Annotated in this window: 55 protein-coding genes, 1 other RNA gene and 1 pseudogene (2 of these 57 cut by a window edge); 14 read left to right on the top strand and 43 right to left on the bottom strand. The window is 46.0% G+C overall.

Annotated elements, in window-relative coordinates:
• On the top strand, positions 1–53 hold the final stretch of the coding sequence (locus ICN44_RS11760; RefSeq protein ID WP_216264108.1) for an APC family permease. It extends 1,270 nt beyond the left edge of the window; only the last 53 of its 1,323 coding nucleotides appear in the window; the start codon falls outside the window, past its left edge; it ends in the stop codon at positions 51–53.
• Here the strand turns inward: ICN44_RS11760 and ICN44_RS11755 are convergent.
• The 4 genes from ICN44_RS11755 to ICN44_RS11740 are packed head-to-tail and all read right to left on the bottom strand — an operon-like array spanning position 39 to position 3,297.
• Positions 39–539 (bottom strand): hypothetical protein, encoded by a 501-nt coding sequence (locus tag ICN44_RS11755; protein WP_216264107.1) that lies wholly within the window; start codon positions 537–539, stop codon positions 39–41. The genes ICN44_RS11760 and ICN44_RS11755 overlap by 15 nt on opposite strands.
• 17 nt (positions 540–556) lie before the next feature.
• On the bottom strand, positions 557–1,366 hold the full coding sequence (locus ICN44_RS11750) for a DUF4239 domain-containing protein (RefSeq protein WP_216264106.1): 810 nt from the start codon (positions 1,364–1,366) through the stop codon (positions 557–559).
• Positions 1,367–1,371: 5 nt separating this feature from the next.
• The gene (locus ICN44_RS11745) at positions 1,372–2,058 is read right to left on the bottom strand and encodes a dienelactone hydrolase family protein (protein ID WP_216234492.1); all 687 of its coding nucleotides are present in this window, start codon (positions 2,056–2,058) and stop codon (positions 1,372–1,374) included.
• Positions 2,059–2,091: 33 nt separating this feature from the next.
• Positions 2,092–3,297: an MFS transporter gene (locus tag ICN44_RS11740; protein WP_216264105.1), complete on the bottom strand. Its 1,206-nt coding sequence runs from the start codon at positions 3,295–3,297 to the stop codon at positions 2,092–2,094.
• Positions 3,298–3,415: 118 nt separating this feature from the next.
• Between ICN44_RS11740 and ICN44_RS11735 the strand changes: the two genes are divergently transcribed.
• A complete protein-coding gene (locus ICN44_RS11735; RefSeq protein WP_216264104.1) occupies positions 3,416–3,931 on the top strand; it encodes a hypothetical protein in 516 nt (171 codons plus the stop codon).
• Here ICN44_RS11735 and ICN44_RS11730 read toward each other — a convergent pair.
• From ICN44_RS11730 to ndk, 15 genes are all read right to left on the bottom strand, one after another.
• Positions 3,921–4,409 (bottom strand): hypothetical protein, encoded by a 489-nt coding sequence (locus tag ICN44_RS11730; protein ID WP_216234495.1) that lies wholly within the window; start codon positions 4,407–4,409, stop codon positions 3,921–3,923. The two genes, ICN44_RS11735 and ICN44_RS11730, sit on opposite strands and share 11 nt — an antisense overlap.
• 70 nt (positions 4,410–4,479) lie before the next feature.
• On the bottom strand, positions 4,480–6,696 hold the full coding sequence (locus ICN44_RS11725; RefSeq protein WP_216264103.1) for a malate synthase G: 2,217 nt from the start codon (positions 6,694–6,696) through the stop codon (positions 4,480–4,482).
• A 65-nt stretch (positions 6,697–6,761) separates the two neighbouring features.
• Complete coding sequence (locus ICN44_RS11720) at positions 6,762–8,102, bottom strand: adenylosuccinate synthase (RefSeq protein ID WP_216264102.1); 1,341 nt, start codon at positions 8,100–8,102, stop codon at positions 6,762–6,764.
• A 60-nt stretch (positions 8,103–8,162) separates the two neighbouring features.
• Positions 8,163–9,326: an ATP phosphoribosyltransferase regulatory subunit gene (locus tag ICN44_RS11715; RefSeq protein WP_216264101.1), complete on the bottom strand. Its 1,164-nt coding sequence runs from the start codon at positions 9,324–9,326 to the stop codon at positions 8,163–8,165.
• Positions 9,327–9,346: 20 nt separating this feature from the next.
• A complete protein-coding gene (gene hflC / locus ICN44_RS11710; RefSeq protein WP_215359844.1) occupies positions 9,347–10,216 on the bottom strand; it encodes a protease modulator HflC in 870 nt (289 codons plus the stop codon).
• The gene (hflK, locus tag ICN44_RS11705) at positions 10,216–11,721 is read right to left on the bottom strand and encodes an FtsH protease activity modulator HflK (protein WP_216264100.1); all 1,506 of its coding nucleotides are present in this window, start codon (positions 11,719–11,721) and stop codon (positions 10,216–10,218) included. The genes hflC and hflK overlap by 1 nt, the downstream gene beginning before the upstream one ends.
• Entirely contained in the window at positions 11,711–13,012 is a 1,302-nt protein-coding gene (gene hflX, locus ICN44_RS11700) for a GTPase HflX (RefSeq protein WP_255537614.1), read from the bottom strand. Before hflX ends, hflK begins: the two co-directional genes overlap by 11 nt.
• Positions 12,945–13,196: an RNA chaperone Hfq gene (gene hfq, locus ICN44_RS11695; RefSeq protein WP_072582173.1), complete on the bottom strand. Its 252-nt coding sequence runs from the start codon at positions 13,194–13,196 to the stop codon at positions 12,945–12,947. Before hfq ends, hflX begins: the two co-directional genes overlap by 68 nt.
• Before the next feature lie 187 nt (positions 13,197–13,383).
• A complete protein-coding gene (gene der / locus ICN44_RS11690) occupies positions 13,384–14,748 on the bottom strand; it encodes a ribosome biogenesis GTPase Der (protein WP_216264099.1) in 1,365 nt (454 codons plus the stop codon).
• The gene (gene bamB / locus ICN44_RS11685) at positions 14,745–15,902 is read right to left on the bottom strand and encodes an outer membrane protein assembly factor BamB (RefSeq protein ID WP_216264098.1); all 1,158 of its coding nucleotides are present in this window, start codon (positions 15,900–15,902) and stop codon (positions 14,745–14,747) included. Before bamB ends, der begins: the two co-directional genes overlap by 4 nt.
• Positions 15,902–16,561, bottom strand: coding sequence for a tetratricopeptide repeat protein (locus ICN44_RS11680; protein ID WP_216264097.1), 660 nt, complete (start codon positions 16,559–16,561; stop codon positions 15,902–15,904). Before ICN44_RS11680 ends, bamB begins: the two co-directional genes overlap by 1 nt.
• Before the next feature lie 48 nt (positions 16,562–16,609).
• A complete protein-coding gene (hisS, locus tag ICN44_RS11675; RefSeq protein ID WP_216264096.1) occupies positions 16,610–17,950 on the bottom strand; it encodes a histidine--tRNA ligase in 1,341 nt (446 codons plus the stop codon).
• Positions 17,951–17,990: 40 nt separating this feature from the next.
• Positions 17,991–19,259, bottom strand: a complete 1,269-nt coding sequence (gene ispG / locus ICN44_RS11670) for a flavodoxin-dependent (E)-4-hydroxy-3-methylbut-2-enyl-diphosphate synthase (RefSeq protein WP_216264095.1) — start codon at positions 19,257–19,259, stop codon at positions 17,991–17,993.
• A gap of 27 nt (positions 19,260–19,286) precedes the next feature.
• The gene (rlmN, locus tag ICN44_RS11665) at positions 19,287–20,519 is read right to left on the bottom strand and encodes a 23S rRNA (adenine(2503)-C(2))-methyltransferase RlmN (RefSeq protein WP_216264094.1); all 1,233 of its coding nucleotides are present in this window, start codon (positions 20,517–20,519) and stop codon (positions 19,287–19,289) included.
• Between the two features lie 46 nt (positions 20,520–20,565).
• Positions 20,566–20,991 (bottom strand): nucleoside-diphosphate kinase, encoded by a 426-nt coding sequence (gene ndk, locus ICN44_RS11660; RefSeq protein WP_216264093.1) that lies wholly within the window; start codon positions 20,989–20,991, stop codon positions 20,566–20,568.
• A 260-nt stretch (positions 20,992–21,251) separates the two neighbouring features.
• On the opposite strand from ndk, the gene ICN44_RS11655 reads away from it, so the two are divergent.
• Positions 21,252–21,953, top strand: coding sequence for a Bax inhibitor-1 family protein (locus tag ICN44_RS11655; protein WP_216264092.1), 702 nt, complete (start codon positions 21,252–21,254; stop codon positions 21,951–21,953).
• A gap of 351 nt (positions 21,954–22,304) precedes the next feature.
• Here ICN44_RS11655 and rlmD read toward each other — a convergent pair whose 3' ends face one another.
• The 14 genes and pseudogenes from rlmD to dnaX form a co-directional block, all read right to left on the bottom strand.
• Positions 22,305–23,732 (bottom strand): 23S rRNA (uracil(1939)-C(5))-methyltransferase RlmD, encoded by a 1,428-nt coding sequence (gene rlmD / locus ICN44_RS11650; RefSeq protein ID WP_216264128.1) that lies wholly within the window; start codon positions 23,730–23,732, stop codon positions 22,305–22,307.
• Positions 23,725–24,546 (bottom strand): 3'-5' exonuclease, encoded by an 822-nt coding sequence (locus tag ICN44_RS11645; RefSeq protein WP_216264091.1) that lies wholly within the window; start codon positions 24,544–24,546, stop codon positions 23,725–23,727. The genes rlmD and ICN44_RS11645 overlap by 8 nt, the downstream gene beginning before the upstream one ends.
• A 24-nt stretch (positions 24,547–24,570) precedes the next feature.
• On the bottom strand, positions 24,571–25,332 hold the full coding sequence (locus ICN44_RS11640; protein ID WP_216264090.1) for a peptidoglycan DD-metalloendopeptidase family protein: 762 nt from the start codon (positions 25,330–25,332) through the stop codon (positions 24,571–24,573).
• Positions 25,333–25,369: 37 nt separating this feature from the next.
• A pseudogene (locus ICN44_RS11635) lies at positions 25,370–25,993 on the bottom strand (protein-L-isoaspartate(D-aspartate) O-methyltransferase); the annotation flags it as partial.
• Positions 25,994–26,022: 29 nt separating this feature from the next.
• Entirely contained in the window at positions 26,023–26,808 is a 786-nt protein-coding gene (gene surE / locus ICN44_RS11630; protein WP_216264089.1) for a 5'/3'-nucleotidase SurE, read from the bottom strand.
• Between the two features lie 2 nt (positions 26,809–26,810).
• Positions 26,811–29,888, bottom strand: a complete 3,078-nt coding sequence (locus tag ICN44_RS11625) for an efflux RND transporter permease subunit (protein WP_216264088.1) — start codon at positions 29,886–29,888, stop codon at positions 26,811–26,813.
• Positions 29,889–31,148, bottom strand: a complete 1,260-nt coding sequence (locus tag ICN44_RS11620; protein WP_216264087.1) for an efflux RND transporter periplasmic adaptor subunit — start codon at positions 31,146–31,148, stop codon at positions 29,889–29,891. It abuts the gene before it with no gap.
• Positions 31,149–31,157: 9 nt separating this feature from the next.
• The gene (locus ICN44_RS11615; protein ID WP_216264086.1) at positions 31,158–32,687 is read right to left on the bottom strand and encodes a TolC family protein; all 1,530 of its coding nucleotides are present in this window, start codon (positions 32,685–32,687) and stop codon (positions 31,158–31,160) included.
• Between the two features lie 186 nt (positions 32,688–32,873).
• Positions 32,874–34,289 (bottom strand): carbohydrate porin, encoded by a 1,416-nt coding sequence (locus ICN44_RS11610; RefSeq protein ID WP_216264085.1) that lies wholly within the window; start codon positions 34,287–34,289, stop codon positions 32,874–32,876.
• Between the two features lie 223 nt (positions 34,290–34,512).
• Positions 34,513–34,797, bottom strand: a complete 285-nt coding sequence (locus tag ICN44_RS11605) for a type II toxin-antitoxin system YafQ family toxin (RefSeq protein WP_216264084.1) — start codon at positions 34,795–34,797, stop codon at positions 34,513–34,515.
• Complete coding sequence (locus ICN44_RS11600; protein WP_216264083.1) at positions 34,784–35,050, bottom strand: type II toxin-antitoxin system RelB/DinJ family antitoxin; 267 nt, start codon at positions 35,048–35,050, stop codon at positions 34,784–34,786. Before ICN44_RS11600 ends, ICN44_RS11605 begins: the two co-directional genes overlap by 14 nt.
• Before the next feature lie 128 nt (positions 35,051–35,178).
• A complete protein-coding gene (recR, locus tag ICN44_RS11595) occupies positions 35,179–35,793 on the bottom strand; it encodes a recombination mediator RecR (protein ID WP_215359810.1) in 615 nt (204 codons plus the stop codon).
• 33 nt (positions 35,794–35,826) lie between these two features.
• Positions 35,827–36,150 (bottom strand): YbaB/EbfC family nucleoid-associated protein, encoded by a 324-nt coding sequence (locus tag ICN44_RS11590; RefSeq protein ID WP_216264082.1) that lies wholly within the window; start codon positions 36,148–36,150, stop codon positions 35,827–35,829.
• Between the two features lie 52 nt (positions 36,151–36,202).
• Complete coding sequence (gene dnaX / locus ICN44_RS11585) at positions 36,203–37,864, bottom strand: DNA polymerase III subunit gamma/tau (RefSeq protein WP_216264081.1); 1,662 nt, start codon at positions 37,862–37,864, stop codon at positions 36,203–36,205.
• 32 nt (positions 37,865–37,896) lie between these two features.
• Here dnaX and ffs point away from each other — a divergent pair.
• An RNA gene (ffs, locus tag ICN44_RS11580) (signal recognition particle sRNA small type) lies at positions 37,897–37,995 on the top strand.
• Positions 37,996–38,101: 106 nt separating this feature from the next.
• On the opposite strand, the gene ICN44_RS11575 is transcribed toward ffs, so the two are convergent.
• The gene (locus ICN44_RS11575) at positions 38,102–38,464 is read right to left on the bottom strand and encodes a DNA-binding protein (RefSeq protein ID WP_216264080.1); all 363 of its coding nucleotides are present in this window, start codon (positions 38,462–38,464) and stop codon (positions 38,102–38,104) included.
• Positions 38,465–38,486: 22 nt separating this feature from the next.
• A complete protein-coding gene (locus ICN44_RS11570) occupies positions 38,487–39,116 on the bottom strand; it encodes a nucleotidyltransferase domain-containing protein (RefSeq protein ID WP_216264079.1) in 630 nt (209 codons plus the stop codon).
• Between the two features lie 275 nt (positions 39,117–39,391).
• Here ICN44_RS11570 and ICN44_RS11565 point away from each other — a divergent pair, with 275 nt between their 5' ends.
• The gene (locus ICN44_RS11565; protein ID WP_216264078.1) at positions 39,392–39,568 is read left to right on the top strand and encodes a hypothetical protein; all 177 of its coding nucleotides are present in this window, start codon (positions 39,392–39,394) and stop codon (positions 39,566–39,568) included.
• Between the two features lies 1 nt (position 39,569).
• Here the strand turns inward: ICN44_RS11565 and ICN44_RS11560 are convergent, their stop codons facing one another.
• The gene (locus ICN44_RS11560; RefSeq protein ID WP_216264077.1) at positions 39,570–40,559 is read right to left on the bottom strand and encodes a sulfurtransferase; all 990 of its coding nucleotides are present in this window, start codon (positions 40,557–40,559) and stop codon (positions 39,570–39,572) included.
• A gap of 185 nt (positions 40,560–40,744) precedes the next feature.
• On the opposite strand from ICN44_RS11560, the gene ICN44_RS11555 reads away from it, so the two are divergent.
• Complete coding sequence (locus tag ICN44_RS11555; protein WP_216264076.1) at positions 40,745–41,404, top strand: putative quorum-sensing-regulated virulence factor; 660 nt, start codon at positions 40,745–40,747, stop codon at positions 41,402–41,404.
• A 67-nt stretch (positions 41,405–41,471) separates the two neighbouring features.
• Here ICN44_RS11555 and ICN44_RS12360 read toward each other — a convergent pair whose 3' ends face one another.
• Genes ICN44_RS12360 through ICN44_RS11545 form a run of 3 tightly spaced genes read right to left on the bottom strand, consistent with a single transcriptional unit; the run spans position 41,472 to position 43,481 of the window.
• The gene (locus ICN44_RS12360) at positions 41,472–41,603 is read right to left on the bottom strand and encodes a hypothetical protein (protein ID WP_255407106.1); all 132 of its coding nucleotides are present in this window, start codon (positions 41,601–41,603) and stop codon (positions 41,472–41,474) included.
• Between the two features lie 59 nt (positions 41,604–41,662).
• Positions 41,663–42,979, bottom strand: a complete 1,317-nt coding sequence (locus ICN44_RS11550) for a Y-family DNA polymerase (protein ID WP_216264075.1) — start codon at positions 42,977–42,979, stop codon at positions 41,663–41,665.
• A 1-nt stretch (position 42,980) separates the two neighbouring features.
• Positions 42,981–43,481: a LexA family transcriptional regulator gene (locus ICN44_RS11545; RefSeq protein WP_216264074.1), complete on the bottom strand. Its 501-nt coding sequence runs from the start codon at positions 43,479–43,481 to the stop codon at positions 42,981–42,983.
• Positions 43,482–43,711: 230 nt separating this feature from the next.
• Here ICN44_RS11545 and ICN44_RS11540 point away from each other — a divergent pair, with 230 nt between their 5' ends.
• The gene (locus tag ICN44_RS11540) at positions 43,712–44,779 is read left to right on the top strand and encodes a tartrate dehydrogenase (protein WP_216264073.1); all 1,068 of its coding nucleotides are present in this window, start codon (positions 43,712–43,714) and stop codon (positions 44,777–44,779) included.
• Positions 44,776–45,738, top strand: a complete 963-nt coding sequence (locus ICN44_RS11535; RefSeq protein WP_216264072.1) for a tripartite tricarboxylate transporter substrate binding protein — start codon at positions 44,776–44,778, stop codon at positions 45,736–45,738. The genes ICN44_RS11540 and ICN44_RS11535 overlap by 4 nt, the downstream gene beginning before the upstream one ends.
• 206 nt (positions 45,739–45,944) lie before the next feature.
• Here ICN44_RS11535 and ICN44_RS11530 read toward each other — a convergent pair whose 3' ends face one another.
• Both ICN44_RS11530 and ICN44_RS11525 read right to left on the bottom strand, forming a co-directional pair.
• Complete coding sequence (locus tag ICN44_RS11530) at positions 45,945–46,448, bottom strand: DUF1993 family protein (RefSeq protein WP_216264071.1); 504 nt, start codon at positions 46,446–46,448, stop codon at positions 45,945–45,947.
• Between the two features lie 26 nt (positions 46,449–46,474).
• On the bottom strand, positions 46,475–47,296 hold the full coding sequence (locus tag ICN44_RS11525; RefSeq protein ID WP_255537613.1) for a tol-pal system YbgF family protein: 822 nt from the start codon (positions 47,294–47,296) through the stop codon (positions 46,475–46,477).
• Between the two features lie 216 nt (positions 47,297–47,512).
• On the opposite strand from ICN44_RS11525, the gene ICN44_RS11520 reads away from it, so the two are divergent.
• The gene (locus ICN44_RS11520) at positions 47,513–47,785 is read left to right on the top strand and encodes a BrnT family toxin (RefSeq protein WP_216264070.1); all 273 of its coding nucleotides are present in this window, start codon (positions 47,513–47,515) and stop codon (positions 47,783–47,785) included.
• Positions 47,766–48,095: a BrnA antitoxin family protein gene (locus ICN44_RS11515; RefSeq protein WP_216264069.1), complete on the top strand. Its 330-nt coding sequence runs from the start codon at positions 47,766–47,768 to the stop codon at positions 48,093–48,095. Before ICN44_RS11520 ends, ICN44_RS11515 begins: the two co-directional genes overlap by 20 nt.
• A 22-nt stretch (positions 48,096–48,117) precedes the next feature.
• On the opposite strand, the gene ICN44_RS11510 is transcribed toward ICN44_RS11515, so the two are convergent.
• Both ICN44_RS11510 and ICN44_RS11505 read right to left on the bottom strand, forming a co-directional pair.
• Positions 48,118–51,636 (bottom strand): UvrD-helicase domain-containing protein, encoded by a 3,519-nt coding sequence (locus ICN44_RS11510; RefSeq protein ID WP_370624902.1) that lies wholly within the window; start codon positions 51,634–51,636, stop codon positions 48,118–48,120.
• Positions 51,633–54,644: a PD-(D/E)XK nuclease family protein gene (locus ICN44_RS11505; RefSeq protein ID WP_216264068.1), complete on the bottom strand. Its 3,012-nt coding sequence runs from the start codon at positions 54,642–54,644 to the stop codon at positions 51,633–51,635. Before ICN44_RS11505 ends, ICN44_RS11510 begins: the two co-directional genes overlap by 4 nt.
• A 110-nt stretch (positions 54,645–54,754) precedes the next feature.
• Here ICN44_RS11505 and trxA point away from each other — a divergent pair, with 110 nt between their 5' ends.
• The 4 genes from trxA to ICN44_RS11485 all read left to right on the top strand — a co-directional run.
• Positions 54,755–55,081, top strand: a complete 327-nt coding sequence (gene trxA, locus ICN44_RS11500) for a thioredoxin TrxA (protein WP_062309025.1) — start codon at positions 54,755–54,757, stop codon at positions 55,079–55,081.
• A 234-nt stretch (positions 55,082–55,315) separates the two neighbouring features.
• Positions 55,316–56,578, top strand: a complete 1,263-nt coding sequence (gene rho, locus ICN44_RS11495) for a transcription termination factor Rho (RefSeq protein WP_011903147.1) — start codon at positions 55,316–55,318, stop codon at positions 56,576–56,578.
• Between the two features lie 156 nt (positions 56,579–56,734).
• Positions 56,735–57,082 carry a type B 50S ribosomal protein L31 gene (locus ICN44_RS11490; protein WP_072582141.1) on the top strand — a complete coding sequence of 116 codons (348 nt, stop codon included), beginning with the start codon at positions 56,735–56,737 and terminating at the stop codon, positions 57,080–57,082.
• A gap of 89 nt (positions 57,083–57,171) precedes the next feature.
• Positions 57,172–57,671, top strand: the start of a protein-coding gene (locus ICN44_RS11485) for a glycosyltransferase family 39 protein (RefSeq protein WP_216264067.1). The gene runs 1,219 nt beyond the window's last position; 500 of the gene's 1,719 nt are visible here — the first part of the coding sequence; it begins with the start codon at positions 57,172–57,174; its stop codon lies off the right edge, out of view.

Below are 57,671 nucleotides of genomic sequence, written 5' to 3'. Positions count from 1 at the left end.
TAATTGAAGCAACTTCTCGTCAATTTCTGAGGAAGAAATTAAAGCCCCATTGAGCGGTGCAAAATTTTAGATTTCATCTCCACCCATAGACTTTCAAAATCTTCGGTCTTGTCTTCTGATAGCTGAATCGGCTCAAAAAGGCCACCAAAGATGATGGAACCCTTCTTCACCAAGGTCTTATCAAACTCACCCAAGGATATCGGCTTATCGTCTATATCCCTAGTGAGCTGGGCTGAGCAGACAATCGCCTCCGCATCATCCCGATCAATGACTGCAAACTCAATAAACTGTTGATTTTTTTCAACAATGACCAAGGTCCCGCGGGCGTAGCAAACGGCTTCATGTGCTTGCACGATGTATGCAAGAAATTGATTCTGCTCATCGTCACTCTTCATGGGAAGATCATCAATAAAGAATAGGTATTGATCTCCCTCGCTATTTACCAAAGTAAACACCTTTGGAACAACTCCATGCCCCAATGCTAAATTACGGTAATAAGAAGAAATTTCTACGGCGAGATTTTCAGAAAATAAGTGCATAGTGATTCAGGAAAATATTACTCTTTACGAGTTTTAATAGATTCGATAATTTTATAGAAAGAGTCGGGCTGTACTGAATTCTGACCCTTAAACGGCTGATCGGTTATCACCAACAAAGATATCAGCGCACCCATGGTAATAGGCAAAATCTTCAGTCCCAAGAAGAATGAATCTGAAGGCAAAAAGAGAGTATTAATGCCCATCAAGGCAAACATACAGATCAAAATGACTATCCAAAATAAGCCCGGTAAACGGATATTGGCACGTTCGATACGAGCCTCCCTGCTCTCAGCAACCTCTTCAGATTTTTTGATGATATCGGTATACATTGCCGTTTGACGATTGGTTTGGGGTTCGATTGACATGAGTTTTCTAGAAATTCCGCGCCACAACATGTGCGTCTTAGTGCTACCTTCACCCTTTTGCAATAGAGCCCACTCGTCATTCACAATGGAGTTCATATATTCAAATAGCTCAACACGAATAGGCGCTATAGATGGATCACCAAATCGCGTGAGTAAACGATCTAAGTTATTAATACGTCCAGCCTCTTGTGATACTAGAGTTTGCACTTCACGAAAATTGCTTTGGGCTTGATTGAGCAAAAAACCAATCAAGAGACCACTAAGTGTGATGATGGATCCAAAAAGACCCAAACCTAATCGAGTGCTATCTTGTGTAGGCGCAAAGATCGGGATGTGTTGCAAAGCACGCGGCATCACATCGAGCAAAGTAACAAAAAAGATAATCAGCAATATCAGAATTTGGATATTACTTCTTCTGTATATCCAATTAAAGAATAGGCTTTCTTTGGAAGGAGTATTCATAAGACCTAGCTATTAATATTTTTTTGTAGAAAATTGAGCGTACGCTCCCAGGCCAGCTTCGCTGCTTCAGCGTTGTACTTTAGCGGAGCCAAACCGCGTGCATCCGATTTAGGGTTTGCAAAGGCATGCTTTGTATCGTAGCGGTGAAATTCATAATCCACGCCTGCTTGTTTTAGCTTTTGCTCTAACTGGTCAACACCAGCAATTGGGAAGAACTCATCATGCATAGCCCAGTGGCCTAACATCGGCTTGCTAATGGCATCCGCATTAACATATTCCAAAGGAGGATTGCCGTACCAAACTATAGAGGCATCGAGCTCCGGCACATTGCAAGCAGCCAAAATGGTCAGCGCACCACCCATACAAAATCCGGTTACTGCTACCTTTGCGCTACCAGTAGCTTTTAAGTACTGAACTGCGCCTCGAATATCTTGACCAGCCGCATCACCAAAGTTCAGGTCACCCATTAAATGCTCAGCTTCATTAGCTTCAATCGCCAACTTGCCACGATATAAATCCGGAACTAATGCGCGATACCCTGCTTTAGCAAGACGATCAGCAACCGCCTTCACCTCATCATCAAGACCCCACCACTCCTGAATAACGACCACGCCAGGAGCAGTTGATTTATCCACTGGCTCAGCCAAGTAACCCTTTACCTTCTGTCCATCGGGTCTTTTAAATTCAATCATGAGGTCTCCTTATGTTCTTTAGTTCTTTAGTTCTTACGCTTTTTTCGTATCCGAATGAATATATCCCACAACCCAAAAAGTGAGCAAGCCACAAACGGCAGCCCCATAACCAACTAGGTTGTAATGCTCCATCCTGCCATTAGTTGTAATTGTGACCACCAGGCCTGCTACTACTGATGCTATGCCGGAAGCTAACATCTGAACTGAGCCAATTAAGCTCATAAAGGTTCCCCGAATTTTGGGCTCTACCATTTGGCTCACAATAGCCATGGCCGGAATCATTCGGCCAGAAATCAAGACAAAGAAGGCGGTCTGATTAACAAGTACCACCCATAAAGGAACCGGTATTAAATTGGTTGTTACTAGGATCGGTATCAAACTAATGATCGCTAGTATGCGAAATACTTTGACCTTGCCATATTTATCCGCGATGTGTCCAATAAATCTAGAGCTCATCAAAGTCGCCAAACCACCACAAAGATAGATCAGGGAAATGTAGGAATTTTCGATCCCAACGTTAGCGGTGAGATAGAGGGCAATATAAGGAATGACAGTAAATCCAGTCAGCATAATTAGCCCCACAAACAGAAAGGCGCGTAAATGACGATGGGCAACAAAGACTTCGTAGATTTGCTTGAAGCGACTACCCTCCTGGACGTGATGCAAATGTCCAGAAATTTTAGGGATATAGCGATATCCAATCAATAGAATCAATATGGAGATGAGTCCAATAAACATAAACGGAGCGCGCCAGCCTAAAAAGCTAATGTGGTTGGCCAAGAACAAACTCAAAGGCACGCCTGCAACGGTTGAAACTGAGAAAGCAGCCATGACGGTACCCAGTGCCTTGCCTCTGCGCTCAAAAGGAATGCTATCAGCCACAATCGTCTGTACCAAAGATCCTAGAATGCCTCCAAAGGCACCTGCGCATGCACGGGCGATAAATAGCATGTGATAGTTTGGAGCAAACCCACAAGCTATCGTTGCAATAATGAAGCAAACATACAAACGCAGAAGCAACTGCCTCCGCTCAAATCGATCAATGTAATAGGTGGTAAATACACCTGCGATCGCAGCGGCAAAAGTGTAAGAAGACAGCAGCAGACCAAATTGATGCGTATTGATATTGAGCTCCCGAATGAAATCAGGGCCCAATGGCATCATGATCATGAAATCCAGGATGTGGGTGAACTGAATACCCGCCAATGAAAATAAAAAGAAGCGTTCTTGCTTCTTCATTTCAGCTGTGTGGAGGGCGTTATTCAAGGGATACTTTACTTGGGTTATTTGATATACCATTATCAACCCTGGTAAGAATATTTGCTGATCTGAACTTGATTAATATCTCAATAAATTTATGCTAATCACCCCTGACGCTATAACTCAATCAACCCTGGTGGGGATTCCTCTTCTCCCTCTAGTTAGGGATACTTTATTTGGAATAGCGGGCCTGATCATTATTCTATTTTTTCATGGCAGTGGCATTAATTTTGTCATCATGCGTTTTGAGAAATTTACCAATCAAAACCTCAAGAAAAAACAATATGACTGGGTATTTTTTCATTTCTACCTATCATTTCTCTTCATTGCCATTATTCATCTGATAGAGATTGTTATCTGGGCGGTTTACATTACGCAGATAGGATTAATTGACGATGGCATACAGGCTCTCATGTTTGCGGGAAGTTGCTACACCACAGTAGGATTTGTTCCAGACATCCTACCAATGGGCTGGAAAAGTCTAGCCTTCTTTATTTCCTTCTCGGGATTGTTCTCCATTGCCTGGACCACTTCGGGCATGATTGGAATGACTAACTCATATAAGGCTGCCTGGAATCTAAAACACCATCAGGGCGATCCCACTAGCTCTTAATATAGTAACCATAGACACAGCGATTTCCACCTCTGGATGGGTCGTGTGTATCGTGAATCACGCCATCAATAATTGCAGTGAGATGCTTGGAAACTTTAGCAATCAGTACCGCCTTGGGAAGTTCCTCGGGGCGTAAATGAACCCGACAGCCCGCCCCTACTTTCATGGTGGGCACCCATTCAAAACCCAAACCCAAAATGTAATCATGAAATACATTCCGGTGATTACCATTTCTGGGTGATGCGCCTTTTGCATTGAGCCTTTTAGCAAGACGATCATTTTTGAGTTGGGCGTAACTCTCATTTGCCAGTCTTAAATCTTCGTAGACCTGCATATAAGGTAGGCTTGCAGCAATTGCAATTGATCTCACAACGCAATCTCCTGCGCCGCCTTTAAAGCCAGCCGCCTCCCTGCCGCCATCATTTAATTGAAATGGAAACTGGGACGATTTAGAGAAGGGGTTTAGGAATCCAAACATTTGACTGTGCCCAATAAAAAATGGATTTGCTTTATGGGCAAATCCATTCTTACTTAAAGCGTCGGCTAAATTACTTAGCGTGTGCCTTCTTTACCTCTAAGCGCCATGCGTGCAACAAAGGCTCTGTGTAGCCGTTAGGCTGCTCAAGACCTTTGAAAATCAAATCGCTAGCTGCTTTAAAAGCATAAGAATCTTGGTAGTTAGGCATCATCGGCTTGTAGAGAGGATCGCCAGAGTTTTGTGCATCAACAATTGTGGCCATTCTTTGTAGAGCCTCTTCTACTTCTGCTTTAGTTACGTATTTGTGCAACAACCAGTTCGCAATATGCTGACTAGAAATACGCAATGTTGCGCGATCTTCCATCAAACCTACGTTATAGATATCAGGCACCTTAGAGCAACCAACGCCCTGGTCAATCCAGCGCACCACATAACCCAAAATACCTTGGCAATTATTATTAAGAGATTCGCGAATCTCCTCTTTAGTCCAATCAGGATATAGTGCAATTGGAACAGTCAAGAGATCATCGGTTAAGGCATCATATTCGGCGGCAGTATCTAGTATTTCCATATCCGCTTGGATCTTAGCAACATCAACCTGGTGATAATGGATTGCATGCAAAGTAGCAGCGGTAGGCGATGGCACCCAAGCGGTATTCGCCCCAGCTAAAGGGTGTGCGCCTTTTTGCTCTACCATTTCCTTCATGAGATCTGGTGCAGGCCACATGCCCTTACCAATCTGTGCACGGCCACGCAGACCACAATCTAAACCTGCCAATACGTTACGGCGCTCATACGCTCCAAACCATTTAGCAATCTTCATCCTGCCTTTGCGAACCATTGCGCCACCATGCATGCCGGTATGCATTTCATCACCGGTACGATCCAAGAATCCAGTATTAATAAACGCAACGCGAGCACCAGCTGCAGCAATGGCCGCTTTGATGTTGACGCTCATGCGACGCTCTTCATCCATGATGCCCAACTTAACAGTGTTCTCAGGCAAACCAAGCAGTTTCTCAACACGACCGAAGAGCTCACTAGCAAACGCCACTTCTTCTGCGCTGTGCATTTTGGGCTTAACTATATACACAGAGCCTTTACGTGTATTGCCAATAGTCTGAGTCGCTGGGCGATTAATGTCGTATAAAGCAATCAATACGGTTACTACTGCATCTAAGATACCCTCAAAGATTTCCTTCCCTTCACCAGTAATGATGGCCGGATTAGTCATCAAGTGGCCAACGTTACGCAGAAACAAGAGTGAACGACCATGCAGCGTCACAATGCCATCTTTTGCGTTGGTCGCACCAATGCCAGCTTTATATTGACGATCGGGATTGAGCTTACGAGTAAATGTTTTGCCGCCCTTATTCACTTCTTCAACCAAAGTACCCTTGAGAATGCCTAACCAGTTTTCATAGGCCACTACTTTGTCATCACCATCAACGACTGCTACCGAATCCTCTAAATCTAAAATCGTTGAGAGCGCTGCCTCAAGAACTACATCATTCACGCCCGCTGGATCAGAAGCGCCAATGGTCTTAGTCTTATCAATTTGGATATCAATATGAATACCGTGATTGCGCAACAAAATAGAGGATGGCGCAGAAGCTTCGCCTTGGTAACCAACAAACTGTTTCTCGTCAATTAAACCAGTGGTGCCGCCATCTTTTAACTTCACTGAAAGTTTATTGTCGACAACGATATACGCAACAACATCACCGTATAAGGCCTTGGCCAAAGGGGCTGCTTGATCTAAAAACTGTCGAGCATAGGCAACTACTTTTGCTCCACGAATAGGGTTGTATGCCCCATCTTTACCAGCGCCATCTTCTTCTGAAATAACGTCCGTCCCATATAGAGCATCATACAAAGATCCCCAGCGGGCGTTAGCAGCATTTAAAGCATAGCGCGCATTGAGCACCGGAACAACAAGCTGAGGGCCAGCTTGAAGTGCGAGCTCATCATCCACATTCTGAGTAGTTGCCAAAATGTTGGCGGGTACATCATCGATGTAGCCAATTTCCTGTAAATACTGACGATATGCAGGCATATCTTTGATTGGACCTGGATTGGCTTTATGCCATTTGTCCAAATCCAATTGCAGACGATCACGCTTTGCAAGCAAAGCCTCATTTTTTGGAGTTAAGTCTTTAACGATTTCATCAAAGCCTTTCCAAAAATCGGCACTCTTAATACCAGTGCCCGGAAGCACTTTGTCTTCGATAAAACGATATAAGGGGGTTGCCACTTGGAGGCTATTGCAGGTAGTGCGCGCAGTCATGTTGATGTCTTCTTAAGCAAAAGTTAATAAATCGGTTTGGTTAATAAATGATTAAATATTTTCCATTAATCCTGGAAGGGATGCTGGAGGAGAATGGTTTCATCACGCTCTGGGCCTGTAGATACCATTGCAATCGGCTTACCAGCCACTTCCTCAATACGACGGAGAAACTTTTGGGCTTCAGCGGGCAACTTATCCCACTCGCGAATGCCGAAGGTTGTACCCTTCCAGCCCGAGAAATCCTCATAAATTGGCTCGCAACGAGCAACTGATTCTGCACCACGTGGCAATACATCTAACTTCTTGCCATCAAGGCTATACCCAACGCATAAGCGAATGGTTTCAAGGCCATCAAGGACATCTAGCTTAGTAATGCAAAGACCAGATAGGCCGTTGATCTGAATCGAGCGCTTCAATGCAGCAGCATCTAGCCAACCAGTACGGCGTGGACGGCCAGTGACGGAACCAAACTCTTTACCCACTTCAGCCAAACGCACACCAATCGGATCTTGCCTTACAGGGTTGTCATGGTCATATAGTTCACTTGGGAATGGGCCGGCGCCAACGCGAGTGCAGTAAGCTTTCGTAATACCTAAAATGTATTGCAAGGAGTCAGGGCCAACACCTGAACCTGCAGCAGCATTACCTGCTACGCAGTTACTGGAGGTTACATAGGGATAGGTGCCATGATCGATATCGAGTAGTGTGCCTTGCGCACCTTCGAATAACAAGTTTTGACCAGATTGCTCCGCAGCATACAAAGCGCTGGACACATCTACCACCATGGGCTTGAGACGCTCTGCATAAGACATTGCTTCGGCTAAAGTCTTCTCATAGCTGACCGGCTCAGCACCATAGTAATTCGTGAGCATGAAATTGTGATATTCCAAGTTCTCACGCAACTGCTCTGCAAATTTTTCTGGGTAGAACAAGTCTTGCACACGCAAAGCACGGCGAGCTACTTTATCTTCATACGCAGGTCCGATGCCACGGCCAGTTGTGCCAATCTTGGCCTCACCACGCTTCTTCTCGCGAGCATGATCAATAGCTACGTGATACGGAAGAATTAAAGTGGTTGCTTCAGAAATTTTAAGACGGGACTGAACATCTAAACCAGCGGCTTCCAGCTCGCCGATCTCTTTAAAGAGCGCCTCTGGTGAAAGCACCACGCCATTGCCGATATAGCAAATCACGTTTTTATGCATGATTCCGGAAGGAATCAAACGCAAAATGGTCTTCTTGTCGCCGATGATTAAGGTATGGCCCGCATTGTGCCCACCTTGAAAGCGCACTACTGCTTGTGCATGGTCAGTCAACCAATCTACTACCTTACCTTTGCCTTCATCACCCCACTGAGTGCCAATGACAACTACGTTACGACCTTTAGTTTGCTGCTTTGAAGACATAATGAAATCCAAAAAGATAATTACAAAATAAGTTAACTACTTAACGTCAAATTGATTGCTTTACTTCTTTTTTACTTCCCAAGAACTGCCCTGCTTAACCAGCTCTCGATCACATTCATACTCGGCAGCTTCAGCTACCGCTCCTACTGGAATCTGTATCACTACTTCGCCCTGACCTCTCAAAGTGGTGATTGCCTTGCTTAACGCAGCATCCTCAACCCAAGGAGCCAAGATAGCCAACTTACGCACATTCATGGGTGACAAGTTTGCTAGAGTCAAAAGATCTAATGAGAACCCAGTTGCAGGACGAGGACGGCCAAAAGCCTGACCTACGTGATCGTAACGACCACCTCTGGCAATGGGCTGAGGCAATTGATCTACGTAAGCTGCGAACATCACACCACTGTGATATTGGTAACCACGAAGATCCGCCAAATCAATGCTGAGCTCTAAGTTGACAGAAAACTTCGCTGCAGCTGAAACTAAACGCTCAAGATCTGCCAGCGCCTCATCAATCGCTGCGTGTTTAGGCAATACCCTCTTCGCTTTGGCCAACACTTCTGAGCATGGGCCATTGAGTTCAGTGAGGGCCATCAGAGCTTCGGATACTTTCGTAGGCAGGCAAGTGGCCCACTGGCTTAAGCGAGGACGATCCTTGCTTTGCAGAAGGCTATATAAAGCTTCAACCGTTGCTTTATCCAAATTCTGGCCATCTAAGATGCCCGCCAAAATACCCGCGTGAGATAAGTCGAGATAAACCTTTTCTAAGCCTGCAACAGATAGCGTTTTGAGAAGCAAGGTGATTGCCTCTAAATCAGCTTCCCAAGTCGCACAACCATAAATCTCGGCGCCCAACTGCAATTCTTCGCGCGCTGAGCTCCCAACTGGTGTGCGAGCGTGCGCAACAGATCCGGCATAGCAAAGACGAGTAACGCCATCACGATTTAAGAGGTGCGCATCAATGCGGGCTACTTGCGGCGTTATATCAGCACGCAGACCTAAAGTACGGCCAGAGAGTTGATCCACTAATTTGAAGGTCTGCAGATTAAGATCAGAACCAGTTCCGGTCAACAGAGAGTCCAAAAACTCCAGAATCGGAGGCGCAACCAACTCATAGCCGTAGGATTGATATAAATCCAAAACGGCACGACGCAATGACTCCACTTTTCGAGCCTGTGCAGGCAAAACGTCTGCAATATCTTCAGGAAGTAACCAGCGATTCATGATGAGGACTATTCGCTTTCTTATTTTTTGTGCAGGAACTTGAAGAACTCGCCATTCGGTTCAACCACCATAATGTCCTTCTTGTCCTTGAAAGAACTTCTATAGGCTTCTAGGCTTTGATAGAACTGGGCAAACTGAGGATCGCGCCCAAATGCTTCCGCATAGAGTGCTGTTGCTTTAGCATCGCCAGCACCTTTAATCTTTTGGGCATCGCGATAGGCTTCTGCCAAGATCGTATCGCGTTGACGCTCTGCATTCGCACGAATCTTGTCGGACTCTGCAGCACCAGTGGAGCGGAGCTCATTAGCTACACGCTTACGCTCTGCTTCCATACGACGATAAACAGAATCACTAATTTCCGCTAAGAGATCAACACGCTTCAAGCGCACATCAACAATCTCTACACCGATATCAGCAGCATCATCAGCCACTTTTTTACGAATACCCTGCATCACCTCTTCACGCTGATCAGAGATTAACTCACGCACAGTGCGTTTCGTAAACTCTTCATTCAGGGCGGAACGAACTAATTGGGTTAAGCGGTCCTGAGCTAAGCGCTCATCGCCTTTGAAGCTAATAAAAAACTTCCGTGGATCAACAATGCGCCACTTCACATAAGAATCTACTAATAAGTTTTTCTTCTCAGCAGTAATGAAGCGCTCTGCTTCTGGATTATCGATTGTCAAAATACGGCGATCAAAGAAACGCACGTTTTCAAATGGCGCCGGAAACTTCATTTGTATGCCCGGCTTCTCAATCACGCGAACAATCTGTCCAAACGAGAACACCACGGCAAACTTACGTTGATCAACGACAAAAATACTAGAAGACAGAACATAAATCAGCGCAATAAAGCCAATACCTGCTGCGATTAAACGATTGGCATTCATTATCTAGACTCCCGATCACGACTACGGAGACCATCACGTTTATCGGGAGAGTTATTCACAGCTGACGCTGGGGTTGCAGGAGCGGCACTGGAAGTTGGGGCTGGAGCATTTACTCCAGTGGCACCACCAACTGTCACGCTACCAGTTGGAGTGTTGGTGCCAGACTGATTTGTCTGTGTATTTGCCGCTTGCGCACTTTCAGCACTCACCTGTGCAACGATCTTATCAAGCGGAAGATATAAAAGGCTATTGCTCTTGGTGGTATCAACCAAGATTTTGGTCACGTTGTTATACATCTCACGCATGCTATCGATATACATACGATCACGCGTTACTTGTGGTGCCTTTGCGTACTCCACCAAAATTTGCTTGAAGCGCGTGGCATCACCCTCTGCAGTAGCAACTACACGGGCCTTGTAGCCTTCAGCCTCCTGAATAAGACGGGCTGCCGTACCTTTGGCGCGCGGAATAATGTCATTAGCGTAAGCCTGGCCTTCGCTCTTCAAGCGCTCCTGGTCTTGACCCGCTTTGACTGCATCGTCAAACGCTGCTTGAACTTGTTCAGGCGGTTGAACGTTTTGCACAGTCACACTGGTCACATATATGCCCGTTTTGTAGCTATCCAAAATCTTCTGAATTGAGTTGGCTAAATCAATACCAATCTTTTCGCGCCCCTCATACAGCACGGTATCCATTTTGCTGCGGGCAACAATCTCACGCACTGCAGTTTCTGCCGCTTGCACAACTGCAGTATCAGGATCACGATTATTAAATAAATAATCTGTAGGGTCCTTGAGGCGGTATTGCACAGCAAAGCGCACATCGATGATGTTTTCATCTTCTGTGAGCATGGAGGAATCTTTTTGATTGGTAGCCTTGATCAATACAGGGCGACCGACCTCTACCGAGCGAACGCCTGAGAGATTGACAGTCTCCTCAGATTGAATCGGCCAAGGCATGTGCCAATTAATACCCGGCTTAGCGGTGTAATCGTATTTACCAAAAGTCAGAATAACGCCAGCCTGCCCTTCTTGAATAATGAAGAAGCCACTGCAGATCCACACAAAGAAGACCAGCGCCCCAGCAACCAGAATGCTTGCTTTCGATCCAAATGGATTGCTGAAATTAAAGTTAGGCGTATTGATGCCGCCACCACCGTTACCGCCATTTCCGCGTTGCGAAGGTGGAGGAATATCAGTGCTGTTTGGTTTATTCGTTGGCTTACTAGTAGGACCGCCTGTTGCGCCTGGGGTTTTCTTGCCGCCAAAGATGCCAGCAATTCTGTCATTGAAGTCGCGCCATAGCTCATCCAAGTCTGGTGGGCCGTCTGGCTTAGCTGACTGATTCGTTGGCTGAGTTTCTACCGGTTTATTGGTTTCTGGATCGGCTTTTGGGGCTTGTTCATTTCCCTGCCCATCTTTGGCATCTTTGGATCCACCGGCATTGTGGCTATTGCCCCAACCTGGATCATTGACCGAAAACAGGTCGAGAAATTTACGCATCATTTGAAAAATAGCTTCGCTTGGCAATCGGATTAAATTCAGAAGTTTCTGGTCGTTCGGGTAAAGGCTCTAAAAACTCATCCGGGGCCAATTGCTTCTTGGCACGGTTGTGCTCGACCCTTATTCTATCAGTCATTTGGGAGCATTCGGCCAAGGCTGAACGGAGTAAATCAAGACCCAAGCCCGTCTTGGCTGACAGGAAAACCTGGCTCGGAATACCCTCCCCATCCCGCTCTAAAACAGCCCCACGGGTGAAGGTTTGAGGCATCTGGTCGATCTTATTCATAACCTCTATACGGGGGATGTCATCTGCCCCAATTTCCTCCAAAACCGCCTCAACTTCCACTTTTTGTTCCCTAGCTACGGGACTACAGGCATCAATGACATGCAAAATCAGGTCGGCATGGATGGTTTCATCCAAAGTAGCCCTAAAAGCCTCTACTAACTGGTGAGGCAAATCCCGGATAAATCCAACCGTGTCAGAGACGACAATGGAACCAACCCCTTCCAAATGGACCCTTCTAGAGGTGGTATCCAGGGTGGCAAATAACTGGTCAGCAGCATAAGTCCCAGCTTTGGTTAGGGCATTAAATAAGGTCGATTTACCAGCATTGGTATACCCAACCAAGGAGACTGAAAACACATCTCTACGGTTTCGGGAACGTCTTTGGGTTCTTTGCTGACGCTGCAACTTTTCAAGCTCATTTTCCAAGCGCTTCGCTTTAGTCGCCAACATCCGGCGATCTAACTCCATCTGCGTTTCACCAGGGCCGCCACGAACACCAATTCCACCACGTTGACGTTCCAAGTGACTCCAAGCTCTTACTAAACGTGACATGCGATAGCGGACTTGTGCAAGCTCAACTTGAGTCTTACCAATATGACTTTGCGCTCTTTGGCTAAAGATATCCAAAATCAAGCCAGTGCGATCCATTACATGAAAGCCAATGTGACGTTCTAAATTACGTTGCTGAGTTGGGGATAGTGGGTGATTAAAGATGGCAAGCTCTGCGCCTTGCTCCTCCATCACCCTCTTGAGTTCGTTAGCCTTGCCCGAACCAATAAACAAGGCAGGGTCAGTCTTGCCTTTACGTGCAATAACGCTGGCTGCAGGTATAGAACCGGCGCTGTCAGCCAAAAGACTGAGCTCAGCCATGCTATCCGCAAAATCCTCGCGTCCTGTATCTACACCAACCAGAACGGCGCGTGCCGCATCTACTCCAGTTTTATACAGGGCTAGCTTCTTCCAAACGGAAATCAATCGCACGAGCGGGAACGATCGTGGAGATTGCATGTTTGTAAACCATCTGTGTCACGGTATTACGCAAGAGGACAACATATTGATCAAAAGATTCAATATTGCCCTGTAACTTAATACCGTTTACAAGATAGATCGAAACAGGAACATGCTCTTTGCGCAAAGCATTGAGGAAAGGATCCTGAAGTAATTGAATTTTGTTGGGGTTGCTATTACTCATACTGCTCCTTAATTATTTTTTGCTTAATTACTTTTTTTGGGAGTCTTGCTTTTTTTATTAAATACCAATTTACTGCAAACCTTTACTAAAAAACATTTATTGCAAACTACTCACTCAGCCCTCTATATTGGGCTGATTTTCGAAAAAATCAAGCCCATTTCGAATGATGGATAAAACTAAGCTCAAATTAATGCTTTTTGCCTTTTTTACCCTTATCCGCTTCTACGTAGGGGTTTTTAGCGGTATTCATCTGAATACGCAGAGGCGTACCGCGCAATTTAAAGACATCCCTAAAGCGACCTTCTAAGTATCGCTTGTAGCTATCCGTCACCCCACTCAAGGATGTGCCATGAATGACCACAATTGGAGGATTCATGCCCCCTTGGTGGGCATAACGCAATTTAGGACGGCCCATACCAACGCGTTTAGGCTGTTGATGCTCAATTGCCTCTTGCAAAATACGGGTTAAGCGTGGGGTTGGTAGTTTTGCCATTGCTGCTGCATATGCAGAATCCACATCCTTAAAGAGTTCCTTAAGGCCTGTACCCTTTTTAGCGGAGATTGGGTGCACATTTGCAAAATCGAGGAAGCGGAGCTTTTGTGCAATCTCCAATCGAGCACGCTCTTTTACATACGCATCCAAGCCATCCCACTTGTTCACTGCAACCACTAAAGCGCGGCCAGCTTCCACAATAAATCCAGCGATGTGCGCATCTTGCTCAGAAATATCTTGCTGAGCATCTAACATCAAGATCACCACATTACAGTCAGCAATCGCTTGCAATGTTTTAACAACAGAGAACTTTTCAATCGCTTCAAAAACTTTGCCACGGCGACGCAAACCTGCAGTGTCAACCAAGATGTAAGGCTTGCCATTGCGCTCAAACGGAACTTCGATTGCATCACGAGTGGTACCTGGCATATCAAATGCAATGACACGCTCTTCACCGATTAATTTGTTAATTAACGTTGACTTACCAACGTTAGGGCGCCCTACTACGGCGATCTTCATTGGACGATTTGGATCATTAGCCAATTCATCTTCATCTGGCTCTGCAATACCAAGGGAATCTAATGCGTCGTCGATTAAGCCGCGCACACCATCGCCATGCGCTGAAGAAATTGGGAACGGTTCACCTAAACCAAGCTCATGGAAGTCGGCTGTGACAACGCCAGCCTGCATGCCTTCTGTTTTATTAACCGCGAGGATGATTGGTCGGCCAGTCTTACGTAAGAAATCGGCGATGACGCGATCTTGTGGCGCCATACCGAGACGACCGTCAACCAAGAAAATCACAATGTCAGATTCAGCAACGGCTTGCTTAGTCTGCTTTGCCATCTCAGCAACAATGCCGGTCTTGGCTACTGGCTCAAAACCACCGGTGTCTACGCAAATAAAAGCACGCTCACCAATACGACCTTTGCCGTAGTGTCGATCTCTGGTTAAGCCAGAAAAGTCCGCCACCAATGCATCACGTGAACGCGTTAAGCGATTAAAGAGAGTCGACTTTCCCACATTGGGACGACCGACGATAGTGATGACTGGATTCATTTTGGACTGTACGCCGCTATTTTTCCACCTTGAGATTGAACCAAGATGAGGCCACCTACCGCAATGGGGGCAGCCGAGATTGGACTACTATCGTGACGAATACGCGCAACCATCTCGCCATTCGCCTGTGAAAATGCATGGATATAACCTTGAGCATCACCCATGAGCAGCACCCTGCCCACTGCAAGCGACTCACCAACATCACGGAATGTCAGCTGCGTGTTTTCCCAAACTTGAGTGCCATCTTTCGTTGCAAAGGCGGTGACATAAGACTTATCGTTTGCCGAGAAAACCATGTCGGTGCTTTGTGATGTACCGGTATAACTTGAATAGTCTTTGAACCATAAAAGGTTGCCTGTACGAGCCTGCCCGCAACCAATGCGTCCTTGATAAGAGACTGCGCAGAGGATATCGCCTTCCATACTTGGTTTAGCAGTGACATCATTCAAGCGCTCAATCTCTGAGAAGCCCTTAGGAAAAGAAACGGGCGTCTCCCAAACTAAGCCGCCATTAGCAATAGCAATCATGCCAAAGCGCCCACCAGTGAAACCAGTAACAATGACTTCATTGCCAATAGCCAGCATGCCGTAGCCAACACGCAATGACAATGCAGCCTGTTGACGCTGATAAGTCCACTTTTTAGCGCCCGTTAGCGCATCCAGCCCAATGAAGCGATTGTCTAGTGCACGCACTACGACAACACCACCAGCTACTACTGGCTCACTTAATACTTCGCTACCAACGCTGACATTCCACATCGGCTTGCCAGTATCGTCATAGGCGTAGACCATGCCTTTAGTGCTTACGGCTACAGTAGTGCGACCATCAGAGCCGGGGCCAATAGACAAACGCTCAGGAACAGATACAGACCAGAGCTTATTGCCTGTTGCCAAATCAATCTTCGCTAAGTTCCCGCCATGAGAAGCGGCGTACACCGCATCGCCGGCAACAACAGGATGAAAATTAAAGGATTCAGATGAACCAATGCTAGTTGACCATACAGACTGCAAATCAAATTGATTGGCAACAGTCACTAAATCAGCGGGTTTTCTTACTCTGGAGCTACCAGAGCATGCAGCCAAAGCAATTACCGCGGCGCCCAATACCAAGGCGGTGCTTAAGCGCATCGGTAAACGCTTCATTTCTTTAGTCATCACTGAGCAACTCCTCCAACAGCATCTAATTTAACCTTGAGAAGACGACGCGCTTCTTCAGGAAATTCTTTTGCTTGGTCTAATTTTTTCCAGGCTTCTTGATAGCTTACTTTAGCTTGCTCATTTTTCTTTTGCGCCAAATACCAATCGCCACGACGCTCAAGCCATAAGGATTCAAAACCAGCAATCGGTTTCTCATTCAAAATTTGATCAGCCTCTGCAAAATCTTTTTCACTGCCCTGCTCAATCAATAGAGTTACTAGGCGTAATTTCGCTAATCCAAGATAACCATCATTGGATGAATTTTTTGCCGCCCAACGCAAATACTCCAGAGCTTTTGCGCTATCGCCTGCATCTGATGCAATTCGTGCAGCGATCAAACTAGACATTGCTGCGTAAGGTGTACGACCAAAATCTTTTTGTAAATCATCTGTTGCGCGTAGAGTCTGGTCTTTATCGCCTTTAGCAATGGCACCTACCATCGTTTCATAAAGCTTAGACGCTTCGAGTGCCTGACTATTGCGCCACCATTGATAGCCACTGTATGCAGCATAAGCAAACAACGCAACTGTAACGACCCCAGTAATCAGGTTGCGGTACTTTTGCCAAAACGCTTTGAATTGGTCTAATTGTTCTTGTTCTTCTAAATCTAAAGGCATGTCAATCCAAACTCATTTAATAGGTAATTAGTGTGTATTAGCTTAATTCTATTCGGAGGCGCCAACTAGGGCATCAATTGCTGCCCCCAGAACATCATCCAGAGGCACGGACTTCTGCTCACCCGTACCACGCAAGTCCTTGAGTTGCGCCTCATTCTTGGCTAATTCATCAGGCCCAATAATGACCGCAAAGGCAGCCCCACTAGCATCAGCCTTCTTCATTTGGGACTTAAAGCTGGCTAATTGACCGTCAGGAGGACAGAACAGGATGGTATCGATTCCAGCGCTCCGCAAGCGCTCAGCGATGATCATGGCAGCAGTCAAAGTCTCGCCACCTTGATGCAATACAAAAATATCACATTGAGCCTGAGCTTCTGGCAATGATCCAGAAACCTTCATTAACTCTAGAACCCGCTCCATACCCATAGCCCAACCACAAGCTGGCGCGGCTTTGCCACCCATACGCTCAATTAATGGGTCATAGCGTCCACCGCCAGCAATAGTGCCTTGAGCACCTAATTCATCAGTCACCCACTCAAATACAGTGAGGTTGTAGTAATCAAGACCGCGAACTAAACGAGGATTAATTTTGCAGGGGATGTTATTTGCTTTAATTAATGCCTGCACTGCATTGAAATGCTTTAGCGACTCTTCGCCCAAGAAATCCAATAATTTTGGTGCGCCTTCAATCAATACTTGCATCTCTGGATTTTTAGAATCCAATATACGCAAGGGATTGGTAGTGAGACGACGTTGTGAATCTTCATCTAGCTGCGATTGATTTTTCTCAAAGTAAGTTACCAATGCGGCGCGGTGCTCGGCACGCTCAGGAGCCTGACCTAGGGAATTTATTTCTAAACGGACGCCCTTCAGCCCTAACTCATCCCATAAGCGCTGACCCATGAGAATGATTTCAGCATCAATATCAGGTCCGGCAAAGCCTAAGGCCTCAATACCAAACTGGTGGAACTGACGATAGCGGCCACGCTGTGGGCGCTCATGACGAAACATTGGTCCGGTATACCAAAGACGCTTCGGCCCTTCGTATAACAAGTTATTTTCAATTACAGAGCGAACTAAAGCAGCAGTGCCTTCAGGACGTAAGGTGAGTTGCTCGCCGTTTAAGCGATCCTCAAAGGAATACATTTCTTTTTCAACAATATCGGTAACCTCACCGATACCACGCTGAAATACTGCAGTTGCCTCAACAATCGGTGTTCGCAAAAACTCATAGCCGTAAGCACGAGTCAAATCACGTAATACATGCTCAAGATGAGCCCACTGTGCAGCATCTGCTGGCAGTAAATCATTCATACCGCGCACGCCATTAATCTTCTGAACCTTGGCTTGTGCTGCTTGTACTTTTGAGTCTTTGTTTTGATCAGTCATTTTTTTATTATTGTTGTGCTTTTGCTTTTCTTAAACTTATTTAAATCTTGGCTGCGTAATTTTGCTTCACGTATTCGTCAACAATCACCTGAAACTCTTCGGCAATTTTCTCACCACGCAGAGTTTTGACTTTAACTCCATCGACAAACACTGGGGCCGCAGGGGTTTCACCCGTTCCAGGCAATGAAATACCAATATTGGCATGCTTACTCTCGCCTGGGCCATTCACAATACAGCCCATCACGGCGACATTCATATTCTCTACGCCAGGATGGGTTTTCTTCCAAATAGGCATTTGTTGACGCAAATAAGACTGGATATCCGCCGCTAACTCTTGGAAGGTAGTGCTAGTAGTTCTTCCGCAACCTGGGCATGCAATTACCATCGGTGTGAAATTACGCAAGCCCATGGTTTGTAATATTTCTTGGGCAACGATAACTTCATTTTCACGAGGTGCGCCTGGATCAGGCGTTAATGAAACGCGAATGGTATCGCCAATTCCTTCTTGCAACAAAATACCCATAGCTGCAGTAGAGGAAACAATGCCTTTGCTACCCATGCCTGCTTCAGTTAAACCCAAGTGCAGTGGATAGTCGGAGCGACGAGACAGATCACGATACACAGCAACTAAATCTTGAACATTACTGACTTTGCAAGAAAGCAAAATTTGATCGGGATTCATACCAAACTCAACCGCTTTTTCTGCCGACTGCAAAGCCGACTGAATCAAAGCCTCAATCATCACTTCTTGAGCAGTTTTTGGATTTGGCAGAGCTGCATTGCTATCCATGATCGAAGCCAGAAGCTCTTGATCCAAGCTACCCCAGTTCACACCAATTCGAATAGGCTTGTCGTATTTGCAAGCAGCTTCAATCATTTGAGCAAATTGTGGATCACGCTTGGCGCCCTTACCCACATTGCCTGGGTTGATGCGGTACTTCGAGAGCGCTTTAGCGCACTCCGGAAAATCATTTAATAAAGTATGGCCGTTGTAATGGAAGTCGCCAATCAACGGCACCAAAACATCCATCTTGTCTAACTGCTCACGAATATAGGGAACTGCGGCAGCCGCCTCTGGGGTATTGACAGTAATACGCACCATCTCTGAACCAGCGCGGGCTAATTCCTTTACCTGAATTGCAGTACCCACTGCATCTGCAGTATCGGTATTGGTCATTGACTGCACGCGCACTGGTGCATCTCCACCAACCGTAATGATGTTGGTTTTCCAGGCAACGGTTGCTTGACGCGTTGCACGCTTAGGGGATGGGCCTAGCGGAAGTGGTGGTAATGATTGATTAGAGCTCATGAGGATCTATGGGTCGGGTTTTAATTTTTACTTCAGCTTTTTGAGCCACTCAATGGGGTGCTCGTTAGGTCCCAGATTGATATCTTCATCAAACTCTTCACCCGACTCAACCTCTATGAGCTCGATCTCAGCATTGTGAACAGCGCGTTCACGCACACGGGTGCGATCCACAACATCCCCTGCCAACTGACCACAGGCGGCCGCAATGTCGTCACCGCGTGTCTTCCGTACAGTGGCCACCATGCCCGCATCTAAAAGGATGCCAGCAAAAGCATTGACGCGTTGAGCTGATGAGCGCTTGAGGCCAGACTCTGGGAAAGGATTAAATGGGATGAGATTAATTTTGCACTTAATGTTTCTGAGTAAGCGTACTAATTCTTTTGCCTGGATATCGGAGTCATTCACGCCATCGAGCATGCAATATTCAAAGGTCAAGAAATCTCTTGGTGCAAATGGTAAGTAACGTTCGCACGCATCAAGCAATTCACGTAGAGGATATTTTTGATTGAGTGGTACCAATTGATCGCGTAATGCGTCATTGGGCGCATGTAATGAAACTGCCAATGCTACTGGGCAATCTTGTGCGAGACGATCAATCATCGGCACTACACCTGATGTAGAAACTGTCACACGACGGCGTGATAAACCGTACGCTCTGTCATCGAGCATCAAGCGCAATGCAGAAACCACATTGTCATAGTTGAGCAAGGGCTCACCCATGCCCATCATCACCACATTAGAAATCACACGCCCTGTGTGTTCCCAGCCTGGTGTTGGAAACTTTTCAATTCTACGAATAGCCTCAGGGTCGTTGCGCAAAAGATGTTCGGCAAACCAGAGTTGGCCAATGATTTCGCCAGAAGTCAGATTGCGTGAGAAACCTTGATGCCCAGTTGAGCAAAAACGGCAATTGACTGCGCAGCCCGCCTGAGAAGAGATACACAAGGTGCCCCGATCATCCTCAGGAATAAAAACAGACTCGACTGCATTACCAGCGCCCACATCCAATAGCCACTTGCGCGTGCCGTCATTGGCATGCTCATCTTTGATAACAGGGAGGGAAAGTACTTCCGCTTTATCTAGCAAAGTTGCTCTAAAGCTTTTTGCCAAATCACTCATGTCGTTAATGTCAGCTACACCGCGTTGGTGTATCCACTGCATGAGTTGCTTTGCCCTGAAGGGCTTTTCATTCAACCCCGCGACATACGCTGCCATTTGGTCAGCGTCAAAATCTAAGAGATTTATGCGCGGGGAGGTCACTGCGCCTACTTATAAATTAAATAGGTTGTTCGTTAGCAATCGTTGATTAACGATTGAAAACATTCATGCCAGGGAAGAAGAATGCAACTTCCACGGCAGCTGTTTCAGGAGCATCAGAACCGTGAACGGCATTTGCATCAATGCTGTCAGCAAAGTCAGCACGGATTGTGCCTTTTTCTGCCTTCTTCGGATCAGTCGCGCCCATCAAGTCACGATTCTTAGCAATAGCGCCTTCGCCTTGCAATACTTGAATCATTACAGGACCAGAAATCATGAAGCTCACCAAATCTTTGAAGAAAGGACGGTCTTTATGAACGCCATAAAACTGCTCAGCTTCATTCTGTGACAAATGCGCCATTCTGGAAGCAATGATCTTCAAACCAGCGGATTCAAAACGGTCATAGATTTTGCCGATGACGTTTTTAGCGACAGCATCAGGTTTGATAATAGAAAGGGTGTGTTCAATTGCCATGCAAGACTCCAATAGTGATTTCAAAGGTATTTGCTAGGTGAGGTCAATAAGCCGCCCCACTCCAGCGACCCCCGAATTATACATTGCCTGACCGTATTTACCCCTATGTCAGTAGGGCTAAGCCCTTGAATTTACAGGGCATAAGCCTTTAATTTGTAGGTCTTTTCTGTGGGGGCTTGAAATTAGGGTGTTTTGTCTATACTTAAGCTTAACAGCCCTTAATGGGCTCTTGTATTCACTATGAAAAAGAAGGAGTCAATATGAGTGATCTAAACTCTTACGGCTTTGGCCAAACCGGCTCAATTAGCACCGTCCAGGTACGCAATCGCGTACTTCGCAACACTTACGCCCTTTTGGCGCTTTCCATGGTTCCAACTGTAATCGGCGCCTGGCTTGGAGTGGCCATGGGTCTCAATCTGTTCGCCGGCAGCCCATTTATTGGCTTCATCGTCTTCATGGCGGTAGCTTTTGGCTTCTTCTGGGCAATTGAAAAGAATAAAGATTCCGGTGTTGGTGTTCTCTTGCTTTTGGGCTTCACCTTCTTTATGGGCATCATGATGTCCCGCTTGATTGGCTTCACCCTCAACAGCTATAGCAATGGTGCAACTCTCATCATGCTGTCCTTTGGTGGCACCGCCGCCATCTTTGCCACGATGGCAACCATTGCCACTGTAAGCAAGAGTGACTTTGCTGGTATGGGCAAATGGCTTATGGTTGGCGTGTTACTCCTCATCGTTGCCTCATTGGCAAACATCTGGTTGCAATTGCCAGCTTTGATGTTGACTGTGATGGTGTTAGCCATCGCCATCTTCTCAGCCTTCATCTTGGTTGATGTACAACGCGTCATCAATGGTGGCGAGACAAATTACATCATGGCTACTTTGGCCATTTATTTAGATGTGTATAACGTCTTCACCAATTTACTTGCCCTCTTGGGTATTGTTGGTGGTAATCGAGATTAAGGGAGATTAAGACACGCTAAAACTTTAGTGTGTTGTTTCTCATAAGGCGCCTACGGGCGCCTTTTTTACTGCTGCTATTTAGTCTGTTTGTTTAGCTAAATAATTAAACTGCTACAAACATGCTTATAGCGTAAGACAGTGCCATCAAAATTAATAAGATAGCAAAACTATCTGAGGCTTTCATGACGCGCTCCCGAAGGTAAAAAGAATGGGCAGCAATAGATCGCTGCACAAATCCAATCTACTCTTCTATAAGACGCGGTTTTTACTGTGCCGCACCAGCATCAGGCTAAATGCACTAAATATGGGCAATACTTACGGAAAATAGAACTAAATCTGGGTTTTTTGGGGCTATAAACGATCAAATACGGCCATAGACTCCACGTGGGAGGTGTGAGGGAACATATTAATAATGCCTGCACTACTTAATGTGTAGCCCGCCTGGTGGCACAAGATCTCTACATCCCTCGCCAAAGTTTTAGGATTACAGGATACGTAAACAATGCGTTGTGGCAATAATTCACTTTGCGAAATATGCAACTCTGCTAGTGCCTTACAAATCTCCATTGCACCCTCGCGCGGTGGATCCATTAACCAGCGCTCTGCTTTGCCCCACGATGCAATCGTTTCTGTTGTGACTTCAAATAAATCGCTTTGCATAAAACTGGCTTTATCAACGAGCCCGTTATGCTCTGCATTGGCTTTAGCTCGAGTAGTCAAACTCTCTAAACCCTCGATCCCCAAAACTTGTTTTGCTTTTCTGGCAAGCGGTAATGTGAAGTTGCCAATACCGCAAAAGAGATCCAATACTCGATCTGTTTCCTTGACTTCAAGCAATCGAATCGCCCTACTCACCAATGCACGGTTCATCATGTGATTGACCTGTGTGAAATCCGCAGGTTTAAATGGCATCTCAATCTCAAACTCGGGCAGCCGATAACAAAGCTTGCCGGTCTCGGGATAAAACGGTGCCACAGTCTCTATCCCTTTAGGCTGGAGCCATATCCAAACCTGGTGCTGATCAGCAAACTGTCGGAGAAGTTGCTCATCTTCAGCCGTTAAAGGTTTGAGATTGCGAAACACTAAAGCAGTAACTGGTTTTGATTTCTTGGGATCATCCGAGAAGACATCTTCCGGTTCACCAACCGCAATCTCAATCTGAGGCATACGGTCAACGATCGATAATCCCATCACCAACTTGCGCATCTGTGGCAATAAGTCCGACACATGCTTGGGCAAAATTTCACAAGCTAGCATGTCAGCTACATAGCCACTCTTACCCTCATGAAAGCCAATGAGTACCGTACCTTTTTTAATCGAGCGATTGACAGCGCTTAGACGTGCTCGGTGACGATATTCCCAAGTAGGTCCACCCATCGGGCGCAGAATTTCTTGCGGCCTAACCTTAGCAATATGTTGTAAGTCATCCTCAAGTACACGCTGCTTCATTGCTACTTGCGCCCTGATGTCTAGATGCTGCATGGTGCAGCCACCACACACACCAAAAGCTTTGCACTTAGGTTCCGCCCTAAACACGGCGGGTTTCAAAATGTCGCGTACTTTGGCTTTGCTAAAGCGGGCTTTATTACTGGTGATGGTGTAAGTGACCAACTCAGTTGGCAATGCACCTTTAATAAAGATTACTTTACCACTCTGACCTTGGGCGGCCTCCTCCTCATTGGGAGATAGGCGTGCAATCCCCTGGGCATCCAAATCCAGTGCTTCGACTTTAATTGGCTCAGTCACCTCAATATTGACTGGCTTATCTCCTCTACGCATCCGCAGAAAAACCTTGGAGATATTCTTGCCACTGACTGCCATTAGGCTCTTTAGATTCTTTTTCTAAATAAGCTTTTACGAAATCAATTTCTTCTTGATATTCAGCGTGAGAAAAACCGCCACGCAGCAATTGAAAACGACAGTACATGAGATAGGTATTGACCACGTCGGTCTCGCAGTAACGGCGGATGTCATTAATCTTGCCATCCTGATACGCAGGCCACACTTGACTACCATCCATACCCATCTTGCCTGGAAAACCACATAGCTTTGCCAATCCATCTAAAGGGGCATTTGCACGACCATTGAATTTAGCCAACAGATCCATCATGTCGAGATGGCGCATGTGATAACGACTGATGTAGTTATTCCACTTAAATTCTCGACTATCAGAATCCTGGCTCTCACCCATCTCCCAATAACGAGGGGCCTGCGCATGATTCGCTAAAGCGCGATAGTGCAACACAGGTAAATCAAAGCCGCTGCCATTCCAAGAAACGAGTTGAGGGGTGTATTTTTCAATGAGATCAAAGAAGGCTTGTATTAAGACCTTTTCATCATCCTGCGGAGTGCCTAGAGTGCCCACTTTAATTTGTGGCAAGCCCTCTTTAGTGGTTCTACGAATCACACAAGAGATGGCAACAATCTTTTGCAGAAACAAGGGCAGAAATTCACTACCGGTCTTTTCTGCGCGCTCAGCCATCACTTTGCTAGCAACCTCGGCATCACTCATGGAGTCTGGAAAATCCTCCAGACGACGCAATCCAGCGATATCTGGAATGGTTTCAATATCAAACACAAGAACGGTCGCCATGGCGCCTACCCTAGACCAACAACATTACTGCAAGTACGGCGCTGGATTAACCGGTTTACCGTTAACGCGTAACTCGAAATGGAGTTTAGGTGCAGTAGCGTCTGTATCGCCCATCTCCGCAATCTTCTGACCCTTACGAACGGTATCACCCTCTTTTACCAAGAGCTTACTGTTGTGGGCATAAGCAGTGAGATAGGTGTTGTCGTGCTTAACAATCACCAGGTTGCCATAGCCACGCAAACTATTACCGGCGTAGACTACTTTGCCATCAGAGGCGGCAAGAACTGGCTCGCCGACCTTACCAGCAATATCAATCCCTTTATTGGTTTCATTGAACTCACCAGTAACCTTACCTTTTGCAGGCCAAGATAAACGAATGCTTGGCTCAGCAACTACCTCGTTTTTCACTGGCTCTGGAGTGGAAGCTACTGAGTCTGACCTTTCAGAAGATGGTTTTTTCTCAACCACGCGTGCTGACTTAGATCCGCCAGGCGCTTTAATTAAAATTAAGTCGTCAACCTCAATGATATTTGGGTTAAAGCTTGGGTTAGCTGCTTTATTCCATTGAACTACATCACGCGGTGCCTGACCATGGTCCAAAGCAATGCGCGCGAGTGTGTCGCCTTTTTTAACACGATAGTAGCCGGCAGGCGTAGGCTCGCTTGAGCCAACACTGCGATCAGTCACGCTAGCAGGCTTAGTGCGAGGTGTAGAACATCCAACCATCAACATCAAGGATGCGGATAGGAACGCAATAAGGAGGGGTTTCAATAAAGTGGATGGCATCAAATTGGGTTCTGAATTAGTGAATTCATCATAAATCTCATACTACCCCTGATTGTAAGGGTACAAAAAAGACCCCGTCCAGTACAGTTCTTTGATAGCGCTGGGAACTCATTCTTTCAACCATCACCAGTTGTTGCTCTTTGTCATTTTTGGCGACTGGGGCAACTAAGCGCCCTCCAATTGCTAATTGGTCAAGTAAGGCATCCGGAATACCCAAGCCAGCTGCTGCCAAAATAATCCCATCAAATGGAGCGGCCTGAGGCAAACCTAAAATACCGTCACCGTAAATCAAACGAAGATTATTAATCCGAAATGGGCGCAACTTAGCTCTTGCCATGTCATGCAGCGGACGAATACGCTCTATAGAGTAAACCTCATCTGCCAATAAACTCAGAACCGCCGCTTGGTAACCGCAACCGGTACCAATCTCCAATACTTTGCCCAGTTTATGTTTAGGCTTGTGAAGCAACTCAATCATGCGTGCCACTACTGATGGCTTAGAGATAGTCTGCTCATGCCCAATTGGTAGCGCAGTATCTTCGTAGGCTTGCGCATGCAATCCAGCATCCATAAAAGCGTGCCGAGGAACAGTAGCAATCGCCTCTAATGTTTTACCGTGCTTTACTCCGCCAGCATGTACTTTTGCTGCTAGGGCCTGCCGATAAGCAGCAAAGCGTTCGGTTGGAGCCTTCAACCGCGATCCCAACCATTCGCGCGCATCGCTGCTAAACGAGCATGGTGCGTTAAATCGAGTTGCATTGGCGTAATCGAAATACATCCTTCAGCAATCGCATGAAAGTCTGTGCCTTCAGAGCCCTCTTTGACATCGCCCGCAGCGCCGATCCAGTAGATCTTCTCACCACGTGGACTGTCTTGCACCACCACTGGTTGAGAGTGATGACGATTGCCAAGACGCGTTACACGCCAGCGATATAAATCAGCATAAGGACGATTAGGGATGTTGACGTTCAGTAGCGTTGCTGTACCCTCAGTACGAGCCAAGGCAGAAACCAACATTTGGGCTACTACATCATGCGCTGCTTTAGCGGCATCTTCAATGCGATTCCAGCCGCGATCAATTTGTGAGAAAGCAATGCCAGGAACACCAAACATCACACCCTCAACTGCAGCAGCAACTGTGCCAGAGTAAAGCGTATCTTCACCCATGTTCTCGCCTTGATTGATGCCAGAGATCACTAGGTCAGGTTTCTCATCCAAAAATCCGGTCATGGCAACGTGCACACAATCGGTTGGCGTGCCGTTGACAAAGAAAAAGCCATCCCGCTCGCCACCAGCAACGCGATGAATCGACAATGGTCTAGATAATGTGAGTGAATTCGAGGCACCGCTATGGTTCTGCTCAGGAGCAATCACGGTAATACGACCCAAGGGACGCACCGCATTCACTAAAGCCAACAGGCCAGGAGCTAAATAGCCATCGTCATTAGAGACCAGGATGTGGGGTTGCTTAGACATGATTAAACGAGTCCTGGTTTGTGTTTGCCACGCGCTCTCATTGCTGCGTAGATCACTGGCAATACTAGTAAAGTCAAAATCGTAGTAGTTACCATTCCGCCCACAATCACAAGAGCCAAGGGACGCTGTGCCTCGGAACCGATCGAATGTGACAAAGCTGCAGGTAGGAGACCTAATCCAGCCAACATTGCTGTCATCAATACAGGGCGAACGCGCAATGCAGCACCATCTACCATCGCATCCTTCATGGCGCCATGCTCTTCAGCTACCGTTTTATTAATATAGGAGATCAAAATCACACCGTCTTGAATCGCAATGCCAAAGAGTGATAGGAATCCAAATAAAGCGGAAATACTCAAGGTCTCGCCACCAAGATGCAAAGCAATGATGCCGCCAATAGCAGCGAATGGAACGTTGATCAAAACAATCACTGCATCGCGGAAATTACCCAAGGCAGTTACAAGCAATAAGAAAATGGCAACGAGCGTCAATGGAATGATGACCATGAGCTTTTGTTGTGCAGCCTTCATTTGGTTAAATTGACCGTCCCAAGCAATGGTGTAATTCGTTGGCAAAGCTACGTTCTTTTCAACTAAATACTTGGCATCCTCTACAGCACTACCCAAGTCTCGACCACGTACACTAAAAATCACAGCGATATAGCGCTTACCTGCTTCACGATAGATAAAGAATGGACCATCGCTTAAACGAACATTAGCCACCATACCCAAGGGAACTTTTTGTCCATTAGGTGTATCGATCAATAAATTAGTGACATCGGGGATATCGTTGCGGCTTGCTTCATTTAAACGAACGGCAATTCCAAAGGTTTTTTCATCTTCTAGGAAATTTGAAACTGGCGCACCACCAATCGAATTTGCAACCACTGTTTGAATATCACTGACATTCACGCCGTAACGCGCAGCCTTATCGCGATCGATCTGAATATTCAAAGTAGGTTGACCCAATTCTTTGAGGGTATTTTCATCCTCAATACCGCGTACTTTTTTGAGTTGCGTCACTACTTCATGCGCTTTTTGTGCAAGCACCTCTAGATCGGAGCCAAAAATTTTGACTGAGTTTTCTCCCTTAACTCCAGATAAGGCCTCATTCACGTTATCCTGTATGTACTGAGAGAAGCTGTAATTAATACCCGGGATCTTATCAAGCTCAGCCTGCAGATGTTGTAATAGAACATGCTTGCTTGTGCCTTTTGGCATCGACTCAGGAGACTTTAGATACAAGCCGTACTCTTGGTTAAATACCCCAGTAGAGTCCGTACCATCATCAGGGCGACCAATTTGAACGGCAACTTTTTCTAATTCTGGCTGCTTTAAGAAAGTCTCACGCAGTTGATTGGCAACCTTAATAGAGTAATCAAGATCAACCGTATTAGGTAAGGTCACGCGCAACCAAATATTGTTTTCTTCGAGCGTTGGTAAGAACGCCGTTCCCAACCGAGTCGCGCTTAATAAAGTTACGCCTAAGATAAAAATAGATACAGCAATCACATGACGAGGATGATCCATCCACTTTCGGAGCAAAGGGCGATAACGCTCGAGCATCCAAGTAATGAATTTAGGCGGCGCATGATGGAAATTTTCACCAAAAACATAAGACATCGATGCCGGCAAGAAGGTCAAACTCAGAATAATCGAGGCTACCAAAGCAAAGCCCATGGTGAACGCCATCGGCTTAAAGATGATGCCTTCAACACCGCCCATTAAAAACAATGGTGAATAAGCCACAATGATGATGCTGGTGGAATAAATCATGGCACGCTGGACTTCGCTAGTAGCCAAAATAATGCTTTGGTTGACCCGCTTGCCGCCCTCTTCCATGTGACGCATCACGTTTTCTGTGATGATCACTGCTGCGTCCACAATCACCCCAAAGTCAATTGCTCCTAACGAGATCAAATTCGCTGGCACATTGAAAATGTACATCATGATGAATGAGAAACATAGCGCTAATGGAATCACAGCGGCAACGACTGCCGCAGCGCGGAAGTTGCCTAAAAATACATAGAGCAATACCAGAACCATGGTGATGCCAAAGAACATGGTGTGCTTCACAGTGCCTACAGTGATGTCCAGCAACACCTGTCGGTCATAAAAAGGTCTCACCTGAATACCGGGTGGCAAGATGTGATTATTGACGTTGTCAATTTTTTCACGCACGCGAGCTAAGACTTCTGAGGCATTTTCACCGCGACGTAGATAGACTATCCCTTCAACAGAGTCTGGATTACTATCGAACTGAAACAGGCCCAAGCGGGGTGCATTACCAATAAGAACAGTTGCAATATCGCCAATTCGAACTGGTACGCCCTTATTAACTGCAACAACTACTTGTTTGATATCAGCAATATTCTTCAGTAGGCCCACACCGCGCACGACAAACTGTTGCTCGCCACTTGGCAATATGCCACCACCCGTGTTGTCATTCGCTTTCGTTAGTGCATCGATCACCTGAGGCACAGTCACCCCTTTGGACTGAAGGCTTTCTGGGCTAACAATGACTTGATATTGGCGAACTTTGCCACCAAAGGAAGAAACGTCAGCTACCCCTGGAGTTTGCTTGAGCTCTTTATAGATTTCGTAGTTTTGTAAGGTCTTAAGACGTGTAGGTGACGCGTAATCAGAAGTCACCTGGTAACGCAAGATTTCACCAGTCGCATCTGAATCTGGACTAACACTGGAACTTACCCCTGCCGGAAACGCCACATTGCCTAAATTGGTGATGAAGATTTGGCGAACTTTAAAGGGGTCGGCATTGTCATTGAACTTCAACGTAACAACGGACAAACCAAACAGAGATACCGAGCGAAACGCTTTGACCCCCGGAATACCAGCTAAGGCATTCTCAACTGGAATAGTGACTTGTTGCTCGACCTCAGTTGTACTTCTCCCTGGCCATTGGGAAATCGCCTGAATCGTCAGCGGCGCCACTCCTGGGTATGGCTGAATCGGTAATTGTTTTAAGCTAAATGTGCCAAGCACCAACAGCACAGCAGCGGCAAATAAAATAATGACGCGCTTATCTAAAACTCCCCGAATGAAGGAGGTTACAAAACTCAATTATTCCTCCTGCTTGGCAAAACGGTCGTTCAATAGAACCGCGCCATCAGTTAAGACTAACATTCCAGGATCTAGACCCTCAGTTACTGCGAAACGCTTACCATCAAGATCGTAGCCTTTCACAGAAAAACGGCGGAAGGTGTCTTTAGATGTTTTGATGATGACATAACGCATCTCGCGCACTCTCACAATCGCTGACTGAGGAACCACAACAGCCTCTGCCTCGCCTGTCTTAAGTTTTGCACTGACATACATATCAGGACGTAAGAAACCATCGGTATTTTCAACATCACAGCGTATGAGCAAAGCATGTGTCTCTGGATCAATTGCTGGCGCAATGTAATTAGCTTTAGCAATAAATTCTTTATCAGGATAGGACTCGGAACGCAGCACCATGGCCTGGCCTTTTTGAATCTTCCGAATATCCTGCTCATACACATTACCTAGGAACCATAGCTCTTTAGGGTTGGCCAAAGTCACCAAAACATCGCCAGCATTTACGATCGATCCTGGCTCTATTGAGCGCTTTACCACCAGACCCTGCAAAGGTGAACGCATCACCAAGTTATATTGGGTTTTTCCACTCTTATCTAAAGTCTTAATATCTCCATCACTCGCCCCTAGATTACGCATCCGGTTTGCAGCAGCCTGTTGCGTAATTTGAGCATCGCCCAACAGATCACTCATTGTCTTGTTCGCCTCAAGCACTTTAGCGGTCTTAGAGGACAATAAATACTCTTGTTGCGCAGAGAGAAACTCAGGACTATAGAGCTCAACCACTGGAGAGCCGACTTCAACTGGCGCGCCATCAAAAGCATAGATACGCTCTACCCTTCCAGGGGCTCTAGCAGAGAGTACCTTAGATTTTTCAGCATTAAATGCTAGGCGGCCCGGAACACTTAACTCAACAGGCACTTGAGTTTTTACGGCATCTTGGAAAATATAAATGTTGGGATTGAGATCTACACCTGGGAGCTTTAACTCCATTGCACCGGTGTTTTCAATCGATAAAGTCTTAGCTGTTTTTTCGAGCTTAACCGGACGGTTCACGTTAACGAATAAACCAATCACAATACCCAGCATCAAAATAGAAACACAAATTATGACTAAGCGGAGGCGCGCACGCGTCTCTGGTGGAAGCGCCCAGTATGAGCGGTGAATCTCATTGGTATTGGCGGCGATGCGAGCAGTAAATTTATCCCTTAGCTTCTGAATCTCTTCGGAAGCTCGCTTGAGGATATTGGTTAACTTGTCCTTCAAAACAACTCCTTAAAAAGGTTCTTTGCCAGCAGAAACCAGCAAGACTGCCTGGGATTGCATCAAATTTGCTTCCGCCAAAGCCAGTTGCACCTCTAAATTACGCAACTGCGTCTGTGCCGTCAATAAATCATTAAAGCCTTGACCGTTATTGGAATACTGAATTAATCCTACCTTGTAAGCAGCATCTGCTTGTGGTACTTGGCGATCTTTCAAAAACTGGGTTTGATTCTTAGCTTGCTCATAAGCAGCATAAGCAGTATTCACAGCGAGCACGATTTGCTGACGATTAGAGATATTACCTGCCTCAGCAGCCGCTTGATTGCGCTGTGCCTGCTCTACCCCGTACTTTTCCTTGGTAAAGAAATACAAAGGAATGATGAGGTCCAGCTCCAACTGGTAGAACAGTGCGCCATTGTTTGCGGAAAATGGGCCACGCGGCGTGTAGGATGAACCAATCACTTGGAAGTCTGGCAAATAAGCTTTCTTTGCAAGATCCACGCCTTTACGTGCAGCATCTAATTGCAGCGCAGAGCTCTTTAAAGCGGGATGACTACTTTCAGCATAGTCTTCAAGCTCAACTAATGTAGGTACACCGTTCATAGCACGGCGCACATCACCACGGAGCACTAGCTTCTCACGGGAGTGTCGACCTACTAAAGTATTAATATTATTGAGTGCAACTTGAAGTTGACGGTCAACATTAAATTGATCAGCCTCAGCAGCGCTTTGCGCTACCTGCGCATTCAGATACTCAACATAAGCTGCAGCATTATTTGCATAACGGGCCTTAGCTACATTCTTAATCATTCCTAGACGGATAACGGATTCTTTAAGAACCTGTAATTGCTTTTGTGAGGCGAGTGCGCTGTAGTAAAGACTGGAAAGTTGTGCACCTAGCTGCAAATAGGTTGCCTCTGACTGCGCCAACAAGGCCTCTGCATTTGTATCAGCAATATTCGCGGCTAAACTTTTTTTGCCCGGAAACTGAAAAGGTTGCGCAATCGAAATAGCATTGTTACTACTGATACCTCCAGGATATTGCTGTGATGGTGCATTTGCCCCACCCAAGGCAAGAGGAGAATTCACCGGCATTCCTGACCACACCAATCCAACCTGTGGATTGGCTGGTGCATTAATTTGTGGAACAGTTGCCTTGGCAGATAAGTAAGACTCACGCAATGAAGATAATTGCGGATTGTTCACTTTGAGCTCATTCCAAAGCTGGCGCAAATCCATCTCTGTTGGCCCAGATGAAATAGGCTTGGTATAGATCTTCGGAGTATTTGCTTTAGTTACTGGGGCAAACATTTCGGTGGCCTTAGAGCTAGCGCCTAGTTGCGAACCGATTGATGGTGGCGCCGTCATTGAAGTCTCACCAGTCTGAACGGTAACGCTTGCTGGAGCGCTATCGATAGATGACTGAGCAAACGTTGCAACAGAAAAAGTAGAGGCGCTAACAACAAAGGCTGCCATTGCAAATGGAGTCACTCTTTTGAGCGGTGTCGCTACGCTAGTTTTGTGTTTGCCGAGAATCAACAAAAGCGGCTGCCTCTAAATCAATAAAAATGCTGTTTTTATAGCCCCAGATGTGGATTTAGAACCAGTCCAAAGCTGTTTCTGGGGGTTTTAAGGATTATAGGGTACAAAAGCCAAAAGTCTAATTATTGACAATTGCTATCTTATTGATTCTAAAGATAATAATGATGGTTAAAGCCTGCAAAGTCTTTAAAACTCGGCATGGATCCTAAAAGACATGATATTTACTGGGCCCCGAGCTGAGTTATAGGCCGGATTATTAATGCGCTGAAAGTTCACACCAGCGAGCACATTTTTAACCACCATCGCGTTGTAATAGATCTCTCCAATACGCTCAGGACGATAGGAGATGGTTTGACTGGGGCTTGCATAGTCGCCAATGAAATAAGATACCCCGCCAGCTTGCAAGTAACCCCTTCTATAGCTGGAAAGACCATTTTGCATCATCGATACGCCGATGCTGTCGCTTGGACGCTCCCAGCTTGTCCCATTTAAGCCCATGCCAACCGAAACAGAATTATCAGCTTCTGTAAATGACATAGTTTCTGTATGACCATCAGATGTAAATGCGCGTCCATAGATGCCAAGATCCTTGGTTAACGCTTGCTCACCATTAATACCAATACCAGTCTTGTATTGGTAGTTGTTGCGTACATTGTTAATAGCTTGTGTGCCTTGTGCATTATTGGCTACTACATAATTTGTCGCATCCTGAAAGCGCGCCAAGATCATGCGGTTACGATAAGCCAAGACACTTACCTTACCTGGCAAGTCGCCAATATTGTGTTGCCGCTCAACCTCTACTTGGTCACCATAAGTATTAAAAATCTGCCAGCTCAAATCACGGCCATTGGGGTTCTTAGGCGCCAACATACGCGAAGCTCGCAATACCCAATTATCGAGATACCACTCACCCGCTAAGCCAGTGCTGTAGCCGCGGGCATCGGCCGCATAGTCATATGCTAAGTAGGTCATATTGCCCCAGTTCATAAACTGAATACGGGGATCCTTTGCATAACGACTATCGTCGAAAATATCTAAGGTAGAGAACTGACCAGCGGTGACCACCACGCGATTACTACTCACTGTTTGCGTAATTTGATTGGCATCATTTTCAAGTAGAACTTTATCGCCCTCTTGATTAAAAGTCTGACGCAAGAAGGCGCGGGCAGAATAAAACTTCGCCTGGGCGCCGCCTGCTTTAGTAGCCTCACCGTTCGTAAAGCCACCCAGACCAACCAAACCTGAAAATGGCACACCAGAAACGACTTCTGGATTGAAATAGATATCAGTATTAGGTGCTAAGCGAGCACCCATGAATAAAGTGCCGGACCAGGTATAGCTCATAGACTTCAACTCACTCATGCTGTTTTGCCCAGAATATGAGGATGTGAAGTTGTTGTAACGCTGATTAATGTAAGTGGTTTGACCGTGGATATTTACTGGCAACCCAAACAACTCTCCCTCTGTTGGCAACCATTCAATATCGCCCGCAAAGCTCGAAATTTGGTCAGCACCAGAACCCGCCCGCTGCGCAAATGCAGAAGCTCCAAACAATGTACAAATAATGCTCAGCAGGAGGAGTAGATAAATCTTGCGGGTCATTCACAATTTCTAGTGGGGTTGCCAGTGCCTCAGAGCAAGGGCCACATTCTGATAGGGAAAATCGGCAAACACGACTTAGGATTGAAGCCTAAGGGTGGTGCAGACCAAATTATCCCCAATATGGAGCAATTTACCTAGTCTTTATGGCAACAAGATGACAGATCAGGGAAGAATCACTCATGGACTACGCTCGCATTAGTCTTGGGTGTGCCCTGAAAACAACTTATCCAAATAAATCACTATGGCTGCCTAGGCGGGCAAGATGCAATAGCAGAGGATCAGGCTTTTTGTAGATTAGCAAAACATCTGGCTTGATATGACATTCACGGTGTCCATGCCAGCGGCCGATCAGATCATGATCTCGTAAATTGAATGGCAACTTCTTATCCAGCACTAATAGATCAATCGTCAGCAATAGAAGCTCTTCAATATCCTTCTTATGCCGAGGGTTTGAATATATACGCCTAAAGTCTTTTTTAAATACTGAAGATCTTTCAATCTCCCGCATGCAGATCCGCCATTAAATCCTTGCTGTTTTTAAAACGCTTTCCTTTGCCCGCCTCTAGCTCTGCTATGGCTTTTTTTGTTTTAGCGTTAGGAACCTTCACTGAAAAAGGTAATTGCTTTTCATCTGCTATTCGCAACATCAACATACGAATAGCATCTGAGATGGATAGGCCCATTGCCTCAAGTGCATCAGATGCGCGATTTTTGGTTGCCATATCTATTCTGGCGCGAACATATGTATCTGCAATAGTCATACAACTCTCCCACTAAAAACATTGAATTATTATGTAGTCTCAATGTGACTACATTTTAACAGAAAATGGAAAATAAAAAAGGGGCTCAATGCCCCTTTTTACAGAATACTTTGTAGGTAAACGATGGTCTAACGACGATCCATTAAGGCGCGAGCCAAGGTGCCCGCATCCACATACTCAAGCTCGCCACCAACTGGGATGCCTCTTGCTATACGAGTAACTTTGATGCCCTTGGCTTTAAGTACTTCACCAATATAGTGGGCAGTAGCCTCACCTTCACTCGTGAAATTCGTAGCCAGGACCACTTCACGAATCGGTATACCGGTATCGGGAGTCTCAATGCGATTGAGCAATCGATCAAAGCCGATTTCATTTGGGCCCATACCATCGAGTGGTGAGAGACGACCCATTAATACAAAGTAATTACCTTTAAAACTGAGCGTCTGTTCCACCATCACCTGGTCAGCAGGTGTTTCTACTATGCAAAGCAAAGAAGGATCACGGCGACCATCGGAACAAGTACTACAAACCTGCGTTTCTGAGAAAGTATTGCAACGAGCGCAGTGACCAACAGTCTCAACTGCCTCACCTAATGATTGAGCAAGTACTGCTGCACCATTACGATCATGCTGCAGTAGATAGAATGCCATGCGCTGAGCAGATTTTGGTCCCACTCCAGGCAGAACGCGCAATGCCTCAATCAAACGACCGAGAGCATCTTGAGGGGCTTCTATGCGCGCCATTAAATAATCAGGTTCGTATTTAACAAAATTGAATTAGAACGGCAACTTAAAGCCAGGAGGCATTGGCATACCAGCAGTAGCGCCAGACATCATCTGGGCACTTGCCGCTTCAACCTGTTTGAATGCTTCTGTGTAGGCAGTCACGATGAGGTCTTCCAACATCTCACGATCATCCATGGCACCCGGATCAATCTGCACACGTTTGAGTTCGTATTTGCCAGAGACAGTTACTTTTACCAAGCCACCGGCAGCTTGGCCAGTTACTTCCAACGCAGCCAATTGCTCTTGCGCTAGCTTCATCTTCTCTTGCATCTGCTGAGCCTGTTTCATGAGGCCAGCAAGTCCACCTTTCATCATCGCTTTATTTCCTTAGTGGTATTAATTGTGATTTATGAATATTGATATTGAATTAAAGAGGCTTAACAGAACCGCCGACTACTTTGGCGCCAAACTCTTTTTCTAATTGCTGAATAAATGGATCGGCAGCAATCATTTGCTCCGCATTCATTCTTTTCTCTTGATGAATCTGGGCATCCACCTTAGCCACTGTCTTGCCTTCTACTTCGCCCTTTTCAATTACGATCTTGACGGGCTTGCCAAAGTGAGCTGTAAGCGCATCAGCCAAACGACCAACAGAAGCTTCTGAAGTTAACTGCGGCATCGGCGTAACGATGGTTGCGCGTACCCCAGCAGGTGAATCATTCCAATCTTGCAACTCTGTCTGAAATGCTAACTGCTGCACCATTCCTTTAACGGGTAACTGTCGCATCAAGGCATGCCAATCAGGACGCTCGGCAGAACTGGCCACGGAAATTTGTGCAGCTGGTGCTGACGGTGTCGATACCGGAGCGACAGGGGCAGCTGCTCTAGCAGCAGGTGCTGGTGCGGACGCTGCTGGCCGAGCAGTATTGACTGGTGGAGTCGAGGGTGATGATGGCGCTGAAGAAGAATTGCCTCCTCCGCTGCTATTGCTTCCGGGACGAAACGCCAACATACGTAACAGAGTCATCGCAAAGCCAGTTTGCTCATCTGGCGCCAGCGATAAGTCTGGACGACTTGTAATCGTAATTTGATAGAAGAGTTGCGCCTCTTCTTTTGTGAGCTGGCCTGCCAAGCGACGAATCTCACCTGCTTCTGGCCAATCTTCTAAAACGGATTCCGGAACCACTTGCGCTGCTGCAATTTTTTGCAACAAGCTTGAAAGATCTTGCAACGCTAATGAGAAAGACATACTGCGCTCACCCATTTCGTTTGCAACTGCAAGAAGGCTTGCACCATCTTTAGCAATCAAGCAATCGAGAATGCGAATGAGATAAGCGTCATCTAATGTGCCCAGCATGCCACGTACGGATTCTTCGCTAACTTTGCCAGCCGCATAGGCAATAGCCTGATCGGTTAGCGATAAAGCATCGCGCATTGAACCTTGAGCCGCCTTGGCAAGAACACGCAAGGCATTGACTTCGCACTCTACCTTCTCAGCAGCAAGCACTTTTTCTAAATGCTCAACGATGAGCGGTACTGGCATTTGCTTGAGATTGAACTGCAAGCAACGAGACAAGATGGTTACTGGGATCTTTTGAGGATCAGTGGTCGCTAGAATAAATTTAACGTGCTCTGGCGGCTCTTCCAATGTTTTAAGCATGGCATTAAAGGCATGATTGGTGAGCATGTGCACCTCGTCAATCATGTAGACCTTATAACGCGCATTGCTGGGTGCGTAAGCTGCTTTTTCTAGGAGAGCGGCAATATCGTCCACACCACGATTACTTGCAGCATCCATCTCTATATAGTCAACAAAGCGGCCTGCATCGATTTCCATGCAAGCTGGGCATTTGCCACAAGGCTCTGAGGTCATTTTGCCGGAACCATCAGACCCCGTGCAATTGAGCGCTTTAGCCATAATGCGGGCAATGGTGGTCTTTCCTACTCCACGGGTACCCGTAAAGAGCCATGCGTGGTGGAGGCGTCCCTGATCCAAAGCATGGGTTAAGGCCTTAACCACATGGTCTTGACCGACTAATTCAGAGAAGGTTTTGGGGCGCCACGAACGGGCTAATGCCAATGCTGTCATGTCTTACATTCTAACAAGCTAAAATGGAATTGGATGGGCCTCCCCGCATGGTGGGTTGGATAACCTGGTCAGGTCGGGAACGGAGCAGCCAAACCCAATTTCTGCCAGTGCCGGGGGTTTGGCTCATCCACCCTCCCCAATTGAATGCCCTAAAAGCAAGCTGGCTTACTTCTGTAGCTTTTTAGCCCCCGCTCCCCTGAATTCTCTTTTAATTTCTTAGCAAAAGTAGCCCTGCCTTCAGCCTCGGAAACGATCCTTAATTAGCGTTAATAAACTTTCTGCCTGCGTAATTGCTTCTGACGTCAATGCATCTGAAACTAGATCTCCTGAATAATCGATAGCGTTTCTTTGCTTGCGCAACTGATCGAGCAATATGAGTCTAGTTTTATCCAGACCGATAGTTAAGGGCAATGCCTGCAACATGAGCTGATGATGTCCTGGCTTACTAGTTAGCACCCTATAGCCTTTTGCTTGCAATGCTGCTTTAGACATTTGCATAATAGCTTTATAAGCTAAATCAAAACGGCTTTCATTGCTAATGGTTTTTAATTTAGCGTCTTGCAAACTCGACTGCGCAGCTTCAATGAGCCTGCGAATCATTAAGCGATCGATTTCTATTGAATCAAGACTGATTCCGATTAGATTTTGTAGGGTGATCTGAGGCCTCATTAGTGTGGAGTTGTTGCTCATCCCCAATAATGAAGAGCTTTGGCTTGCTCAATACATCATGGATGAAGGCTCCATTATCTTTCACCAGCATGCTCCACTCTTTAGCAGCATAGACATTAGGGTTAATCTCTCTTCCCAATTGCTCTTGCAAGGGATGCAACAGTAGAACAACTTCTGCATAACTTACTCCACCAATGAACATGAGATCAATGTCACTTTTAGCATTTACCTTTCCACTCGCAACTGATCCAAATACAAACGCGCTTTGTATTTTTTCACTTAAAGGTAACAAGGCAGTAATCAATACATCACTTAAGCCACTTGTCTTACGCAAAACATTGGCGAGGTCTACGTAAATTGGACACTCTTGATTTGCTTGGTAATGATTTTGATTGCCTACTTTTTGAACCGTAAGTAAACCCACCCCTAATAACTTATCCATTTCCCGTTTGAGAGTGCCTGGCACGGTTGCAGTGAGTCGAGCAATTTCACGCAAATAGTAGGAGCGCTCTGGATGAAGAAGAAGCAAGCCCAATACACGACTGCGATATTCGGTGAAAAGTACGGATGAGAGTGTCGACATACCCTAAATATTGCACTAATGTTGCTTTATTAGCAACTATAGTAGCTTTTTAAGCAACATTAAGACAAAATCAAATGAAAGGTCTAAAAAACCTTCAGAATCCTCAATATTCCCCAAATCATCCAAATGATTGCCAAAACTAGAACAGTCCTAGCGTCTAGCTGGATCTTAAATAGCTGTAGCTGCCTGTGAGAACACTCAATAGAAACACGCAAAGCTGATCTCCTAAATATAGAAGATTTCAGCGTAGAGACTTAAGAATGTGGTGAATAGAGATGAAGGATGAATTGATCGTAGGAAAGCATTACACCTTCCTACGCCAAACCTATCAAGACTACTTCTGTGAATCCGTATTACGGCTTTGCGTTACTCTCTTGCGCATGAATGCTGACTTGACTGCTGATTCCATCATGCAGAACATCAGTGTGCTATCCAAATCAGCAACTCGATAAATTAGTTATTTTTATTCTTGAGAGCTTCTTCTAGCTGATTGATTTTATTTTGCATTGCAGTCATCTTGGCATTAAGCGCGCCAACGTTTAAGAAAGTCTCCTCGGCAACTGGCGCTTTGAGGTTGTTACCCCAGCCCAGCCATGACGAGTCATATACCTTGACCTTCTTAAAGCCCAAAGACTTAAGTACTGTGGCAGTCTCAGAGGCCCGCACACCACTTTGGCAATAGACCACGGTTTCTTTATCAGGATCGAGATTGGCATACAGTTTTTTTAAATCTGTTTGATTTTTTAGCGCCATGCCAGAGTTATCAGCAACTTGTTTCTTACCTAACTTGATCGCAGTTGCTGGGTCTTGCCAATTGTCTTCGAAGGGGATATTGGTGGCATTGGGAATGTGGCCACCCCGAATCGTACGCACATCCTTACCTGAGAACTCATCAGGTGTCCTGGCATCAATGATTTGCACCGATTTCGACTGGGCAAGCTTGAGCATCTCCTCATTACTAACAACCAATTGAAGCTGCGGTACTAGCACTACCGATACTGGCGGTAAGGTTTGGCGCTCTTTTTGAATTGGCAGGCCAGCTTGTTTCCAGCCATCAATACCATCATGGTAAATCTGTGCATCTTTTCCACCAAAATAATTAATGGTGTACAGACCAAAATAAGTATATGGATTGCCGCGTGCACCATAAACCACAACATCTTTATTCACATCTAAACCAGCAGCGTTAAAAATCTTCTGAATTTGTTCTGTAGGGATGTAGTCTTCTTTGTTTGGGTCACGCAGTACATTACCGATCTCACCAATATTGATTGCACCTGGGATGTGCCCATCTAAGTAACTTTTTTCATCGCGTACATCCCAAATAATCGCACCGCGAGCAATTGCCTGCTGCATCTGATCTGTTTGAATAATGGCTGTTTTTTGCTGAGCAAATGCCATGGAAAAAATGCATGCCAATACGATTGCCAATAGTGATTTCACGATACTTCCTTGGATTAAATATGAGTGAATAAGCGATAAATTGATGATAAACCAATGCCTACCCATCAGCGATCTCCGTACAAAACGAGCTATTGATATGGTTTTGGGTATGTAGCTTTTATTCAATATCAATTGAGCAACTTAATTCGAGGCACAATAGGACGATTCAATCCCAATAGACTCCTATGCCCCAAGCCATTATTTTTGATGTAGAAGCGACCGATAAAAACGATGCAGTCATTATTGAAGCTGCTTCATTAGATGTCACCTCCCTTAATCCATTTGAAGTGGGCAATCCTTGGGTGCAACGTTACAACCCAGGTAAGTCTATTAGCTTGGGTGCTCTTGCTACCCATCACATCATGGATGAGGAATTGATCAACTGTCCCGCAAGCAGCTCTTTTAGATTGCCGGCCGGAACTAAATATCTCATTGGCCACAATATTGATTTTGATTGGGTTGCAATTGGCAGTCCTGAAGTCAAGCGCATTTGCACTTTGGCGCTTGCGCGTAGTCTATGGCCTGATTTAGATAGTCACACGCAAAGCGCTCTGCTCTATTACTTTGAACGCGATACTGCTAGAGATCAACTGCGCAATGCGCATAGCGCCTTAGCCGATGTATGGATCTGCTCAAAAATTGTTGCTCAGATTATCGATAAGTTACACCCTGCTTCTTTGGATGCTTTATGGGAGATGTCCGAGAAAGCCAGAATTCCAAAGACCATGCCTTATGGCAAACATAAGGGTGAGCTCATTAGCCAAGTGCCCAGTGATTACAAGCAATGGCTACTACGCCAAGACAATGTCTCTGGTTATTTGCGCAAAGCTTTAGAAGCCAAGTAACAGCCTTTACTAGGGAATAAGGAATCCGTGATTTCCTTATTCCCCTTCCAGGCCTACTGCTTGTTCTTTACTGATATTTGCGATTAAAGACTTGTTTTGTTGCGCTTTCATGACGCTTAGTATTTTTCAATACTGCGCAGTAAGACAAAACCATGATGGCTACGAGAGAAATTCCGTTGAAGTTGTTTAGTAAGTCCATTTGCTTCTCCTTTATGCGTTATTACGTGTTATTTGCTAATTAATTTGTTACTGAATTTTTTACCTGGCTAGCGGTAACTCATCCCATCTCGTGGTGTAGTTCGGCGACCGATTGTTCGATCTCATCTGCCACTCTTCTTTAGTGCCATTTGTTCCTGCAGCTGCAGATCTGATGAATGCATTGCCAAAGCGCGTGTTGATCTCATCTACCGCTTTCATCAAATGAGCAGACTTACCTTTAGTCTCGATATCCTCAAACAAGGATTGCTGAGCTGTTGGCTTGTCGCTAATCAGATTGAGGATGACGCCCGCCTTCTTGTAGCGGAAGTTCGCTTGATAGATTTGCTTGAGGCCTGCCAATGCTGCATTGGTTAAGGTCAGCGTGTTATCCGTTGGATCCGCCAATGGAATCGTGACGCTTTGGTGATACTGTGGCTCGTTTTGCTTAAACGGATTGGTCTGAATAAATACGGTGAGCGCGCCCGTAGTGCTATTTTGGGTTCTGAGCTTTTCAGCTGCACGTGCTACGTGAGTGGCAACCGATTCTGCAAGCTCTACCTGGCTAGTCACTAACTTACCAAAACTGCGTGAGGCAATAATTTGTTGTTTGGCTGGCGCTACTTCTTCTAGTTGCAAGCAAGATGTGCCGCGCAACTCATAACAGAGACGCTCCATCACCACGCCAAACTGTTGACGCATAGCTTGTGGTGAGGCTTGCAAAAGATCAAATACGCTCAGAATATTTTGAGCCTTGAGTTTCTTGGCGATTTGTTTACCAACACCCCAGACCTCACCCACCCCAGTCTCGCTCATCCACTGATAGAGCTCTTCTTTGGCCATAGCATTGACATCACATACACCAACAAACTGCTTATGTTTCTTAGCCAAGTGATTGGCTAACTTAGCTAAGGTCTTGCTGGCACCAATCCCCACGCAGACTGGTAAGCCAGTGGTATCTTTCACTTCCTGTTTAATCTTTTGACCTAATTCAATCGTATCTTGATATTGCTTTAAGACTGTCTCGATTTGTAAAAAGCTCTCGTCGATACTGTAAACCTCTAGGTTTGGCGTGAATGCTCTCAGCACCTGAACTACACGACTACTCATGTCGCCATACAAAGTGTAATTAGACGAGTAAGCCTGAATGCCATGCTTCTTAGCGAGATCCTTCATCTGAAACCAAGGCGTTCCCATCTTCACGCCAAGCGCTTTGACTTCAGCACTACGTGCTACAGCGCAGCCATCGTTATTGGATAGCACCACCATCGGCACCTCCTCTAACTTAGGCTGGAATACACGCTCACAAGAAACGTAGAAGTTATTTACATCCACGAGCGCGAAGAGCGGAGTTGATGTGGTTGGCGAATTGGAGTTCATCTCACTTCCCCTCTTTGCTATATCTGCCACTAGCATTACTGTACTTACGCACTACCCCAACCACTACGCCCCAGATTTGCAGCTCGCTGCCTTCATTAAAGGTAATGGGTTGATAGTTTGGGTTTTCTGGCTGGAGCTCAATACGACCGCGCAACTGATAAAGGCGCTTGATGGTGTACTCGCTATCTACTACGGCAACCACGATGTCTTTATGTTTTGGCTTAAGGGCTTTATCAACGACGACCTTGTCGCCATCACAAATCCCCGCGCCCAGCATGGAATCCCCCTTCACGGTAAACATGAAGGTAGCTGGCTTGTTCTGGACAAGGTAATGATTCAGATCGAGGCCGTCTTCGGCGTAATCTGCCGCTGGACTAGGGAATCCAGCTGACATCCGATGGCTTAGGAGCTTGAGCTCATAGGCGGCAAAATGGCCTGCCAAGGCTTGTGGTGCCTGGCTTAGGGTTACTTTTGCGGGGTTCATTACTTGCGTCATAGTCATTAATATACTGTATGTTTATACAGTATATGTAAAAACCACAAAAATGGCCTTATTTTTGTTGTTTTGGGGCTATGAGTCCCTCCCACCCCCTCTGTTTTCTCGACCTCCCTAGCCATAAACCCCGAGTACCCCATGGTTGTATTGGGACCTAGGAATTGCATAATGATCCTAGAAGTTATTCAGGAAGTTATCCCTGAAATAGCTCATATAAAAAGAACAGTAGGAGACATATGAAGACGTATAAGATCGCATCCATCCCAGGTGATGGCATTGGCAAAGAAGTCATCCCAGAATGCGAAAAGGTATTGAATGCCTTAAGCAAAAAACATCCTGAAGTCGCTTTCCAATTCGAGCACTTTGATTGGGGTGGCGATTACTACCGCAAGCACGGCATCATGATGCCCGAGGATGGTCTCGAACCTTTGCGCTCTAAAGATGCGATTTTGTTCGGCTCAGCTGGCGACCCTAATATTCCGGATCACATTACTTTGTGGGGTTTGCGTCTCAAAATCTGCCAAGGCTTTGATCAATACGCAAACGTACGCCCTACGCGCATTCTTCCTGGCATTGAAACGCCACTACGTAATTGCAAACCAGATCAGCTTGATTGGGTGATCGTGCGCGAGAACTCTGAAGGTGAATACTCTGGTGTAGGCGGCAGAGCCCATCAAGGTCATCCTATTGAAGTAGCCTCTGATATGAGCATCATGACTCGCGTTGGAGTGGAACGCGTACAGCGCTTCGCCTTTAAGTTAGCGCAGTCACGCCCTCGCAAGCACCTCACCGTCATCACTAAATCTAATGCGCAGCGCCATGGCATGGTGATGTGGGACGAGATCGCCAATATCGTTGCCAAAGATTTTCCGGATGTGACTTGGGATAAAGAATTGGTTGATGCCGCTACTGCGCGTATGGTCAATCGCCCCGAATCTTTAGACACCATCGTTGCAACGAACTTACATGCTGATGTCTTGAGTGATTTAGCAGCTGCCTTGGCTGGTAGCCTGGGTATTGCACCAACTGCCAATCTGGATCCAGAGCGTCGCTATCCATCGATGTTCGAACCGATTCATGGCTCTGCTTTTGACATCATGGGTAAAGGTCTTGCCAATCCAATTGGCACCTTCTGGTCAGCAGTGATGATGCTCGACTTCCTGGGTGAAAAAGCGCTCGGTGCAAAGTTAATGGCAGCCATTGAAAAAGTGACAGCCAATCCAAAGTTACATACCCGTGATTTAGGCGGCACAGCCATGATGAGTGATGTTACTAATGCAGTCATTGAGGAGATCTCCAAATGAAGCTATTTAAATTACTAAGTAGATTGCTGAGTATTGGTTTGGTCTCACTTGGCTTGTTATCCGGCGCGCATGCTCAACCCTTCCCCGATAGAACTATTCAGTACATCATCCCCTTCCCTGCTGCCGGCGAGTCTGATTTAGTGGCGCGCTATCAAGCCGACATCTCAGCCAAGAAATTCAAGCAGCCGATGGTAGTGATGAACCGTGCTGGTGCTGGTGGTGCATTGGTATGGAGCACTATGAATACATACCCCGCTGACGGCACAACGGTAGTGGGTGTGAATATCCCCCACACTATCTTGCAGCCGCTACAGGAGGGGATTCAGTACAAGACGGAAGACATTAATGCGATCTACTACTATCACTTCACGCCAGATGCTTTGATGGTTTCCGCGGATAGTCCTTACAAGACCTATCAAGAATTTATTGCGGCCGCCAAAAAAGATCCTGGCAAGATGACGCTTGCTGGATCCGCACAGTTCTCAGCTAACCACATGGCAGTCGAGCGCCTCAATAAACTGGCTGGCGTCAAAATTACTTACGTTCCCTTTAAAGGCACGGGTGATTTGATTACCGCCTTAATTGGAATGCACGTTGATGGCGCGATGGGTTATCTACCTTTGGCGATCCAGCAAAAAGGTAAGGTGCGTACGCTAGCAATTGCTACTGAAAAACGTAATCCCGCCCTACCAGACGTACCAACCTTTAAAGAGCTGGGATTGAACTGGGTGGATGGTGCATATCGTGGTGTTGCTCTACCAAAAGGCACGCCACTAGTACTCCAGCAAAAGATGTCTGACTACTTCGCACAGCTCAATGCCGATCCCGAGACTAAAAAGAAATTGGAAGATGCTGGCTTTGTGATTGTGGATGTTCCTCTGGCAAAGATGCCCGCATTCATGAAAGAGAAAACAGCTCAAGCTATGGATGATGCAAAGAACGCTGGGATGATTAAGTAAGACCTTAACTTCCTTAGATAAAAACCACCGCATGTTCGGTGGTTTTTTATTGGGCGCTTGCTTTCTGTATTAGCAAAAAGCAAATGCCAGAATCGCTGGATCATCCAAAAAAGCATTGGATAAGTAAACGCTGGCTCGGAAAAACCAAGGATTTACTGTATCAACAATTTGTGAAAAATATTCCATAGACCTATTGTAAAGGCTGCTTAGCCGCCCAAGTAATCCGACTTGCCAATCTCCACCCCCTTATGACGCAGGATGTCATAAGCCGTAGTCACATGGAAATAGAAATTAGGAATGATCCAAGTCAGCAGATATTGCTCGCCGACAAACTCAAAACTCCATTCTTTAATTGAGAACTGAATTTCTTTTGCTTCCGTGCCATCAACCTGCTCTGGCTTGAGACTATTGGCAAAAGCAATGGTTTTAGCAATACGGTCTTGTAGCTGGGGAAAAGTAGTTTCGTTATCTTCAAATTTAGGTGGCTCAACTCCGGCTAAACGGGCCATGCCATTTTTCACTTGATCACAAGCAATTTGAACTTGCTTGGATAGTGGAAACATATCTGGGGCAAGGCGGCCTTCCACCAATGCTTTGCTATCGAGACCCTTAGCACTCGCAAATGCCTCACCCTTTTTGAGGATATTCGAAAGATTGGTGAGCATCTTTGTGAGTTGCGGAATTGATGCTTGATACATTGAAATTGCCATAGTGCTCTCGCTGCCTTCTTAGTTTTTTATACGTCACTCATAAAATCACCACCGCCATCATCCCAAGAGCTGGAGCCACCATCATCCCAAGAGCTTGCATCATTGACGCCAAAGTTGGCAGCATCTGGTGCTTGACCGCCTACTTGGCTAAAGTCGTTATTGAGGTTTGGATTTGGGCGTTGATTACCGCCCATTAAATGACTTGCCAAAGCTTCACCAGCAACCATACCAGCACCGAGTGCTGCACCAGTCGCTAAGCTGCCCATTAAACCACCGCCCATGCTAGATGCTGGTGCGCCTGGGTAACCAGGCGGATAGGTGCCAGGCGCTCCCGATGCCCCTGGATATGGTCCATTTGCAGTCGGCGCGTTATAAACCTCCACTGGCTGTTGGCGCTTCCTCATAAAGAAGATTACGCCCGCAACCAAGATAGCAATCAAGATCCAAAAAACTGGGCTAGTAAAGATGGAGCTTGCACCCGCATTAGTATTAACGTTGCCTGGTACTGTACCTGCACGTAATTGCGCTTGGAGCCTTTGTACAGAATCAGGTTGAGCAAATGGTAAACCTGGCGCCAGATTTTCTGCTTGTACAAAAGCGCTTCTTGCAGCATCTAACTTACCTTCTTTGAGGTAAAGCTCAGAAGCCATGTAATGTGCCTTGCCGCTATTAGGATGATTTTTCAAGACCTCTTGCATCATGGCATCCGCTTTTGCCAATTGCCCAGATTCAATTGCTTGATAGACCTCGGGCAAAGTGGCTTCTGCAAAAGCAAGATGACTCGTTAGTAATAGCGCGCTTGCAAATACACCAACAAACAACTTGAGTAAATTACCCATTTTCATCATGACTCCTCGTGAAATGTTTTGCTGCGAATTTCATTATCGCCAGTTTAGGCATTTTTGCTATTCATCATCCATATGGGGGCTTTTACGGGAAATTCAAGGGCATGAACACCCTCTTCACACTCCTTGCTACCATCTTCTTTAGATTGAAATTCCCATAATTTTTGTAGTTATATTAATTCATTGATGTTATGATTTAACGTAACTACAATATTTCAGATGAAATTCACTTATGATTCGGTAAAAAATGACTCAAACCTCGCAAAACATGGCCTTCCGCTCTCAGATGCAAAGATACTTGATTGGGATACAGCCTTTAGTTGGATCGATGAAAGAAAGAATTACGGCGAAGAAAGACGGATTGCTTTGGTGTTAATGAATGAACGCCTGTATTGCATGATTTATGTAGAGTCAAAAATAGCGATGAGAATTATTAGTTTAAGAAAAGCAAATAACCGTGAGATGAAAATCTATGAAGAAGAAGCTAATTAGACTGAGTGCCGAAGAGGATGCCGCAATTACTAAGGCCGCCTTATCTGACCCCGATAACCCACCTATCACGGAAGAAGAGTGGAATGCGATTAAACACAGAGTCGTTCGCGGCAGGGGAAGACCTGTGGGTAGCGGGATTAAAGAACAAGTTACCCTAAGGATTGATAAGGATGTTTTAGATTTTTATAAATCTAAAGGTGAAGGTTGGCAAACATTTATCAACCAAGTGCTTGGCGAAGTAAAAAGAGAATCTAAATCCATCTTAATGGTTGAAAAGAAGTTAAACAAGGGGACCTTGATCGCCAATTAATTCAAGGTAGCTGCTTAACACCCTACTTCACCTCTACCATCTCGCCTTTTGATGAAATCAAGTACGCCTTATTTGGTTTATCTTTTCTAATCCGCGTGAGCTCAGATTGATAACCCTGTAATTGCTTGCGGTACTTTTCATATTTCTCGCTGCCCACCTCTGGGATGGTGAGCTTGTAATCGATGATGGCCAAATAATCATCAAGCTCCACTAAGCGATCCATGCGATAGCTCTTGCCATCTTCACTAGCGATATCGAGCTCATTCCAAGCTTGTAGCCATTCACCCGATGTCAGGTAGCGCTTGAGCTCTGGAGCATCTAAGACTGTTTTGGTGCGAGAGAGTAATGTTTTCGCATGCTCTTGATCTACGCCTAACCAATTCATGAGCTCTTGCTCGCTTGGCATAGGTGGCTTTGCTTCATTACTAGAGTCTGGGGTGAGGAACTCGAGCAGCTTATGGAAGTTTGTGCCCTCTTCTAGGATTTCTGGATCGGGATCTTCTTTTGCTTGCTCTAAAGCTTTTTCTGCAAGCGCTTTGGCTAAAGCACCACTTTCAATTCTGACAAGATGATCTTGATAATCTGTTGTTGCTTGCTCCCACTCTAGCTGGAAGTGGTCGATCTTAAATGGCATGCTGCCGCGCTCAACTTCAATCTCTTTTGCATCTGTTGCAATAATGGGAAGGTTGAGTGCGTCAATATCCAAGGTCGATATACCGGCTGCCAAGGCTCTACCATACCAAGAGCGCTCTTTAATCCCAGACTTCGACTTAGCTGCCACGCCACTAATCCATAAGCCCTGCTTAGCCCTTGTCATTGCTACATAGAGCAAGTTCCAGTTTTCATTCTGACTTACCTCACCCTCCTTCGCGAATACAACACTGCGTTCATCCGTCAAGGTTTTGGCGGTATATAAAGATAAATGGGTTGGACTACCCTCCTCTGGTGGCCAATCCAAGAGTACGCCTCGGTGCGGCGCCTTCCATTCCGTATTATTAGCATCGAGAATAAAAACAAATGGCGCCTCTAACCCCTTAGCCCCATGTATCGTCATTAAGCGCACACGTCGATGCTGATCCTCTTCTGACATTTCGATATCGAGATCTACTTCACCAATATCATCATTAGTATCAGCCTCAGCCTCTGACTCCACATCGCCCTCATCGGGCGTTTCATCATCATCACCACGACGCATCGCATTCATTTCATCAATGAAACGACTTAGACTAGGGTAACGGCCCCCATCTTGATTTAAGGCAAGCTCTAAGAAGGCATCTAAATTAGCCAGTACTTGTGCGCGAGCCAGATTCTGCGCAGAAATGGCGTAACTCACTCGTAAGTTACTCTCGTGATAAATCAAATCCAGTAGGTCATGTACAGGCAATACCTCGCCCAGGCCACGCCAATGCTCTAAATACCGTGCAGCCTTTTGTATTGATGGATTCTGGCTAGCCTGCAAAGCATCCCACCAAGATGAGAAGCCATCAATCATGCTCTTACGGAGCTCTTGCATTTGCGCTTCAGTAAAACCAAAAATTGGACTGCGCAGAACCTGGGCTAATGGCAAATCATGTCTTGGTGACACCAATACCGTTAACAATGCAATCAAATCATCAATCTCAAGGGTGTTTAATAATCCACCTAGACGCGAACTGTCATAAGCAAGACCTGCTTCACGCAATGCTTTTTCATATTGAGGTAAAAATTGGCGTCGCTTAACTAGCAATATGAAATCACTACCCCTAGCTTGCCGCCAGTAGTCTTTTCCATCCTTTTTATCCATCACCTGACGAGTAGCCATGATGTGATGAATTAATCGAGCAACGATTTCCCCTTCTTCATAGCGCTGGTGAACGCTTGCAGTATTCCCCGCATCTTCAATTGGCCCATCAAAGGCGGTACCAGTACGCTCAGTAGTCTCGGGATCGGTGCGCGCAATCAAAGGCAGTAGATAAGCCTCACCTGTTACAGCGTAGTCTTGCTCTGATATCCGATCCAATAATGGTTTCCAGGCAGTTTCCTGTTTTGAATATCGGTAAGTATCAGGTAACGGTCCTGCTAAAAATACTGTATTAACCGCCTCATTAATCGCGGTCGCATTACGGCGTGTCTTATTTTTACTCTGAAATTTAGCCTCGAGCTTATTCTCTAAAAATTTATGGGCGCTTTCAAATAATCTTGGATCAGCACGGCGGAAGCGATAAATCGATTGCTTAGGATCGCCCACAATAAAGATGCTTGGCATTGAGCCATCATCGCCATATCCAGCTAGCCAGGCACGTAATATCTGCCACTGCAATGGATTGGTATCCTGAAATTCATCAATCAGAATATGTTTGTATCTTGCATCTAATCGAGCCTGTAGATAGGCAGCATTATCTGAACTCGACATCAATTGGCTAACACCGATTTCCAAATCATCAAAGTCGCGAACGCGCATGGATTCTTTTGTTTTCTCCATATGAGCAAGCATTGCCTCGCTCATGGCAAACCATGCATCGTTTAATTCATGCATCAAATGCTCGCCTTGCCACGCAAATAGGGCCTCGTAGGCGTCTACCCAATCCTGACGAATAGCAGTAATCTCATCAGGATCTCTGCCGATACTCTTGATGTACTTCGCCATTGGAACAGAGGGCTTTGCAATATCCGCTAATGGCGTACGTTTCTGGGTAAAGAAGTATGTCTCCCATCGATCGGCAATATCAATAATCGATCCACCAGCAGCATGATGCTGAATGACCTCCTCAATATAGGGAGCGCTTGCAATTTGAGTTGGCGTACCATTGCTAAAGCACTTATAGAGCATCTCTAAATTTGCTTTTGCCTGCGGTTGACGCCAATAAACTTCCAGTGGATTTGGTGTGCCCAAGAGCGGCAGAATTTTATCCAAACACTCGATAGGCTTAACATCTTGACGCTTGCAAGCCTCTTGGAAGAAAGTCCATGCACCTCTTTGTTTAAAGAGGCTATAGCTACCCATCAAGAATTTTTGGGTTTCTACTGCACCAAACTCCTCCAACAAAACGTCATAGTGCTTTTGTAGATCAGTTGGTAAATCGCCCCACCAGTCTGCCATGCACTCTTCCTGTAAACGCTTAGCATCCTCGCGCAAGCTAAAGCCTGGCTGGACTTCCGCCGATACAGGCGCAGCACCCAATAGGCGACCAAACCAGCCATGGAAAGTATCTATAACCACTGCTTGTGGGCTTGCCAACACTTTTAGATAGAGTGTCCTGGCCTGTGGAAGTAAAGCAATCGCATCTTTCTCGTCTAAACCTCGCTCAACCAACTCATTAATCAAAGTAGCGTCATCGCAAGTAGAAAAATCTTCAAGCAACTTATAAAGACGATCACGCATTTCCTGCGCAGCTTTACGAGTAAACGTCAGGGCTAAGATTTCTTGAGGTTTAGCACCAGCTAGCAGCAACCGAATCATGCGCGCTACCAATAGCCATGTCTTACCACTTCCAGCACAAGCAGAAACAATGACTGATTCAGTAGGGTCACAAGCTATGGCAGTCTCTAACTTTTCGCTCACCACATGCCCTTTCGACAGATCCCTCTAGCTTCGCAGTATTGACATACGCTGTCAGGTGCAAACGCCGCCATGGGTTTACGCGCCCATAAATCATTTAAGTCATTAACTACCTGATCAGCAAACTCTGACATTACCTCCGACATATCCTCAACTGGGCGTGCTCGAATGGTCTTTTCTTCATTCTTTAGATCAGCTCTTAAAGTGACCCATTCAGCCTGATCCACTGCTCGCCCTGGAATGCGGGCCTCAGTAGCGTTCTCAGTTGCGCCTCTTGCATAAATCAATAACTGCGGGTCATCCAGAATATTCTTGGCGCGCTCAGTAATTTTCTTAATCTTTTGATTCTTATAGTCAATCACTGCAGCAGCTGATTTATCAGACTGATGAATATCAAATCGATCTGCGCGCCCTGCAATGCTAATATCCCGTTGAACACCATCAGGATCTGTGATCTTCAAAGTAAAACCGATAGGCAACTCCGCATCGTGGTAACGCCAGCCTTCCTTCTCTCGATTTAGCTGCCATTCCACAAAACTGGGTATCTGCTTTTGCCAATCCCGCAAAGTTCCCAGTATCCTTGCATCACCAGCAATGAGCTTCTCAAATTCTTTATCAGAAAACTTCATGAGCTGATCAATCATCCATTGACGTCTTGCAATATCACCCTCATGAATCAATGAATGCGACTTCTTCTCTTCCGTTTTGAGCGCTTGGAAAAAGTTTCTCAGTAAAGCATGCAGAGTTTGGCCTGCTAAGGAGGCATCAAAACCTTCTTCAAACTCTTTTGCCTTACGCAAACCCAATAAGTTGCTGACATAGTATCGATAAGGACAGTCCCGCAAAGCCTTATAGGCGCTGGGGGAAACTGTGTTTGGAATTGTCAAATCTCGATCGGGAGTGCTTACTGATTTCTGAATAGGTTGGGAGCGCCCCTCATAGGGCTTCAGTTTTGCCTCCACCACTTCTAATGGAATCCTCTTTTTAAGCGCAGCTTGCAAACGCTGAATCCAAGCTGATGGTCGCAAGGGCTCACCACTCTTGCTTTTACTTTGCCAAATTAAATCTACGTTCTTACATGAAGCGAGTAGCTGAGAAAGATCTCGAGCCTGCTGAATGTATTGTGCAGTAATCGTCGAGGACTTGAGATAGCGATTGAGCGCATCTGAAAAGAATAAAGGTGGCTCAGAAAATGCAGGCAACTGCTGCTCATCACAACCCACCAGAACTACGGCATCAAATTCACGCAATCGGGTTGAGCTGAGTGGCAAGATGCTTAAAGTTGCCTCGGCCTCTTTACCAGCCTCTTCATAAGAAGCCTCTTCTATTACGGTTTTTAGAAGACTGAGCCACTCTAGCAAACGCATCTTGAGATCTTCATATGGGCCGCTGCTCAAATCAAAGCGTTTAAGGACTTCCAAAAGCTGCTTACCGGCAGCATCCTTCTCAAGTCGCTGAGCCATACCAGTAACCTGGAGATCATTTTGTAATTGAGAATATGCGCTTGAGCACTCAAGGAGTGAGGGCTGCCATGCTGAATGCAACTTTGTAACAAACCGAATCAGATCAATTAGTTGTTCATTGGGTACGCCGCCGTTCGATCGTGCGTATCCATTGGCTTTTTCGATTGCAGCGATAAATGTTTCCCAACCAGACTTTGCCTGACTAGCAACCAAAATATCTTCGAGCTGGGCAATTAAGCCAATACATACTTCCGGAGTTTTTTGAAGACTGTGCGCAAGATCAAAATAAGGATTTTGCAAAAACTCGAGCAAGGTACTTGCACTAGGTCCTTCTTTAGGCGCACGTATCAACTCTAGCAAGCTATCAAAAGCCGCTGCTGCTCTAGTAGTCGATAGCTTCCAACCAGTTTCGTCACGAATACGCAAGGAATCACCTAAGCGACTGAGTAATGCTCGCGCTCTTCTTGCTGCTAAGCGATCTTGTGCAACTAATGCAATATTTTTCTTTTTAGAAATTAAATGTGACTCAATCGATTTTGTTGCAACCCACGCTAATTCTTCAAAACGCCTAGCCGCAAGCAAGCGCCAGCCCTCTTTATTGCTAGAGCTAATATTGCTTGCAATCTGCTGTTCTTCTGACTCATTCGGAGTGGCAACACCACCTTCTGCATCCTCCCCGCAGAGGGCTTCAGACCATAAGGCAACGGATTGCCAATCAAGGTCTACACGCACTACTGGAGCATGTTGAGCATATTCATTAAGGTAGCGATCAATCAACTCTTGATCAACTGGCTTTGGATCTGCGGTCTGCACCCAGATGAATGGTCGCGCTATGCTGCGATCTTTTTCAGCAACCCTCTTGGCCAATTGCATATGTACAGCCATTGCTAAATGTTTGCGAATGACTGGGTCACCAACATTGGTGAGATAACGCCAAAAAGCCAAGAGTACTGCAGACTCTTCATCAACTACTTTTTTAGAAAGGCCGACATAAGCTTGAGCAATCGCTTGATCTAATACAAGCTCTACCTTCTTGAGCCAAGCCTCAGTGTCTAATGAGTGTGTATCTAAGAGAGCATTTAACTCACCCTGTAATTGCGGGACAACTAATTCAGATAATGCATCGCATGCCTCAATCACCGCTTGCGCTAAGCCCCATGCGCCAGCCTCACTCTCCGCCTTAAACCATGCTTGCAAAGTCTTGTGTTTTCGCAAATTCACAAAGACCGATAGCCATCTTTCCAAATCACTCTGCTTCTTCGGAAATTTCCATGCGCCCGGTGCCGCCTCTAACCAATCTGTAAAGCTGATGACTTGAGGCAAGAATGCGATGTTATTTGGAAGGTCATCTCGTCGGTTTTGCTCAAGAGCCTCCCTCACTCCAATGAGTGGCCCGGCAGTACTAAGCACCACCAGGGGACGCTGATTGGTTTGCACTGCACAATCCCAGATGCCTTTTGCCAATTGAGTAAGCGCACCAGCATTGGGCGTAATCGCCCATTGTTGCACTTGCTTTTGATCAGAAAGAATGGGGAACGGCTGGGACATTAATTGGGTAATTTATCTATTTTGAGCAGAACGTTCCGCTTATTGCTAATATAAGCGTTGTAACGACATAATTAAATAACTCGCTAAATAAGTCTAAATAAGGAATTTTCATGAGTGCCGGCATTAAATATGTAACTGACGCCTCTTTCGAACAAGACGTCCTCAAGTCCGATAAACCTGTACTGCTCGACTTCTGGGCTGAGTGGTGCGGTCCTTGCAAAATGATTGGTCCGATCCTGGAAGAGCTCGCTGGCGAGTATGGCGACAAGATACAGATCGCAAAAATGAACGTAGATGAGAACCAAGGCGTACCTGCCCAGTTCAATATTCGCGGCATTCCTACCCTAATTCTCTTCAAAAATGGCACCGTGGCTGCTCAAAAAGTAGGCGCTTTGGCCAAATCTCAGTTGACTGCATTTATTGATAGTCATCTGTAAATAGTCTCAGACCACAGGTTCACCAGCTGAGCCTGTGGTTTTTACCGATTTAAACGCTTGTCACACCCATTTTTTGGTGTAGTATTACTCAAACGCACTAATCAGTGCTCCGATTTTCAGCAATTTACCTCCCCCTTCTTTTAGCAAATTCCAAAATTCTGTTTTTCCACATCTGCGTGATCTAAATCAGCGCAGCGATACCCCAAAACAAATTCATCAAAACCCGAGAACCACATGCAATTAACTGAACTCAAAGTCCTCCACGTATCCGCTCTGCTTGAAATGGCAGCTAGCTTGGAGATTGAAAATACACAACGGATGCGCAAACAAGAATTAATGTTTGCCATTCTGAAAAAACGTGCGAAGGCTGGCGAAACCGTTTTCGGCGATGGCACTTTGGAAGTATTGCCTGATGGCTTTGGTTTCTTGCGCTCTCCTGAAGCCTCTTACATGGCTTCTCCTGACGATATTTATATCTCTCCTGCACAGATTCGTCGCTTTAACTTGCACACTGGTGACAGCGTTGAAGGTGAAGTACGTACACCTAAAGATGGTGAGCGTTACTTTGCTTTAGTAAAGGTAGACAAGATCAACGGTTTGGCTCCTGAAGCCCTCAAGAACCGCATCATGTTCGAGAACTTAACGCCGCTCCACCCTAACCGTGTGATCAGCTTAGAGCGTGATATCAAGGCCGAAGAGAACCTTACTGGCCGGATCATCGACATGATCTCCCCGATTGGTTACGGCCAACGTGGCTTGATCGTGGCTTCACCAAAATCCGGTAAGACCGTGATGATGCAGCACATAGCTCACGCGATTGCTGCCAATAATCCTGAAGCAATTTTGATCGTATTACTCGTTGACGAGCGTCCTGAAGAAGTAACTGAGATGCAACGCTCCGTTCGCGGTGAAGTCGTTGCCTCTACCTTTGATGAGCCAGCAGTGCGTCACGTTCAAGTTGCCGAGATGGTGATTGAAAAAGCCAAGCGCTTAGTTGAGATGGGCAAAGATGTGATCATCTTGTTAGATTCCATTACTCGTCTTGCACGCGCATACAACACTGTTGTTCCTTCATCAGGCAAAGTACTCTCTGGTGGTGTGGATGCCAATGCATTGCAACGTCCAAAACGTTTCTTTGGTGCCGCCCGTAATATTGAAGAAGGTGGCTCACTGACGATCATCGCAACCGCTCTGATTGAAACTGGTAGCCGTATGGATGACCTCATCTATGAGGAGTTCAAAGGCACCGGCAATATGGAAGTTCACCTTGAGCGTCGTTTGGCTGAGCGTCGTGTTTACCCATCGATTAACCTCAATAAGTCTGGCACCCGCCGCGAGGAACTCTTGGTTAAAGCTGAGAATCTCCAGAAGATCTGGGTATTGCGTAAATTGCTGGCCGATATGGACGATATCGAGGCGATGAACTTCATCGTGGATAAGCTCAAATCGACCAAAAATAATGGTGAATTCTTCGACTTAATGCGTCGCGGAGGCTAATTTAGGGGTCTAGAGGGCTGTTTCAGCCCTTTTTGGACACCTAAACAGCGCTTTGTTGTTGATTTCATGGCATAATTTCGCCTTTACCGCTTTTAAAACCTGGGAAAGTATTTCAGCCAATTTGGCTCAAACGGCTCCCCGCTCATAGGACTCAACATGAAACCAGGCATTCACCCCGAATATCGCGAAATCGTCTTTGTAGACGTTTCCAATAACTTCAGCTTCAAGACTCGCTCCACTATGTCTACTAGAGAGACAATCAAGTGGGAAGATGGTAATGAATATCCATTGGCCAAGATCGAGACTTCATCTGAATCACACCCTTTCTACACTGGCACCCAGAAAATTATGGATACCGCTGGTCGTGTTGAGAAATTCCGTCAGAAATTCGGTACTAAAGCTGTTGCTAAAGCTACCGGTGATGGCGCTGCTAAAACAGCTGAGAAAAAAGCTGCTGCTGCAGAAGCTAAAGCTGCTGAAAAGCCAGCTAAGAAGAAGGCTTAAACCACTTCTATTCGCGGGGTATGTTAAATACCTGCTCTGCGAGATAATTAAGGCAGCGTTTGCTGCCTTTTTTATTTTGAACTTCACACATGGTCAAACTTACTGCCGCCGCCACTAAATCTATTCCGCGCATTATTATTTTTGCGCTGACCTTAGTTTATGGTTTCGCTGGCCTCTTCTTTCGGGACCCCTGGAAGAATGAGGATGCTATTGGGTTTGGTGGTATGTGGACACTCTTTCGCGGTAACACCTTAGACTGGATGGTTCCCCACTTAGCTGGACGCGATATCTCTCTTGGTGCGCCCTTGTCTTATTGGATGGGCGCCACACTCATTGAGTGGTTTGGTCCATTCATTGGCGCCGCTAATGCTGCACGCTTATACGCCGCCATCTGTTTCTTCTCTGCTGCACTAGCAATTTGGTATGCCACCTATTTATTAGGTCGTCGTCGTGAAGTGCAGCCGATGGCATTAGCAGTTGGTGGTCAGCCCGATTTAAAGAGCTACGGCATGACCCTAGCTGATGGCGCGCTACTCATTTTCTTGGCGTGCGTAGGTCTAGCGCAACGCGCTCATGAAACAACACCAAT

Origin of the sequence: Polynucleobacter sp. JS-Fieb-80-E5 (assembly GCF_018882015.1) — a bacterium.
Taxonomy (GTDB): Bacteria; Pseudomonadota; Gammaproteobacteria; order Burkholderiales; family Burkholderiaceae; genus Polynucleobacter.
The sequence above is the reverse complement of the archived record's forward strand: the minus strand, read 5'-3'. Positions and strand labels throughout refer to the sequence as shown.

What these genes read in the sequence shown, in the direction of transcription:
- ICN44_RS11755 (WP_216264107.1), bottom strand. Translation starts at nt 539, where the DNA reads ATGCACTTATTTTCTGAAAATCTCGCCGTAGAAATTTCTTCTTATTAC.
- ICN44_RS11750 (WP_216264106.1), bottom strand. Translation starts at nt 1,366, where the DNA reads ATGAATACTCCTTCCAAAGAAAGCCTATTCTTTAATTGGATATACAGA.
- ICN44_RS11745 (WP_216234492.1), bottom strand. Translation starts at nt 2,058, where the DNA reads ATGATTGAATTTAAAAGACCCGATGGACAGAAGGTAAAGGGTTACTTG.
- ICN44_RS11740 (WP_216264105.1), bottom strand. Translation starts at nt 3,297, where the DNA reads ATGAAGAAGCAAGAACGCTTCTTTTTATTTTCATTGGCGGGTATTCAG.
- ICN44_RS11735 (WP_216264104.1), top strand. Translation starts at nt 3,416, where the DNA reads ATGCTAATCACCCCTGACGCTATAACTCAATCAACCCTGGTGGGGATT.
- ICN44_RS11730 (WP_216234495.1), bottom strand. Translation starts at nt 4,409, where the DNA reads ATGTTTGGATTCCTAAACCCCTTCTCTAAATCGTCCCAGTTTCCATTT.
- ICN44_RS11725 (WP_216264103.1), bottom strand. Translation starts at nt 6,696, where the DNA reads ATGACTGCGCGCACTACCTGCAATAGCCTCCAAGTGGCAACCCCCTTA.
- ICN44_RS11720 (WP_216264102.1), bottom strand. Translation starts at nt 8,102, where the DNA reads ATGTCTTCAAAGCAGCAAACTAAAGGTCGTAACGTAGTTGTCATTGGC.
- ICN44_RS11715 (WP_216264101.1), bottom strand. Translation starts at nt 9,326, where the DNA reads ATGAATCGCTGGTTACTTCCTGAAGATATTGCAGACGTTTTGCCTGCA.
- hflC (WP_215359844.1), bottom strand. Translation starts at nt 10,216, where the DNA reads ATGAATGCCAATCGTTTAATCGCAGCAGGTATTGGCTTTATTGCGCTG.
- hflK (WP_216264100.1), bottom strand. Translation starts at nt 11,721, where the DNA reads ATGATGCGTAAATTTCTCGACCTGTTTTCGGTCAATGATCCAGGTTGG.
- hflX (WP_255537614.1), bottom strand. Translation starts at nt 13,012, where the DNA reads ATGCAATCTCCACGATCGTTCCCGCTCGTGCGATTGATTTCCGTTTGG.
- hfq (WP_072582173.1), bottom strand. Translation starts at nt 13,196, where the DNA reads ATGAGTAATAGCAACCCCAACAAAATTCAATTACTTCAGGATCCTTTC.
- der (WP_216264099.1), bottom strand. Translation starts at nt 14,748, where the DNA reads ATGAATCCAGTCATCACTATCGTCGGTCGTCCCAATGTGGGAAAGTCG.
- bamB (WP_216264098.1), bottom strand. Translation starts at nt 15,902, where the DNA reads ATGACTAAAGAAATGAAGCGTTTACCGATGCGCTTAAGCACCGCCTTG.
- ICN44_RS11680 (WP_216264097.1), bottom strand. Translation starts at nt 16,561, where the DNA reads ATGCCTTTAGATTTAGAAGAACAAGAACAATTAGACCAATTCAAAGCG.
- hisS (WP_216264096.1), bottom strand. Translation starts at nt 17,950, where the DNA reads ATGACTGATCAAAACAAAGACTCAAAAGTACAAGCAGCACAAGCCAAG.
- ispG (WP_216264095.1), bottom strand. Translation starts at nt 19,259, where the DNA reads ATGAGCTCTAATCAATCATTACCACCACTTCCGCTAGGCCCATCCCCT.
- ndk (WP_216264093.1), bottom strand. Translation starts at nt 20,991, where the DNA reads ATGGCAATTGAACACACCCTTTCTATTATCAAACCTGATGCTGTCGCT.
- ICN44_RS11655 (WP_216264092.1), top strand. Translation starts at nt 21,252, where the DNA reads ATGAGTGATCTAAACTCTTACGGCTTTGGCCAAACCGGCTCAATTAGC.
- rlmD (WP_216264128.1), bottom strand. Translation starts at nt 23,732, where the DNA reads ATGCGTAGAGGAGATAAGCCAGTCAATATTGAGGTGACTGAGCCAATT.
- ICN44_RS11645 (WP_216264091.1), bottom strand. Translation starts at nt 24,546, where the DNA reads ATGGCGACCGTTCTTGTGTTTGATATTGAAACCATTCCAGATATCGCT.
- ICN44_RS11640 (WP_216264090.1), bottom strand. Translation starts at nt 25,332, where the DNA reads ATGCCATCCACTTTATTGAAACCCCTCCTTATTGCGTTCCTATCCGCA.
- surE (WP_216264089.1), bottom strand. Translation starts at nt 26,808, where the DNA reads ATGTCTAAGCAACCCCACATCCTGGTCTCTAATGACGATGGCTATTTA.
- ICN44_RS11610 (WP_216264085.1), bottom strand. Translation starts at nt 34,289, where the DNA reads ATGACCCGCAAGATTTATCTACTCCTCCTGCTGAGCATTATTTGTACA.
- ICN44_RS11605 (WP_216264084.1), bottom strand. Translation starts at nt 34,797, where the DNA reads ATGCGGGAGATTGAAAGATCTTCAGTATTTAAAAAAGACTTTAGGCGT.
- ICN44_RS11600 (WP_216264083.1), bottom strand. Translation starts at nt 35,050, where the DNA reads ATGACTATTGCAGATACATATGTTCGCGCCAGAATAGATATGGCAACC.
- recR (WP_215359810.1), bottom strand. Translation starts at nt 35,793, where the DNA reads ATGGCGCGCATAGAAGCCCCTCAAGATGCTCTCGGTCGTTTGATTGAG.
- ICN44_RS11590 (WP_216264082.1), bottom strand. Translation starts at nt 36,150, where the DNA reads ATGATGAAAGGTGGACTTGCTGGCCTCATGAAACAGGCTCAGCAGATG.
- dnaX (WP_216264081.1), bottom strand. Translation starts at nt 37,864, where the DNA reads ATGACAGCATTGGCATTAGCCCGTTCGTGGCGCCCCAAAACCTTCTCT.
- ICN44_RS11575 (WP_216264080.1), bottom strand. Translation starts at nt 38,464, where the DNA reads ATGATTCGCAGGCTCATTGAAGCTGCGCAGTCGAGTTTGCAAGACGCT.
- ICN44_RS11570 (WP_216264079.1), bottom strand. Translation starts at nt 39,116, where the DNA reads ATGTCGACACTCTCATCCGTACTTTTCACCGAATATCGCAGTCGTGTA.
- ICN44_RS11565 (WP_216264078.1), top strand. Translation starts at nt 39,392, where the DNA reads ATGAAGGATGAATTGATCGTAGGAAAGCATTACACCTTCCTACGCCAA.
- ICN44_RS11555 (WP_216264076.1), top strand. Translation starts at nt 40,745, where the DNA reads ATGCCCCAAGCCATTATTTTTGATGTAGAAGCGACCGATAAAAACGAT.
- ICN44_RS12360 (WP_255407106.1), bottom strand. Translation starts at nt 41,603, where the DNA reads ATGGACTTACTAAACAACTTCAACGGAATTTCTCTCGTAGCCATCATG.
- ICN44_RS11550 (WP_216264075.1), bottom strand. Translation starts at nt 42,979, where the DNA reads ATGAACTCCAATTCGCCAACCACATCAACTCCGCTCTTCGCGCTCGTG.
- ICN44_RS11545 (WP_216264074.1), bottom strand. Translation starts at nt 43,481, where the DNA reads ATGACTATGACGCAAGTAATGAACCCCGCAAAAGTAACCCTAAGCCAG.
- ICN44_RS11540 (WP_216264073.1), top strand. Translation starts at nt 43,712, where the DNA reads ATGAAGACGTATAAGATCGCATCCATCCCAGGTGATGGCATTGGCAAA.
- ICN44_RS11535 (WP_216264072.1), top strand. Translation starts at nt 44,776, where the DNA reads ATGAAGCTATTTAAATTACTAAGTAGATTGCTGAGTATTGGTTTGGTC.
- ICN44_RS11530 (WP_216264071.1), bottom strand. Translation starts at nt 46,448, where the DNA reads ATGGCAATTTCAATGTATCAAGCATCAATTCCGCAACTCACAAAGATG.
- ICN44_RS11525 (WP_255537613.1), bottom strand. Translation starts at nt 47,296, where the DNA reads ATGATGAAAATGGGTAATTTACTCAAGTTGTTTGTTGGTGTATTTGCA.
- ICN44_RS11520 (WP_216264070.1), top strand. Translation starts at nt 47,513, where the DNA reads ATGAAATTCACTTATGATTCGGTAAAAAATGACTCAAACCTCGCAAAA.
- ICN44_RS11515 (WP_216264069.1), top strand. Translation starts at nt 47,766, where the DNA reads ATGAAGAAGAAGCTAATTAGACTGAGTGCCGAAGAGGATGCCGCAATT.
- ICN44_RS11505 (WP_216264068.1), bottom strand. Translation starts at nt 54,644, where the DNA reads ATGTCCCAGCCGTTCCCCATTCTTTCTGATCAAAAGCAAGTGCAACAA.
- trxA (WP_062309025.1), top strand. Translation starts at nt 54,755, where the DNA reads ATGAGTGCCGGCATTAAATATGTAACTGACGCCTCTTTCGAACAAGAC.
- rho (WP_011903147.1), top strand. Translation starts at nt 55,316, where the DNA reads ATGCAATTAACTGAACTCAAAGTCCTCCACGTATCCGCTCTGCTTGAA.
- ICN44_RS11490 (WP_072582141.1), top strand. Translation starts at nt 56,735, where the DNA reads ATGAAACCAGGCATTCACCCCGAATATCGCGAAATCGTCTTTGTAGAC.